Consider the following 56,685-nt stretch of genomic DNA (forward strand, 5'->3'; position numbering starts at 1 on the left):
CGCTGACCGGCCTCTTGCCAACCCCGACAACCCCAGCTCAGATCACCAAAGGACTCTCGTTATGGCTGGATGAGAAATGGGGGTCACGTCACTTCAGCTCGACATCATCAGCACGCTCGACAGCGACGATCGCCGAGTCGTCAGCCTGGCCAACAAGCGTGCTCAGACCGACAAATGACTGAAAGTAGAAGCCCAAAGCCGAAGCTTCAGCGGAATGCGGGGTGGCGGCGCCCATAGTCAAATGATCCGAGTCCAGTACCCCGTTGTAGCAGCTTGACCTTAAGACGCCACAACCCTGAGGCCCATTCGGCCACGCGTCCGCCTGGTAGGCCCCGAGCGAGATCACACCAGCCTGCTCCGACTAATTGCCGCCAGAACCGCGCGCCCGTGGCGTGTTAGGGATAGAGGGGTCTGATCTTGTCTACCTGTACTAGAACGTTGGAGGTGGTACGGATTCGCTCAATGGTGGCGCTGTCCGCCGATTCTTCCACCCTGCTCGCTACCAGACCGGTCGGGCCGTGATCTCGCCATTTCATGAAACTCATTCGTCGCATCGAAATCAGCTACCTCCGCTCCCTCTACACAGCGAGCCTTGATCGACCCGGCGACATGAACGTCGTGTTTGGTCGCAACGACAGCGGCAAGTCGAACCTTCTGAGGGCTCTGAACCTCTTCTTCAACGAGGAGACCGAGCCGGGTCGCGGCGAGATCGACTTTGACCTGGACTTCAGTGACATCCGCCGCGACGCCGCCAAGGCAGCGAAGGGTCGGCAGTTCATCGCCATTCGCGTCGACTTCAATGTGCCTTCGAACTACCGGGCATCTCTAGGCGAGACTGTTTCGATCAAGCGACAGTGGAACATCGATGGCGACATGACGGAGACGTTGCCTCGCGGCCTGTCGAAGGCGTCGCGGATACAGCTCACCCGATTCCTCAATCAGATCGACTTCACCTACATTCCGGCCATCAAGGACCTGAACGTCTTCGGCGATCTGATCGAGCGGATGTACGCGGCGACCGCCGAAAGCAGCGGGTTCGAGACGGCGACCGACACATTCGTAGATGCGATCAGAAGCCAGACGAGCGGACTGTCGGACGGTCTTAGCAAGTTGTTTGGTTCAACGACTCGGCTGGCCGCACCGACGGATATGGGACTGCTGTTCCGCTCCCTGGACTTTGCTCATGGCGAAGACGGGCACTCGCTCTTGCGTCAAAAGGGCGACGGGGTGAAAGCCCGCCATTTGCCGGAGCTGCTGCGCTACATCAACGACAATGAATCTGGGAAGAAGTTCTTCATCTGGGGCTTCGAGGAGCCCGAGAACTCGTTGGATCTCGGCGCTGCTGACGCGGAGGCGGAACGCTTTGCGGTGATCGCGGCCCGCTCTGACACACAGGTGTTCATCACGAGTCACTCCCCCGCCTTCTATCTGTCGAACTCCGAACAGACGAAGACGGACATTCGTCGCGTCTTTGTTTCGAAGCAGCGCGCCAATGGCGAAGGCGCTGATCCCGTAACGCCGAAGAACGCCATCAGCGTGATTGATAATCTGGAGGACGCTGAGGCGCGAATGAAGGAGGCCAGCCTCCTCCAGCTCCCGTACCTGATCCGACATTGGGGAGAACTGAAGAAGGAACGCGACGAGCTTGAGCGCGAAAGCACTTCACTGCGTGCCAAGCTCGAAGCTCTGACGGTGCCGACTGTCTTCGTGGAGGGGCGCCACGACAAGGCTTTGCTGGAAAGCGCGTTCGCTCGCGCCGGGCATAGCAAGGCGGCCATCAACGTTCGGATTCTCGATGGAACGCCAGCGACCACCACAGAGCTGCTTCCCAAACTGCTTCTGGCTGGCGCCCTTCATCAGGAAGCTCCGGTGTTGTTCCTGTTCGACAACGACGGCGCCGGTCGTCGAGCGCATCGAAATATCTGTGGCGTCGCACCGCCTGCCGATATCTGCGTCGTCTCCAAGAAGCTGGGGGTCTGGCTGCTGCCGCAGTCTTCAGAGAGCCGGGCGTTCGCCGAAACATATGGCATCCGTCTCGACCAACTCTTCTTCACGTCCGAGTTCCTCTACCCAGCGACGCTCGCGGCGGAGCTTTGCCTGGATGTTATCGGCGCCGACGAAGCCGAGGCGTCTCGCGCCAGCATCCATGAAAACTATCACAAGGCGTTGTCGCAGTCGGCAGCCGCTCCCCTGCGTGCTGCTGAGCCCGGTTCGGTTGACTGGTTCTTCTCCCGAGGCGTGCCGGACGATTTCAAAGCGCGCTTCGCGGCTCGGGCGGAGAAGTCTTTGCCACTAGAACAGATCGACAGCGTCGCCGCTGCGGCTTGGACATTCCTCACAGCGTCGGAATGACACGGCCCCCGCAGATCAACCGATCGTGCGGCCTGGAGGCGCGTCTCCCACCGCGAGTTTGACCGGCCGCCGGCTTCTGCGAGACGGCGGATCGATAAGGACCGTCGGCAGGGCATGGACCGAAATACGCGCGGCCTGGACTTCCAGCTTGCGCAGCGCGGCACGTGGCCCCGCCTTTAGGCGGACGGCGTCGGGATCCTCAGCCATGAGGTCGTCGAGCACGGCCCGGCTGGTGCTGTTGAGCCAACGGCTGAGTTCATCGCTGGACACACGACCGCGCTTGACGGCCGCGCCAATGAAGAAGGCGGACAGCCGCTCCTGCTGAGCCCGCAGGTGATCGCGCATCAGCTTCGATCGGGTGATGTAGCCGGAGTTCACGCCCGGCAGGGCGTGGTTCATCAGCAGATGCATATCGACCTCGGAGACCTCGGCCGCCTGCGCCAGCGTCCGATAGGTCTGGCGTAGGTCATTGCCCCAGTGGCTCAAGACAGCCCGGTCTTCCTTGTGCTCGGTGATATGGCCGCAGGGCGCGTCGCTCGGGAACAGCCACTCGCGTCCGCTCTGCGGGTAGATGATCGGCCCGATCCGCCGAAGCCGGAAGATCGACTCCATCATCGCGCGCGACAGCGGGATATCGAAGGCCTTCACCTCCCCGCCCTTGGGCTTGGACATGTGCATGACCCGGTTCTTCAGGTCGAGATCGGTGACACGGACATTCTTCAGCACCTCCGGGCGCGAGCCCGACAGCAGGGTCATCAGGTGGAACTCGCGCCGGATCGGATTGGCGATCCGGGCAAGTTGCTCGAACCAGCCCGGCAGGTCGGTCACGCCCATGGCGGTGTCCTTGCGCTGTTCGGGATTCCAGTCGACTGCGGCCGCTGGGTTCTCCGGCGGCAGGGCGCGGCATGTCTTCCGCGCGTGGTTGTAGATGGCCCGGAAGCTGCGCATCGCGCCGTTGGCGATCGCCGGCCCGTTGTTCTCACTGATCAGGTCGTGGCGATCCGCGAGAAGTCGAGGTTCGTCGCCGAGCTCGGACAACGGACGATCGAGCCAATCCGCGAACAGACGCTCCATATGGTCTGCGTACCCCCGGATGGTGGCGGGGCTTCGCTTCTTTCGCTCCAGGTGGGAGACCCTGAATCGCGACCAAGCCTCTCGCAGGGTCGGGATGCCGAGAGGCGCGACACGCGCCGCCTCATCCGCAGCCTGCTCTGCCGCTCTGGCCTCGGCCAGGATCTCAACCTTCTTCTTGGGACGCGGGTCCTCTCCAGAGGCGATCAGAAGCAGCAGGCCCCTCGCCTTGGTTCTGGCGTCGCGCGTGTTGAGCTCGCCGACCTCGCACACCTTCATCTTGATGGTGGATCGACCGCCGTCCTCCCGTCGCAAGTCCGCCTGGATGATGAAGGTCTTGGTCGCGGCGCCGATCCGCACCGCGAAGCCGGGTTGTTCGGTGTCGCGGACCACGATCTGCCCGCTTCTGGCGAAGGGCATGCCGATGAGAATTTTGTCCGTTAGAGCGAGGCGCTGATCGGGCATTTTGCTGACGTTTTCGGCGTTAGGACGGTGCCGAAATCCCCCATTAGGACGGTGATTAGGACGGTGAACTCCGGCTCGAGAGTCTGTTTCTCGAAATGCGAAGAACACGCCAAATCTGCTCTAGAGGGTATAAAGTGTCAATTATTTCAATTGCTTGATCGTGCTGTAGCGTGCAATCGGCGGGGTCCGGAAAACCGAAGAACGGGTTCTCTTAATCAGCGGGTCCACAGTTCGAACCTGTGATCACCCACCATCGTCGCTTCTCAAAAAAACAGGCACTCGACCGTCACGCATTTCGGCGGGCTAGTTTGCAGTCCCGAGCATGGGTTTCGAGGCCTCATAAAACGAGGATCGACAACTCGGCCAGTTCGCGCGACTGATCGCACAAGGCGCCGCCCTGGCCCGATCACTTCGCCTCTTCACCAGTTACGCCAGATGACCCCTGCTCCGCTCAAACGTATTCTGATCGTCGGGGGCGGCACGGCCGGCTGGATGGCGGCCGCCGCCTTGGCGCACGTTACGCGCGGCACCATCAAGGTCGAACTAATCGAATCCGAGGTCATCGGAACGGTCGGCGTCGGCGAGGCCACCATCCCGCCGATCCTGCTATTCAACCAACTGCTGGGCATCGACGAGAACGAATTCATTCGCGCCACCCAGGCGACCTACAAGCTCGGCATCCAGTTCCATGACTGGTTTCAGAAGGGCCAGAGTTACTTCCATCCGTTCGGAACCTATGGCACGCGCATCGACGCCGCCTCCTTCCACCAATACTGGCTACGGCTGAACAAGGCGGGGCTGGACGACGATCTGGACGCCTATTCCGTCACGACGATGGCGGCGCGCACGGGCCGGTTCACCCGGCCTGACACCGACCCGCGCGGCGCCGGCTCGCAGATGACCTACGCCTTCCATTTCGACGCCGGCCTGTACGCCAGGTTCCTCCGCCAACGCGCCGAGTCGCAAGGCGTCGTGCGTCATGAGGGCAAGATCGCCGACGTGCGCCTGCGCGACGGCGACGGCTTTATCCAGTCGGTGCGATTGGATGACGGCCGCGAACTTGAGGCGGACTTCTTCATCGACTGTTCGGGCTTCCGCGGCCTGCTGATCGAAGGGGCGCTGAAGACGGGCTACGAGGATTGGACCTACTGGCTGCCAGCGGATCGTGCTGTGGCCATGCCCTGCACCCGGGTCGGCGATCCGACGCCCTATACCCAATCGACGGCCCTTGAAGCGGGGTGGCGCTGGCGCATTCCGCTGCAGCACCGCACCGGCAACGGCTATGTCTACTGCAGCCCCTTCATCTCCGACGACGAGGCCCAGGCCAAGTTGCGCGCCTCCCTGGACGGCGAGGCGATGGCCGAACCCAACTTCCTGCGCTTCACCACCGGTCGCCGAAAGAAGACCTGGAACAAGAACTGCCTAGCCCTGGGCCTGGCGTCGGGCTTTCTGGAGCCGCTGGAGTCGACCAGCATCCATCTGGTGCAGTCGGGCATATCCAAACTGCTGCTGCACTTCCCCGACACCGGCTTCGCCCAGGCCGATATCGACAACTACAACCGCATGATGCGGCTGGAGACCGAGCGCATCCGCGACTTCATCATCCTGCACTATCATGCCACGGCGCGCGACGACTCGCCCCTGTGGCGCCACGTGCGGGCCATGCCGATTCCCGAGACGCTGAAGCAGAAGATGGACCAGTTCCGCAGCCGGGGCCGCATCTTCCGCTACGAGGACGAGCTGTTTCAGGAGACGAGCTGGATCGCCGTGCTGCTCGGCCAGGGCGTCATCCCCGAGCGGCATGATCCGATCACCGAGACCATTCCTCTGGAGCAGGTCCAGCAATGGTTGCAGAAGATGAAGGCGATGATCCAGCAGGGCGTCGCGCGGATGCCGACCCACGAGGCCTTCATCGCCGCCAACTGCAAGGCGCCGCCGATCAACTAAACCACTCGATGCGACCGACCTGATTAGGTCTGGACAGACCGTTGAGCTCTTGGATTTCGCGCGGCGCGGCTTAAATGCCGATGCCTACCGCTGAACGGACTCCGACCTATGGCCGACTACGACTACGACCTTTTCGTCATCGGCGCCGGTTCGGGCGGGGTGCGGGCGGCGCGGCTGACGGCGCTGGATGGCAAGAAGGTCGCGGTCGCCGAGGAATATCGGGTCGGCGGCACCTGCGTCATCCGTGGCTGCGTGCCCAAGAAGTTCATGGTCATGGCGTCTGAGGTCAGCCACGCGCTCGAGATCGCCGAGGGCTACGGCTGGTCGTTCGACAATGCCAAATTCGACTGGCCCACCTTCCTAGAGGCCAAGGACGTCGAGATCGCGCGCCTGTCCGGCATCTATGCCGCCAACCTGGGCAAGGCCGGGGTCGAACTGGTCCACGGGCGGGCGGTTCTGAAAGACGCCCACACGGTCGAGATTGTCGGCAAGGATCGCACCTTCACTGCCGAGAAGATCCTGATCGCCACGGGCGGCCGCCCCTGGAAGCCGGACGAACTGCCGGGGAGCGAGCACGCGATCACGTCCGAAGAAGCCTTCCACTTGCCGGAACTGCCCAAGCGCATCCTGATCGCAGGCGGCGGCTATATCGCGGTGGAGTTCGCCGGAATCTTCGCGGGCCTGGGCGTCGAGACGACCCTGATCTATCGCGGCCCCAACATCCTGCGCGGCTTCGACGACGATGTGCGCGCGCACCTGGCCGGAGAGATCGAAAAGCGCGGCATCAAGGTCATTCTGGGCTGCCAGCACGAGAAGATCGAAAAGACCGACACCGGCCTGGTCAACCACCTCGAAAACGGGATGAAGCTGGAGACGGACGTGGTCATGTTCGCCACCGGCCGCATCCCTTACGTCAAGGATTTGGGGCTGGAGAACGCAGGCGTCGAGCTGAATGAAGCGGGCGCCATCAAGGTCGACCCCTATTCAAGGACGACGGCGGACAACATCTGGGCCATCGGCGACGTCACCGACCGGATGAACCTGACGCCCGTCGCCATCCGCGAGGCCGTCGCCTTCCATCAGACCGTCTATCGCGACAATCCCCAGCACTTCGACTACGAGGCCGTGGCCACCGCCGTCTTCAGCCAGCCGCCCGTCGGGGTCGTGGGTCTCAGCGAGGCGGAGGCCCGCCGCTCCTGCTCGAATGGCGTCGATGTCTATGTCACCCGGTTCCGGCCGATGAAATACGCCTTCACCGGCTCGGATGAGCGGGTGCTGATGAAACTGGTGGTCGACGCCGACAGCCAGCGCGTGGTCGGCGTCCATATCGTCGGACCCGACAGCCCCGAGATGATCCAGCTGGCCGCCATCGCGGTGAAGGCGGGCCTGACCAAGGCGCAATGGGACGCCACCTGCGCCGTCCACCCGACCATGGCCGAGGAGTTGGTCACGCTGAAGGAGAAGCAGTCGGGCGCGACCTCCGCCGGCTGACGCTTGCGCTCAGGGCCTCCGCCGCTCGCGGAACCGTTCCAGCAGGTCCAGCCGGGCGCTGAACGGCACGGGCGTCACGGTCGGTCCCGGATTGACGAAGTTCATCAGCCGGGTGTCCCTCAGCGTCGTCGTGGGCCAGCGTGGCCGCCCGACACCGTTGGGATCGCCCGAGCGCGCGAAGGCGGTCCAGTAGCCCATCATGGCCTCCGACGCCTTCCGGTCCCGATCCTCGACCGGATACGGCAGGGTGTTCAGCGTGCCGAACACATAGGGCCGCTCGATCGCATGGGTCGCGCCGCCATGCGGCTCCGGATTCTGCGGCGACGAGATATCGAACCGATAGAGCCAGGCCGGATGGCCCGCCTTGGCATGCAGCCGCGCCAGCATCCGGGCAGGCTCTGAAAATACCAGATCCGTGATCGCCAGCTTGTCGAACGCCTCCAGCCCGCCATAGGCCTGAACGGCGTCGGCGCGCTCGAGCCAGGTCATGTCGTCGTCGATCTGACCGTAGCCGTTGCGATCCGTCGGCCGCATCCACCAGAACTCGGCGCTGTTGCTGCCGATGATGAAGGGCACCGGGGCCTGCCGCCCCGCCTTGAACGCCGCGTCAACCGTGGACGGCACGACCCGCCCGTCGATCAGCGTCAGGTCGCCGTTGGCGAAGACCGGCGGCGGCGTCAGGAACAGATCGGCCGGGGCCGCACGCAAATCCGCCGCCGTTCGCAATCCCGCGCCATAGGCCCAGACCTCGCCGCGCTCCCGCGCTGAGGGCGCGCCATAGGCGCCTTTGCGGTCCAGCGGCGTCTGCAACTCCCGTCCCAGTCCGGACTGAACGATCGCCCGATCGAACAGACCGCGCGCCGGCGGCGAGATCATCAGCCGCGTGACGATCGCCCCGCCCGCCGATTCGCCGAAGATGGTCACGTTCTTAGGGTCGCCGCCAAAGGCCGCGATATTGGCGCGCACCCATTTCAGCGCCGCCGTCACGTCCATCAGACCGTAGTTGCCCGCCGCCTCGCCTGCCGGCCGCTCGGCCGCCAGCGCCGGGTGATCGAAGAAGCCCAGCCGCCCCAGTCGATAGTTCAGCGTCACCACGACCATGCCGCGCTTGGCCAGGTTCGTTCCGTCATACAGCGGCGCGGTTCCCGACCCATTGACCAGGCCGCCGCCGTGAATCCAGACCATGACTGGGGCAGGTTGCGCCGCGCTGATCGGCCGCCAGACGTTCAGGTTCAGACAGTCCTCGCTCATCGGCAAGGGACCGACGCCGGGGTCGCCGTTCGGGGGCGCCTGGATGCACAGCGGACCATAGGCCGAGGCGTCCCGCTGGCCCTGCCAGGTCGGCGCGGGACCGGGCGGTCGCCAACGCCGCTCGGCCGTCGGCGGCGCGGCATAGGGAATGTTTTTGAACGTCGCCACATCGGCGTCCGCGCGCCCGTTCAGGACGCCTTGCTGAATGCGGACGGTGGGCTGGTCGGCTGCGGGCGCCATCATGAGCGAGAGGGTGGCGAAAACGCCGGCGATTGTCATGCTCGCTGATTAGCAAATTCCGGCGGCGCGCCAATCATCTTGCGATCACAGATCACGACACACGGTGAGAGAACCGTTTTCGATATGGCGCGTTATCGCCAAGCTGTGCGGGGTAGGCGTTGAACGAAACAGTGAAATCAAGCGACCTGACCGTCGATCTGGGCGCGGCCTTTGAGGCTTCGCCCAATCCGTACGTGCTGATTACGCCTGACCTGCGCATCGCCGAGGTCAACCAGGCCTATATGGATGTCACAGGCGCCAAGCGTAGCGACATGATCGGTCAGCCCCTGTTCTCGACCTTCGATTCTGGCCCTGGCTCGGACGCCCCGGAGAACGTCCGCCAAGTCCGTGCCTCACTGGAAAAGGCGCGCGACACCCGCCAACGCGATCATCTGGCGGTCGTGCGCTTCTCGATGCCTCGAGCCCAGCCGGACGGCAGCGAGGTTTTCGAAGAGCGTCTGTGGAGCGCCACCCATACGCCCATCCTGAACGCCGACGGCGAAGTGGTCATGCTGCTTCAGCACACCACGGATGTGACGGACCTGGCGCCCGTGATCCGCCCGGATGAGCCGACCACCGCGCTGGACGCCATCGTCGGCGGCTCGGTCCTGCGTCGCGCCCAGTCGGTGCAGGAGGACAATCGTCGCCTAGAGACCGAGCGCAATCGTCTCGTTGAAATGTTCATGCAGGCGCCCGGCTTCGTCGCCATCCTGTCCGGGCCGGATCACCGGTTCCAGATGCACAACGACGCCTACAGCCAACTCATCGGCCACAGGGACATCGCCGGAAAGCCCGTCAGGCAGGCCCTGCCGGAACTGGAAGGCCAAGGCTATTACGAGTTCCTCGATAGCGTCTTCGCCACAGGCGAACCCTATGAAGGCCGCGAAAGCGCGGCCCAGCTGCAGCGCAAGCCCGACGGGCTGCTGGAAACCGTCTATCTCAACTTCATCTATCAACCGATCCGCGACGACGCGGGCGCGGTCGTGGGCATCTTCGTTCAGGGCCACGACATCACCGAAAACGTCCTGGCCGCACAGCGCCAGAAGCTGATGATCGACGAACTGAACCACCGCGTGAAGAACACCCTGGCCACGGTGCAGTCCATCGCCATCCAGACGGCACGCTCCAACACCGACCCTGCAAGCTTTGCGGAGACATTCCAGTCGCGGATCATGGCGCTGTCGCACACCCACAACCTGCTGACGCAAAGCCATTGGGAGGGCGCCGACCTGCGCGCCATCCTGGAACACGAGACCGAAGCTTACGGGCCGACCCGCATAAGCCTGAATGGACCGCCGGTGTCGCTGGAGCCGGCCGTCGTCCTGTCGCTGGGCATGATTTTCCATGAACTTGCGACGAATGCCGCCAAATATGGCGCTCTTTATACCCCGGACGGTCGCATCCTCATCGACTGGGGCCTGGCGGATCAGCGTGACCGGAAACTGAAGCTGAGCTGGCGAGAAATCGGCGGCCCGAAGGTTACGACTCCGGAAAGAAGAGGCTTTGGTAGCCGCTTGATTGAACGAAACATTCGACATGATCTGGCGGGCGAGATCGATCTGGTCTACGCCGCCGATGGATTGATCGCGGAACTGACGGTTCCACTGGACAGGACGGCCGCACAATGACTCAACCTCTGACCGGTCGCCGTGTCCTCGTGGTCGAGGACGAATCCCTAGTGGCCATGCTTCTGGAAACCATTCTGGAAGACATGGAATGCGTGCCGATCGGTCCCGCCTCCAATGTGGACGACGGCCAAAAACTGGCCCGAGAGACGGACAATCTCGACGCCGCCCTGCTGGACGTGAACGTCGCCGGTCGTCAGGTCTTTCCCGTCGCCGAGGCGCTGAAGGAACGCGGCGTGCCGTTCGTCTTTTCAACCGGCTACGGCGAAGGCGGTTTGCCCGACGAGTGGCGCGGCCAACCCACGATCCAGAAGCCTTTCACCGAAGCCGCCATCCGCGACGCCCTGATGAAGGCCATGGGCGTCGCCGAGGCCTGACCCTAACTCGGCATCCGCCGTGGCGCGAACCAGCCTTCGTCCGTTCTGTAAATGCTCCCGGCCGCTGTTAGAATATCCAGAGTGTGTCGAAGGCTTTCGGTGACGGCCTTCGCCCGTTTTGGAATCTCGAGACAGGTTTCGAGATGTTCGATTTCCAACGGCCTCCCTACTCCGCGCATCACCTCCAACACAGTCATAATTCGCGCGATTTCGTCAGACGGTAAGACCGGGCGAGAAGTGGGCGCCTCGTTCTGCATCGATGGGTGTGATTTGCGGGATTTAGGAGACTTGCCTGTCTGGTAGCCAGGTCGAAGATAACGGATCTGCCCTGCGTCTTCCTCCCCTGCTCGGCTTTGATTGAGCGCCACCAGATGTGAAATCATGGCCTCGTCACCGATATCTGAGGGCCATCCATAAGCTTGCAAAACCAGCGCATCCAAACGCTGGCTCATATGCAAAAGCAGGTCCACGCAACCTGCCTGCCGGATGGTTCGATCATTTTCGGTAAGCGCTACGCCGCCCAGGATCTTTTGCATCACGTTGTACAGGCCCGTCATCGACAGGTCCGCATTTTGACCCAGCACGCGGGATCTCAGATCGTCCAGACCCTCCGCAACGGTGGCGATTTCCTCACGCAGCAATGGACTTGCGTTGGGGAATGGAAAGCGGTCGAAACACATTCCCTTAGAATAGACAGGGCGATCTTCAAGTTTTCCACCGACGGCAAGCGCCCACGCCCGATGCACCTTGGACGACAGCACGCCCAGCACGAACGGGTCGTCAGACGCAATGCAGACCAACCGATTATCTGGCAATATCGAGGCGTCGAGAAACCGGAACCAGCGATGTTTTGACGTCTCTACCGTCACAATAAAGCGCGGCGATCCTTCCAAAGCCCGACGAAGTTCTCGTCTCGGCTCGCCGAAAATCCACCAGTTTTCACGATAAGATGCTCTGTTGTTGGCGTCCCGATCCGGTTTCACCGTTTCCATCAAATGCTGCATGAAGCCGGGATGCTGTCGAATGGCCTCTTCCTGTGACCATCGGTACAGATCGATGGCTTGAAGGTCCCGCGAGCGGTCCGTCAAATCCTTGCCGTTGCGGTAGGACCTGAGAGGTATGGTCTGTCGATCAAACGACTGATTGGCCAATACCGCAGCTTTCTCCGAAGCAATCAGGAAGCCGTCTCCCATCAACTGCACGCCGCGGTAAGCCAGCATTGCGTTGGCCTTCAGGCGCACGGTTCGTTCGACCCCGCGCCCAAGCGTGAGATCGCTGCCGATATCGCCTTTGGCTTCTGAATAGGTCACGCCTTCCGCGCTCTCCTGCGCAATAGACAGCAGCCTCCCCCGCCCATTAGGAGGCCCAGCTTCTGCGACCATCATCGCCACCCTGACGGCTGCGGCGCCCCTACCTTTAATCCAAGGATGATCAGCAATGGCGAACGTCAATCGGATCGGCACGTCGCCATGAAGCCTCTCCTCAATTACGCGGCGTGAGAATGTTTGAGTGATTGAGTTCGTCGTCACAAAACCGAAACGCTGCAATGCCGGCGCAAGCATGGACTGGGTTCTAAGCGAACCAGAGAGGTCATTGAACGGACCTCGGTTCGCGGCATCATCGATGAGAATTTCCGCCGCTCGGTCCCACCAAACCGTGACGATATCGGCAGACCGAAACCGCTCTCCACGAGACGCCCAAAGCGCCTCGGCGTAGTCAGAGCCCAGTTCGTCGCGAAGATTCTTCCCCGCGATAAAGGGGGGATTTCCGATGATGAAGTGGGCTTTTGGCCATGTTGGCGCGAATGGTTCAATGTGTCGTACGCCGTCTCTCGATGATGAACAGGGGATCTGAGTTGTCCGCAAGATCGCATCGCCCTGCTCGATGACGCAGTAATTCTTCAAAACTGGATTGGACGTAAGCACTTGGCCCGAGTGCCGGTAATGCCATTGTAGATGGCCGATCCACATGACGACGGTGGCTATCCAGACGGCTTGGGGGTTCTTCTCGATGCCCATGAACTGACGTGGGCCGACCGACAATCCATCTGTCTCAAGCACGCGCTGCGAAACACCCAGCGACGCCAGTCGCTCAACAACCTCGCCCTCAAGGCCCTTCATCCTGTCCATGGCGATGGAAAGGAAGTTGCCCGTCCCGCAGGCAGGATCAAGCACTGTGATGTGGCACAAGGCGTTGTGAAAAGACTTCGCCAGCTCACAGGCCTTGCGAAGATATCCCTCCCGTTCAAGCTTATCGATTTGTACGCTCGTTGCTTCCCACTCGTCCTGCAGCACATCCATGATGGTCGCTTGAACCAACGTCTCGACCATGGCCTTTGGCGTGTAATGCGCTCCAAGCTCGCCCCTCTCCTCGGCGAACAAGGCATTTTCCATCAGCGCGCCAAAGATCGCAGGCTCGACCTTCGCCCAGTCGCAGGCCGCAGCCTGACAAAGAATATCCAGCTCAATTTCCGAAACCGCGATCGCCGCGTCTTCGGCGTACAGACCGCCATTGTACCAGAGCATGTCGCATCGAAGGACCGGGCAGTAACCCCCCGTATCCATCGTGCGGAATACCTGACTGATCGCTTTGCTGAAGTTCTGCGCAGCTCCCTGATAGCTTTTCAGGAACTCGCCAAAGGCTCGATCCGGGATCAGTTGAACGCTATCGGCAAACATGGCGAAAACGCACTGCATCACAAAGACGGCCACGCGCCGTTCCCATGCTGCCCGATGAACCGGATCGTTCGCTGCCGCTGCTTCGCACGAGAAGCGTTTTCGGAAGGACTGAACGAGGCGTCCCAGAAGCACAGCAACTTCCGTCGTTGTCTCCTCCACACGCCTTGCAGGGTCCAGCGACATGGGATCGCTCCACACGGCCGCCAGGCGCTCCCTGATCTTGGGATCGCGTAGATCCGAAAGCGCAATCCGGTAGTTTTCGCGGTCGGGATACTGGAGGTAGGTCTTTCCCATGCGGCTGAAGTCGGACCAGAGTTCAATGCTCCGCCCCACGTCGACCATGATGAGAAACGGCGGCCATTCGTCCAGCGCTCGCGCATAGCCCTTTGCCTGGGCCCGAGCCTTCTCCATTTTTCGTTCGACAACGTCGGGCCCGACCAACTTCATCTGCTGCTTGTCAGGACTGTTGGCCAACCGCTTGGCTGTCTGCTTCGCTTCAAGCACGAAACATTCGCGACGATAGCAGTCGATGTAGCCCCAATGGGAGCTGAGGTCGTCGTGACGGAACCTTACGATCCGTTCGAACCCGTAATCGGGGTCGCCGACCTTTTCGTCATTAGGAGCGGCGACACCAAGAACCCTGCAGAGTTGAATAACAAAGGACTGTGCTGTCTGCCGCTCTGAAGCCGAAGCGTTCGTCCAAATCTTGATGAAGTCGTCCACATCCATAAGTCGCACCCCAGAACAAGAATGCGTCTTTCGCGTGTGTTTTAAGCGGCCACAACCGGTGATTACATTTGGCCAAGAAGGGTTGGCTTGCCTAACCAATAGGAGAGTTCAGCAGGCCGCGAGATGTCCCAAATCGCCAAATCAGCGGCTTTGCCATTTTCGATGGTGCCGATCTCACCCGACAGACCCAGCGCCCGCGCCGCCTCTCGGGTCGCGCCGGCTAAGGCCTCTTCGGGTGTCATGCGGAACTGAACGCAGGCGAGGTTGAGCGCGGTGGTCATCGAAGCGACGGGCGAGGTGCCGGGGTTGCAGTCGGTGGCGACGGCCATCCGCACGCCGTGGCGGCGCAGGAGATCGATGGGCGGCGGCTGGGTCTCGCGCAGCATCAAATAGGCGCCGGGCAACAGGACGGCGACCACGCCGGCTGCGGCCATGGCGGCGACGCCTTCCTCGGTCGCATGTTCGATGTGATCGGCGGACAGGGCTTCGTAACGCGCCGCCAGCGCCGCACCGCCGCCGTTCGACAACTGATCGGCGTGCAGCTTGACCGGCAGGCCCAGCGCACGCGCCTTGTCGAACAGGCGCGACACTTCCGCGGTCGAGAAGGCGATGGGCTCGCAATAGGCGTCGACCGCATCGACCAGACCTTCGGCATGGGCAGCAGGCAGGATGTGATCGATGGCCAGATCGACATAGGCGGCCCGGTCGTCGCGATATTCAGGCGGCACGGCATGCAGGCCCAGATAGCTGGTGCGGACACGCACTCCGCCCTCGCGCCCGATCCGACGCGCAACACGCAGCATCTTCAGCTCCGTCTCAAGGTCCAGACCATAGCCGGATTTGATCTCGACGGTGGTGACCCCTGTGGCCTTCAAACCCGCCAGACGTGTCATGGCCGAGGCGAACAGGTCATCCTCCGACTCGGCGCGCGTGGCCTTCACGGACGAGACGATGCCGCCGCCGGCCCGCGCGATCTCCTCATAGGGCGCGCCACCCAGCCGCTGTTCGAACTCGGCCGAACGGTCGCCGCCGAACACCAGGTGGGTGTGGCAGTCGATCAGGCCAGGCGTGATCCAGCGGCCGTCCAGCCGCTGGGTTTCAGCTGCCTCTACGGCCGGCAGGTCAGCGCGCGGTCCCACCCAGGCAATGCGGCCATCGGCGACGACCACGGCGGCGTCCTGTATCGCGCCGTAAGGAACCCGTCCCTCGACCATGGTGGCGACGTGGCAATCGATCAGCAGACGGTCGGCCTTCATCGGCGAGGTTCCTTGGCCAAAACGGGTGAACGGGCTGACGAGAAGCGCGCCACCAGATCGTAGCGGTCGCCGGGGAAGGTCTGCCACACCCGCGTCACCCCCTGCCCGTCCCGCCATGTCCGCCGCTCGACGCATAGACAGGCGGCGCCGGGCTTGAGTTCCAGCAGGCGGACAGCGCGGGCGTCCGCCGCGATCGCTGAGATGCGGTTCTCAGCCTCAGTCCAGGGCGCCGAGTCCAGCAGCCAGCTTCCCGGCGGAACCGTATGAAAATCGACATCTATGGCTTTAGGCGCCGCGCCGAGCGCGATGAGCCTGTGTTCCAAAGCCAGGGGCGCGCCGTCGGCGCTGTGCAGACAGGTCAGATCCAGCAGAAGACCACCCGACGCCAGTTCGATTTCGTCCTCACCATTTGGCTCGCGTTCGATCCGCTCCATCAGGACGTAGCCGTAAGCCTGCCCGCGCTCGATCACCTCGGCCCGCAGGTCGGGAATAGCCAGGACGGCAGCGTGGGCCTTGGGCTGGGCGACGAAGGTACCGGCTCTGCGTCGGCGCGTCACCAGCCCCCGCCCCGCCAGTTCCGAGATGGCCTTGGACACCGTCATGCGCGAACAGTTGTAGCGTTCAGTCAACTCATGCTCGAACGGAATGCGGTCGCCGGGCGATAGCTCGCCGGACAGGATGAGCCCCTCCAGATCGGCGTAGATGCGGCGATGAAGGCTCACCCCAACACCGCCGACAAGGCCTTGCGATAACGCGCCTCGATGCCGTCCCGCGCGATGTGGCGGCCGTCTTTCACGACCTCCCGCCCCGCGCGCCACACCGAACGGATCGAGCCCGTCGGCGCGCCAAAGATCCAGCTGTCGAGCACCGCATCGCCCGACCGTCCCGCAAAGGCGGCGCCGCTCGTGTCCAGCGATATGATGTCCGCCGACGCCCCGACGCTCAGCCCCGATGCCGTGCCTGTCGCCTGGACGCCGCCCGCCAGCGCGCGATCGAACAAGGCGCGGCCCGTCGACCGTTCAGGGTCAGCCATGACGGCGCGACCGCGCCGCGCCAGCCGCTGGCTGTACTCCAGCATCCGGAGTTCCTCTGCGACGCCGATCTGCACGTTGGAATCCGTCCCGATGCCAAACCGCCCGCCGGCACGCGTGAAATCGACCGCCGGGAAGACGCCGTCGCCCAGATTGGCCTCCGTAATCGGGCACAGGCCGACGACGGCGCCGCGCGCGACGACGCCGCGCCATTCGGTCTCAGTCACATGGGTGGAGTGGATCAGGCACCAGCCCGAATCGACCGGCGTGTTGGCAAGCAGCCATTCGACCGGCCGCGCGCCAGACCAGGCCATGCAGTCCGCAACCTCCTTGGTCTGTTCGGCGACATGGATATGGATCGGACCGTCGCCCGCCAGCGCGGGCATAGCCGTCACCTCATCCGGGCTAACGGCGCGCAGGCTGTGCGGCGCCACCCCGACCACGGCGTCGGGCAGATCGGCGGTCAGGGTCCGGCATCGCGCGACCAGATCGGCGAAACCGTCCAGATCGTTGATGAAGCGCCGCTGTCCATGCGCCGGCGGCTGTCCGCCGAACCCGGCATGGGCGTAGAAGACCGGCAGCAAGGTCAGGGCAATGCCCGTCGCCTGCGCCGCCGCCACGATCCGCGCGGCGACCTCGGCCCGGTCCGAATAGGCCGCGCCCGACGGGTCGTTGTGCAGATAATGGAACTCGGCGACGCGGGTGAATCCGCCTTCCAGCATTTCCACGAAGGCCAGGGCGGTGATGGCCTCGATCTCTTCCGGCCCGCCCCCATCCAGGAAGCGGTACATCAACTCGCGCCACGTCCAGAAGTCGTCGTCCGAAGGCCCGCGCGCTTCGGTCAGGCCCGCCATGGCGCGCTGAAAGGCGTGGCTGTGGACATTGGCAACGCCCGGCAGGGCGACACCGCCCCCCTCGTCCGCAGGGCTGCGCGCCACGCCGGTTTCCAGACTGGCGATCCGCCCGCCCGCCACACCGATGCGGACATCGCGCGCCCAGCCGTTCGGCAAGAGAGCCGCCTCGAACCAGAGGGTGCGATCCACAGGCTGCGGCTGAAGGGTCACTGGACAGGTCCGTGTCGTTGCGATCAATATGTCTAGACATACCACGATGGATCGATTTGGCGAGGGAGGCCGAACGGATGCAGGACTGGCTGACCGTCCACGAAGGTTCGGCGCCGCTGGTGATCGGCCTGCCGCACACCGGAACGGATATTCCGGCTGCCATCGAGGCGCGGATGGCCTCGCCCTGGCTGGCCCGCAAGGATGCGGACTGGTGGGTGGATCGGCTGTACGACTTCGCGATCGATATGGGGGCCACCCTGGTGCGAACGGGCGTGTCTCGCAGCGTCATCGATGTGAATCGCGATCCGTCGGGCGTCTCCCTCTATCCCGGCATGACCACGACCGGCCTGTGCCCGACAGAAACCTTCGACGGAGAACCGCTGTATCAGGCAGGTCAGGAGCCCGACGCGGCCGAAACGGAGGAGCGACGTGCGACTTGGTTCGATCCCTACCACGCCGCCCTGCAGGGCCAGTTGGAGCGACTGCGCAGCCGAGGTCCGGTCGTCCTCTACGACGCCCATTCGATCCGGTCTGTCGTGCCGCGCCTGTTCGAGGGCGAACTGCCGAAGTTCAACATCGGCGACAACGACGGCGCCACCTGCGCCAGCGAGCTGACGCAGGCTGTCGAAGAAGCCTGTGCCGTCAGCGGCAACAGCGTCGTCGTCAACGGCCGCTTCAAGGGTGGCTGGACCACGCGCCATTATGGCCGTCCGGAAATCGGCGTCCACGCCATTCAAATGGAACTGGCGGACCGGGGCTACATCCTCGATCCCGCCGGCCCGGTGTCGCCCGACAACTGGCCTAGCCCCTATGAGCCCGACCGCGCCGCGCCGATGCGCGGCCATCTGCGCCGCGTCCTGACCGCCTGCATCGCCTTCGCCGAGAGCTGACTATGAACACGCCCAACGCCCGGATCGTCCGCAGCCCGCGCGGCCCAGAAAAGACCGCCAAGACCTGGGCCGCCGAGGCGGCCATGCGCATGCTGATGAACAACTTGGATCCCGAGGTGGCCGAGCGGCCCCAGGACCTCGTCGTCTATGGCGGCATTGGCAAGGCGGCGCGGGATTGGGCGGCCTTCGACAGAATCGTCGAGACCCTGCAGGCGCTGGAGGTCGACGAGACCCTGCTGGTTCAATCCGGTAAGCCGGTCGGCGTCTTCCGCACCCATGCCGACGCCCCGCGCGTGCTGATCGCCAACTCCAATCTGGTGCCGAAATGGGCGACCTGGGAGCATTTCAACGAGCTCGATCGCAAGGGCCTGGCCATGTATGGCCAGATGACCGCCGGCTCGTGGATCTACATCGGCACCCAGGGCATCGTCCAAGGCACCTACGAGACCTTCATGGAGGCCGGCCGCCAACGCTACGGCGGCGACTGGTCCGGCAAATGGATCCTGACCGCAGGTCTTGGCGGCATGGGCGGGGCCCAGCCCCTGGCCGCGACCATGGCGGGCGCATCCTGCATCACGATCGAATGCCAACGCAGCCGCATCGAGTTCCGTCTGCGCACGCGCTACGTCGACGTCATGGCCGAAAGCCTGGACGAGGCCCTGGCGCTGCTGGAGCAATCGTTCCGCGACAAGAAACCCTTGTCGATCGGCCTGTTGGGCAATGCAGCCGATCTGTTGCCTGAAATGGTCCGGCGCGGCATCCGGCCCGATCTGGTCACCGACCAGACCAGCGCGCACGATCTGATCAACGGCTATCTCCCCTCGGGCTGGACCGTCGCGGAGTGGGAAGACAAGCGCGTCAGCGATCCAAACAGCGTCGCCGCCGCCGCGCGCACCTCCATCGTCGCGCATGTGAAGGCCATGCTGGACTTCCAGGCGATGGGCGTGCCGACCACCGACTACGGCAACAACATCCGTCAGGTCGCCTTCGACGCGGGCGTGACGAATGCTTTCGACTTCCCCGGCTTCGTGCCCGCCTACATCCGCCCGCTGTTCTGTCGGGGGATCGGTCCGTTCCGCTGGGCGGCGCTGACCGGCGATCCGGAAGATATCAGAAAGACAGACGCGGCGATGAAGCGCCTGTTCCCCGACAACGCGGGTTTGCATCGCTGGCTCGACATGGCGGGCGAGCGCATTGCCTTTCAAGGCCTTCCCGCCCGTATCTGCTGGATCGGATTGGGTGACCGCCACCGCGCCGGCCTGATGTTCAACAACATGGTGGCGTCGGGCGAACTGTCCGGCCCCATCGTCATCGGCCGCGATCACCTGGACAGCGGTTCGGTCGCCAGCCCGAACCGCGAGACCGAGGCCATGATGGACGGATCGGACGCCGTTTCCGACTGGCCTCTGCTGAACGCCCTTCTGAACACGGCCTCGGGCGCCAGCTGGGTGTCGCTGCACCACGGCGGCGGCGTCGGCATGGGCTATTCCCAGCACTCGGGCGTCGTCATCGTCGCGGACGGGACCCCGGAGGCCGCCCAACGGCTTGAGCGGGTGCTGTGGAACGACCCCGCCACGGGCGTCATGCGTCACGCCGACGCTGGCTACGACATCGCCCGTGCGGCCGCGCGCGAGCACGAACTGAACCTTCCGAGCCTGAAGGCCTGAACCATGACCGCGATCACCCTCGGCCAATCGCCTCTCACCCTGGCGGAGCTTCGTGCGGTGCTGGAGGGCCCCGCTACCGTTTCACTAACGCCGGCCGCCTGGGCCGATGTGGACAAGGGCGCAGCGACCATCGCCGCCATCGTCGCCGAGGGGCGCACCGTCTATGGCGTCAACACCGGCTTCGGCCTGCTGGCCAACACGTCCATCGCGCCTGAAGACCTGGAGACGCTGCAGCGTAATCTGGTTCTCAGCCACGCCTGTGGCGTCGGGCCGCTGCTGCCGGATTCGGTGACGCGTCTTTTGATGGTGCTGAAGATCGCCAGTCTGTCGCGCGGCGCCTCGGGCATTCGGCGCGAGACGCTGGAGGCCCTGATTGCCCTGGTCAACGCGGACGTCCTGCCCTGCATTCCATCCAAGGGATCGGTCGGCGCCTCGGGCGACCTGGCGCCGCTGGCCCATATGTCCTGCGTCCTTATCGGCGTGGGCGAGGCGCGGCTGAACGGCGAGACCTTAGAGGCCGAAGCGGCTTTGGCGAAGGTCGGCCTGACGCCGCTCACGCTGGGCCCGAAGGAAGGTCTGGCTCTGCTGAACGGCACCCAGTGTTCGACGGCGCTGGCCTTGGCAGGTCTGTTCGCGGCAGAGGCGGCGTTCGCCGCCGGCATCGCCGCCGGGGCTCTGTCGGTCGATGCCTTGAAGGGGTCCGACGCGCCGTTCGATCATCGCATCCACGCCCTGCGCGGTCAGCCCGGCCAGATCGCCGTCGCCGCGCGCCTGCGCGAACTGATGGCGGGCTCCGCCATCCGCGACAGTCACCGCGACGACTGCTCCAAGGTCCAGGATCCCTACTCCCTGCGCTGCCAGCCCCAGGTCATGGGTGCGATCCTCGATGTGCTGACCAACGCCGCCGCTGCGCTGGCGCGCGAGGCCAACGCCGTGACCGATAATCCGCTGGTCTTCATCGAGGATGGCGACGTCATTTCGGGCGGCAACTTCCACGCCGAACCCGTTGCTTTTGCTGCCGATCAGATTGCCATGGCTCTGTGCGAGATCGGCAATATTTCGGAACGCCGCACCTCGATCCTGGTGGATCCCAAGATCAGCGAACTGCCGGCCTTCCTAGTCAAGGAAAGCGGGCTGAACTCCGGCTTTATGATCGCCCAGGTGACGGCGGCCGCCCTGATCGCCGAGAACCGCATGGTCGCTCATCCGTGCAGCGTCGACACCGTGCCGACCAGCGCCAATCAGGAAGATCACGTCAGCATGGCCACCCACGGCGCGCGCCGCCTGCTGGATATGGCCGAGAATACGGCGACGGTGGTCGGCATCGAGCTTCTGGCGGCGGCGCAGGGATTGGAATTCCATCGGCCGCTCACCAGCTCGCCGGCGCTGGAACGGGTCTTCGCCATCGTCCGCGAGGCCGCCGCCCCCTACGCCAACGACCACTATTTCGCCCCGGACATCGCTCGCGCGACCGACGCCGTGCGCGCCGGCCGCTACCGAACCTTCGCGGCGGACCTGCTGCCCTCGGCCTGATCCGGCTCAGCCGCCAAGAACGCCCAGGTGTTCCAGCAGGATGGCCGTGCCCAGACCGATCAGGGCGATGCCGCCGATGATCTCGGCCGTCTTGCCGAAGCGCGTGCCCACGGCCTTGCCGATCAGCATGCCGATCGTAGTCAGGATAAAGGTGGTGAAGCCGATCGAGGCGGCGATCACCCAGATATTGGCCCCGATGAAGGCCAGCCCCACGCCGACGGCCGCAGCGTCGATGCTGGTGCCGACCGCCGTCGCCACAAGCGCCCAGGGGCCGGACCGGCGCGGCGCCTCATCCTCGTCCGCGCCCCGCGGCTGGACGCCTTCCCAGATCATCTTGCCGCCGACGATCAGCAGCAGGGTGAAGGCGATCCAGTGATCCACCTTTTCGACCAGGCCGGCGGCGATGATGCCCAATCCCCAGCCGATCAGGGGCGTGATCGCCTCGATGATGCCGAAGACCAGGCCGGCCCTGACGGCGTCCTTGACGGCGGGTCGATGCGACGCCCCGCGTCCGACGGCGGCCGCAAAGGCGTCCGTGGACATGCTGAGCGAGAGAATGGCGATGGCGCCTGGGGTCATGAAACAGCACTCGACCGGACGCGTGACAGCGGTCCTGCACCGGCCGGTCGCGGCGTCAGGACACGCTGGTCTCGCTAGGCGGTGGTTCCGCTGATCGCGCCACGCGCCAAAGCGCGAGTATGTTGACGCGATCCCGACGACGAACGCCGGAAGCTACTCCCCAACAGGAGGCGGCTCTCTACACGCCGCCTCCCGCGCTTGGCAACCTCACAGGTCGATCAGCCGCCCGACTTGGGCGCCATGACGACGGGCGCATCATCGCGGGCCGAGGTCGATGCGCCGGCCGGTTGGCGCTCGACCGTCAGGGCGTAGGCGCCCATCTGATTGGGTCCATAGGCGCGGGCGCGCACGACGTACCAGCCGTCGTCCGGCGCGGTCCAATCCAGCTTGGCGTGCGCGTCAGACAGGCTGTCGTCATCTGTGGCCAGGCTGGTGAAATCGCCGTCCTCGTCTTCCTTGCCCAGGTCGATGAAGGAGTCGAAGGCGTTCGACACCATCGTCAGACGCAGCTTCTCGTCCTTCTTGGCCTGGAAGCGGTAAGCGTCGAAAAAGGCGCCTTCGTCGCTGAGCGCGGCGCTGTTCGACAGGGTACCACGCACGGTCGACCCGATCAGCAGGCTGCCGGGCTTGGGCTCTGGCCCCCGATCCAGCAGCTCCAGCGAATAGAGGCCCTTGCCCTCCGCATCCAGCGGCATGGCGCGGACCACATAGTTGCCGGCCGACGGCAGGGTGAAGTTCAGCCTTGAGTCCGTGCCCTCGGCCAGGCCGTCGTCATCGCTGGCCAGGGCCTCGAACTCACCGTCGGCCTTGCCGATCTCCAGATAGGCGTCGAAGTCGCCGGACCGCAGGATCGCCTGGACACGCTGACCTTCCGTTCCGGCAAAGGCATAGGCGTCGTAGCGTTTGGCGTCGTCGCCCTGGGGATCCTCGTCGGTGATCTCGCCTTGCACGGTTTGACCCAGGGTCGCCGTGGTCGGCGGCGGCGGCGGTGCGGTTTCGGTCAGCTTCAGCGTATAGTCGCCCTCGGCCTCGTCGCTGAACCCGCGCGCCTCGATGATGTAGTCGCCGTCGGCGTCCAAGGTGCGCGCAATGCGGGCGTCGGTGCCCGAGCCGGCGCCGTCGTCGTCCTCCGCCAGAACGGTATCGTCCGAAGCGCGGCGAAGCGTCAGATAGGCGTCGAAGTCGCTCGACTTCATCTCGATGGCGACGCGCTGGCCGTTCGTTCCGGTGAAGCGATAGGTCTCCGCGCGCTGGCCGCCGTCGTTCATGGCGCTGTCCGAGCCCAGTTCACCCTTGATCTCGTCACCGATCGCGATGGGTTTCGACGGCGGCGCGGGCGGCGCCTCGGCCAGGCCCAGGTCGTAGCGACCCAGCCCGTCTTCCAGCGACGTGGCCCGAATCACATATTCGCCGGCCGTCGGCGCCGTGAAGGTCAGCCGCGAATTCAGCCCGCCGCCGGGGGCATCGTCGTTGGAATTGATCTCGACGAAATCGGGACCGTTCATTCGTCCCACCCGCACCAGGGGATCGAAGGCCTCGGAATCCAGCGTCACGACAAACCGATCGCCGGCATTGGCGCGGAAGGCATAGGCGTCATAGCGGCCGCCGTCTTCCTGCTCGGGATCGCGGGCCGTCAGTTCGCCGCTCTGGGTCGCCCCGACACGAATGCCGCCGGGTCGTGGCGCACGCGGCGGCGCCGGGCGTTCCTGCAACGACAGACGATAGTCGCCGCCGTCCAGTCCGCTCAGCGTCCGGGCTCTCAGAACATAGGTCCCCGCCTGCTCCGGCGTGAAACGCAGCCGCGCATTCGTGCCATCCCCCAGTCCGTCGTCGTCGAACGCCAGCGGCTCGCCTGCCGCGCCGTCGGCATAGACTTCCAGATAGGCGTCGAAAGCATCCGAGCTCAGCGTGGCTTCCAGCCGCTGCCCCGCCCGCGCCTCGAACCGAAAGTCGTGATAGCGATATTCGTCATCCGCCGCCTTGGCGTCGCCGTCCGTCAGGGCGCCGTTCGCATTGGCCCCGATGCGCAGCGGCTGCGCGTCCTGGGCCACGGCCGGCGCGACCGCCCACAAGAGGGCCAGGGTGCTGACAGCGGCGGCGAGCGACGGACGGTTCATGAATTCCTCCAGCATAGGCTGCGGATCATAGACGCCGAACCGTGACGGCTGTAAATCGCCGCCATCCTGATTTCCCGCCAGACGGAGCTGCCATGTCGGCCCAATCCACGCCTGCGACCCTGATCGACGGCAAGGCCTTTTCGGTCGCCCTGGTGGAGCGCGTCGGGGCGGCCGTCGCCCGGCTGGAGGCGGCACACGGCGTCAAACCCGGCCTGGCCGTCGTCATCGTCGGCGAGGATCCCGCCAGTCAGATTTATGTGCGCAACAAGGGCGAGACGACGCTGCGCGCCGGCATGCGCTCCGACACCCACCGTCTGGCCGAATCGACGCGCCAGGATGAACTGCTGGCCCTGATCGCCCAGTTGAATGCGGATGCCGACATCCACGGCATCCTGGTGCAACTGCCCCTGCCCGCCCACATCGATGCGACGGTGGTTCTGGACGCTATTTCGCCGGACAAGGATGTGGACGGCTTTCACGTCGTGAACGCCGGTCGTCTGGCCGTCGGCCTGCCGGGCCTGGTCCCCTGCACCCCCTTGGGCTGTCTGATGCTTTTGAAGGATCAGCTCGGCGATCTGTCGGGCCTGAACGCCGTCATCATCGGCCGCTCCAACATCGTCGGCAAACCGATGGCGCAACTGCTGCTGGGCGAAAGCTGCACGGTCACCATCGCCCATTCGCGCACGCGGGACCTGCCCGAGGTCTGCCGCCGGGCCGACATTCTGGTCGCCGCCGTCGGTCGGCCCGAGATGATCAAGGGCGACTGGATCAAGCCGGGCGCGACCGTCATTGACGTGGGCATCAACCGCGTGCCCTCGGCCGATGCCGTCAAGGCCGCAGAGGGCAAGACCCGCGTCGTCGGCGATGTCGCTTTCAAGGAGGCGGTCGAGGTCGCAGGTCGCATCACCCCGGTGCCGGGGGGCGTCGGGCCGATGACCATCGCCTGTCTGCTGGCCAACACCTATTCTGCCGCCTGCCGCCTCAACAATCTCCAACCGGAGCCATTGGACGCTTGATGCATTTATTGGGCCGGTGAATAGTCCCGCTCAACGGCGCTATCGCCGAACGGGAGATGTCATGGTCCGCTTCAACGCTCGCGCCGTCGCTCTGACCGGTGCTCTGATGATCGTCCCCGCCGTGGCGGGCTGCGGCTACAACACCATTCCAACCAAGCAGGAACGCGCTGAGGCGGCCTGGGCCGATGTGCAGAGCCAGTATCAGCGCCGCGCCGACCTGATCCCCAATCTGGTCGCGACGGTTCAAGGCGCCGCGATCCAGGAACGCACCACCCTGACGGACGTCATCAACGCCCGCGCCCGCGCCACTTCGGTCAACGTCTCGGCCGACGACCTCGATAATCCGCAGGCCTTCCAGCAGTATCAGGAAGCCCAGGGCCAGCTGTCCGGCGCCCTGTCGCGCCTGCTGGTTACGGTCGAAGCCTATCCGCAACTTCAGGCCAATCAGAACTTCCTGACCCTGCAGTCCCAACTGGAAGGCACCGAAAACCGCATCCAGATCGCGCGCCGCGACTACAATGAGGCCGTCCGCGACTACAACACCACCCTACGCACCTTCCCGCAGGTGATCTGGGCCAAGACCCTGCACGGCGGGTCGCAGCCGATGCAGCTGTTCACCGCCACCGCCGCCGCCCAGTCCGCGCCGCAAGTCAACTTCAACCTGAACGCCCCGCCCGCCAATGCCTCGGCGCCCGGCGGCGGCGCTCCGGCCGTGGCGCCGGGCGCGACCCCGCCCGCCCAGTGACAAACCGTCAAGCGGCGACGCGGCGTTCGCCGGGCGTCGCCGCCCTCCTTTTCAGCCTTGTCATCGCCTTGCTGCTGGTCCTGCCGGCGGCGGCTCAGAGCAAGATCGACTTCCCGCCCCTGACCGGCCGCGTGGTCGATCAGGCCAATCTGCTCGATCCGGCGACGGAACAGGTCCTGACCGAGAAGCTCGCGGCGCTGGAAGCCAGTTCCACCGACCAGTTGGTCGTCGTGACGGTCAACAGCCTCCAGGATCAGGAGATCGAGGACTACGGCTATCAGCTGGGTCGCGCCTGGGGCATCGGCCAGAAGGAGAACGACAACGGCGCCCTGCTGATCGTCGCGCCGAATGAACGCAAGGTCCGCGTCGAGGTCGGCTATGGGCTGGAGCCCATCCTGACCGACGCCTTCTCGTCCCAGGTCATTCGCAACGACATTCTGCCGTCCTTCCGCGACGGCGATTACCAGGCGGGCGTAATCAAGGGCGTGGATGCTCTGATCGCCCAGCTTTCGCTCGACCCGGCGGAGGCGCAAGCGCGCGCCCGGGCCGCCGCGGCCGAACAAACCGACACCAAGGGCGACTCGATCATTCCGCTGGTCATCATCGCCGGGCTTTTCCTGTTCATCTTCTTGATCGCCATACGGTCTGGACGCGGACGACGCAGCAACGTCAGCTCGGTCCTTCTGTGGGCGGCGTCAGAGGCGCTGCGGAACTCCGGCAGAGGCGGCGGCGGCGGCGGCTTCGGCGGCGGCGGCGGCTTCGGCGGTGGCGGGTTCGGCGGCGGAGGCGGCAGTTTCGGTGGCGGCGGCGCCTCGGGGGGATGGTGATGCAGATCAAGGACAACGACCGCACCCGCATCGCCGAAGCCATAGCGGCGGCCGAGCGTCGGACATCGGGTGAAATCTTCTGCGTCGTCGCGCGTCGGGTCTCGACCTATGTGGACGTGAGCCTGGCCTGGGCGGCGGCGATGGCGCTTTTGGCCCCGATCGTCTTCGTTCCGTTCGTGCTGGATCTTCGCTGGCCCAGCGATGGCTGGCAGGCGGCCCACCAGGCCGCGCAGGACGCCACGACCGCCCAGGCCTTGGGCCTTTACGCGCTGTCGCAGGCCGTCGTTTTCGTCGGCGTGTGTCTGCTCACCCGTATCCCGGCCGTGCGCCGTCTCGTGACGCCCGCAGGCGTCAGGCGCGGCCGCGTCAGGGAGGCGGCCCTGCAGCAATTCATGGCTCAAGGCGTCCATGTCACTCAGGAGCGCACGGGCGTCCTGATCTTCGCGGCCATGGACGAACATCAGGTCGAACTGATCGCCGATGAAGGCATCTACGCCAAGGTCGATGAGGACGCCTGGGCTCAGGCCGTCGCCGTCCTGACCCGCGAGCTGCGCGCCGACCGCCCCGTCGATGGTTTCACCGCCGCCATCGGTCTGTGCGGCGAGGTTCTGGCCCGCCACTTTCCGCCGCGCGCCGACAATCGCAACGAGTTGCCCGATCATCTGATCCTGCTCTGATCGTCGCATCGGGGTCGCATTCGCGCGCCAGAAGGCCTAGCCCACGGTCAAAGTTCAAACAGCCGCCAGCTCATGCCTCGCCTTCTTACCTACAATGTCCACCGCTGCGTCGGCACGGATCGTCGCCTGGATGTCGGCCGGATCGTCGCCGTCATCGCCGAGTTCGAGCCGGACATCGTCTGCCTGCAGGAACTGGATGTCGGCCGCGCGCGCACAGGCGGGGTCGATCAGGCCGAGGCAATCGCCGACGGTCTGGCCATGACCTCACGCTTTCACCCGGCGATGCGGGTCGAGGCGGAACAGTACGGCGACGCCATCCTGACCCCGCATCCCGAACGGCTGATCCGCGCCGACGCCTTGCCGACCGTGAGCGGCATTCCAGGGCTGGAACCGCGCGGAGCGATCTGGTCGGAAATCGAGATCGACGGCACGGCCGTCAACGTCATGAATACCCACCTGGGCCTAGTCCCACGCGAGCAGCGGCTTCAGGCCGCCGCTCTGGCCGGGTCCGGCTGGGTCGGCGCATGCGAGGGACCGATCCTGTTGGCCGGCGATTTCAACGCCACCTCCATCACTCGCCCCTATCAGACCCTGTGCCGCAGCCTACAGGACTGCCAGCGTCAGTTGGGCCAGAAGCCCAGCGTGAAGACCTTCCCGTCCGCCTTCCCCGCTATCCGCATCGACCACTGTTTCGTCAGCCCGCATATCCGCATCCGCGCAGTGCAATCCGCCTTCTCGCCCCTGGCGCGCGTGGCCTCGGACCACCTGCCGCTGATCGTCGATTTCGAGGTCGTTCAACCCGGCGCGTGACCGCCCTCGGACGCGGGGCGGGTGCGCTGCGAACGGTTCAGACGCTTCCACGGGCGCCAGGCGTCGCTGGACGACGTGGGGTCGCCCAACTGCCATTCCGCAAACATCCGCTGGATACGCGTCGGGGGCTCTGAACCCAACGGCTTCAGTCGATCGGTTTCGAAGTTGCAGATCGCCTGTCCCATTGAGCCGAAGACGCCCTCGACCGCGGCATAGTCCTCCGTCGCGACGCCCAGCCAATGGGCGATCGTCCGGTGACGGTACGCCGTAATGAAGGCCCGACCCGCCGCATCGACAGGCTCGGCGGCGATGTCGCATTCGGTATCCAAGCCCATCGACCGGTTGTTCAGATTGGTGGACCCGATCCTGAGCAACCGATCATCAATGATGGTCACCTTGGCGTGGACGATGATCCGGTCGCCGTCGGCGGTCAGCGGGGCGAAGGCGAAGAAGCGGTTGTATTTGTCCGCCTGCTCCAGCCGATGAAGCACCTCGGCCCGGGCCGTGTCCATGGTCATGCTGTCGAACCAGCTCGGGCTCTTGGCGGTCGAGATGACGATGACCTGCGGCCCCTCCACCTCGGCTAGTCGTTCGGCCAGCGCGGCGGCGATGACCGGCGAGGTGAAATACTGGTTTTCGATATAGATCAGCCGCTTGGCGCGCCGGATGGATTCCAGGTGCAAGGCCTCGCTCTCGCGCACCTCGTGACGCCCCGACCATTTCGGCTCTGTGCGGGCGATGCCGACGGGCACGTCGGTCATCTGCACCGGCACGCCGTCGGGCCAGGGATCGTCCTCGACCTCATCCGGGATAGTGCGCTCCCACGTCGCCTTGAACCAGCGTTCGCGCGCCAGATCGCCCAGGGCTCGCGCCGCAGGGCCGTCCATCACGCTCATCACCTCGTGACGCGCCTTGCAGATCAGGCCGCTAGGCAGGGCGCGGCGCGGGTCGCCGTCCAGATGTTCGTCGGAATCCCAGCGATCGGTCGAGATGTCGCCACCGCCGCAGAAGGCCACCTTGTCGTCGATGACCACCACCTTCTGGTGATGACAGGCGCCGATAGGACCGGGGGAATCGAGCCGGAACTCCACCATCCGCTTACGGAACCAGCGCTGCGCCTTGTGCGGATAGAAGCCCTGCGACGCGGCGATCAGCAGCGGCGATTTCCAGATGAGCATTCGCACATCCAGGTCCGGCTTTTTCTTGACCAGCATCCGCAGCTGGCGACCGATTTCCGCCGACTTGTCGCCGGGCCGCGTTTCCGGATCCAGATGGGTGCGTGGATCGAACTGCCATCCCAGCAGCACGATGGAGCGTTGGGCCTTGTGAATCGCGGACGACAGGGCGTCGAAATAGGCCTCGTTTTCCATCAACACCGAAAAGCGGTGCGCGACGGCGGACGTCCACAGGGCTGGCCCCTGCTCCAGCAGACTGCCTTCGTAACTGTCGCCGGCTAAAGTCATGCGACCTATCTGTCTGATTCGCGTGACATGGTGTCGAAGCGCCTGCATCCTCCGTTCCACGCGCGTGTCCTTCGGTCAATCTTTCAGGGCGGGATTGTGACGTTCGCCGATTTGGCGCATAAGGAGCGTAGCCATACAGGCTGCGAGGGAGGGTAGAATGCAGGCGCTTGTCGAACTGATCGCTGGCTTCATCGCCCTGCTGGCCGCCGCCGTCCTGACGCAGTTCGGCGTCGACACCCACAACCCCAACCACGGCGACCGCGAAGTGCGCCGTGTGGTGGAGTGCCGTGACACCGGCTCCAACGCCACGCTGCTGTCCGAATCCAAGCGCGACTGCTGAACGCTGCGGCGCTTTGCGCGCTGCATGACGCGGTTCATCGACAGGTTGCGGACTTGAGTCGGTTTCGTCCGCATCGATCATGCTCTAGGGTTTCCTCGGCGCTGTCGGACGCCCGCGTAGAGATCGAGTTTTTGAGCTTATGAAGTCTCCCAAACGGCCGCCGCTGAAGCTGACCGACGACGAGGCCGCCGCGCCGGTCGATCTTTCGGCCTCCGATGAAATGTCGGTCCAGGAGGCGACACCGTCGCTCGATCCGATTCCCGAGCCTGACTTCGAGATCGTGCAGCCGACGTTCGAGCCGCCGATGTCGGAGCGCCGCCGCCGTCGCCTGCTGGAAGAGCAGCGGCAGGCCGAAGAACGCGCCCTTGCCGCCGAAAGGGGCGCCGCCCCTGTCAATGCGGAAGCGACGACAAAGACGCCTGTCGATATGGCGGTCACCGCCGGTCAGCCGCCCGCGCCGTTCGAGCTGTCCAAACCGCCGGCTGTGAAAACTGTTCAAGCCAAGGCCCAGGGCGAGCCGTCCGGCCGACACGCCTATGTGATCGCAGGCGTCGCCTCCGCCCTGTGGATCGGCGGTGTCGCCTCCTGGGCCGCTTACGAGTTCGGCGCCGGCGGGGCCGAACTGGACCCGCTCCGGATCGCCATCTACGCCCTGATCGCCCTGGCCCCTGCGGGTTTGGCCATCATGTTGGCCCATGCCGTCCGACAGGGCGCCGGTCTGGCCGCGGAGACGCGTCGCGCCCGGCAACTGGCCGAGGCCCTGGTGGCCCCGACCGCCCTGGCCGCCCAGCAAACCGGCGAGGTGCTTCAGACGCTGCGTTCCGACATCGATCACGCCACCCTGGCGGCGGAACGCGCACGCAACGACATGGCCCTGCTCCGAGAGGCGTTGGCCCAGGAGACAGCGCGCCTGAACGAGGCGGCCGAGAACGCCGGCCGCACCGCACGACGTCTCACCGAAAATCTGGGCCGCGAGCGTGACCAGATGCAGACCCTGGGCATCCACCTGGATACCCAGGCGTCGGGCGTCATCGACGCGGTCGAGCGTCAGTCGCGCATGGTCGCGGACGCCTCCGATCTGGCTCAGGCGCAACTCCGTGAAGCCGAGGCCGCCCTTGCTGCGCGCGCCGCCGACCTCGCCGCCGCCGCAGGCGAAGCCCAAGACGCCGCCCGCGTGGCCTCCGACGATCTGGCGCGCCAGACCATTCGACTGGAGAACGCCGGTTCGGGCGTCGCCGAGCAGATCCAGTCCGTCGAGGAAGGCCTCAGTCAGCAGCGCGCCGCCTTGGTCACCGCCGCCTACGCCCTGCGCACGGATCAGGAGGACTTCTCCGCCCAGGTCGAAAGCCAGCGCGCCCAGCTGATCGAACACCTGTCCGCCACGCGCAGCGCCGCGGGCGATCTGGATCGCACCACCCAGACCTCGGTCGAGTCCATGCGCGATCTGGTCGAGGCCGCCACCGACCAGTTCCGCGCTCTCGTCGACATGTCGCAACGCGAGGCCGACGGCTTCGATTCCGCCACCAAGCTCGCCCTGGATCGCTTCGAAGCGCTGGCCGCCGAGGCGCGCGACGCTCTGATGGAAGAGACGCGCCGCGCCCTGGAACAGATGCGCGCCACAGCCGAAGATTCCCGCGCCGCCGCAGCCGACGCCGCAGAACAGGCCCGTCTCCGCACCGACCGACTGGGTGAATCCCTGTTCGAAGCCGCCCAAAAGGCCGACACGGCCGCCGACGCTCGCATCGCCGACGCCCGCCGCATCGTCACCGAAACATCCGGCCTGGTCGAAGAGACCGGCGAGCGGATGGTCAGCCGGCTGGAAACCCTGGTCGCTCGTCTCAACAGCGCCTTGTCGGAAATCGACACCGCCGTCGCCGACATCGACGAACGCGCCGCGCGCCTGCCTCAGGAAGCCCGCGCCCGCGCCGACGCCGTGCGCGCCACGGTCGAGGAAGGCCTGGCCTCCCTTTCGGCCGCGTCGCGCAAGGCGGCCGAGGACACCGAGGCGTTGGATGTCGGCTTCCAGGATCGCGTGCGCCGGAACTACGACATGCTGACCGAGGCCGTGCGTCTGATGGGCGTGGTGTCGGGCGATACGACCCCGGTGCGGCGTCGCGAGCCGGCCGCAGAGATCGAAGCCCGGCCCGAACCTCGTCCCGAGCGCTGGATCGATCGCCCCACGCCCCCCGCCTCGCCGCCTGCCGAAGAGCGCCGGTTCGGTCTGCGCAGCCGCCTGCGCCTCGAGCCCGCAGAGACGCCGCCGCCGTCCACGGACAAGGGCCTGGACTGGAGCGATCTGATCGACGGCGACGACGACAACGAGGCCCCGCTGGAGCTGGACACGCCCTCCCCTTCGCCTGCCGAGGCCGAAGCCCTGTCCGACCGGGTCGCCGCCGCCATCCGGCGCATGGGGGTCGATCCCAACGCCCTCCTGCCCCGCTCGCGAGTCGAAGAAGCCGCCCGCGCCTTCAGCAACGGCGACCCCGACGCCGCGCGTCAGATCGTGCGTCGCGTCGCCCCGGCCGCCGTCCGCAGCGTGTCTCGCCGTGTCCTCAGCGACGCTGAACTGCGGGCTGACGCCGAACGCTATGTCCGCAACTTCGCGGTCATGCTGAACGCTTCGGCTCGCGCCGGAGACAGCGCGGCGGTGCAGTCCAGCCTGGCGTCCGACAGCGGTCGCGCCTTCATGTTGCTGGATGCGGCGGTCGGCGACCTGGGCTAAGACTTTTGCAGACTTGACGGCGTCGGGAAGTTACAGCCACTTGCACGTCACCGAACTGTCATGGATGGGGCTATGACTGGCACGATGAACGAAATCGACAGTCGGACGAGCGGCGATCGCCGCCCTGGCATCATCATATGCGCCTATGACGGCGACGATGACGGGTGGGATCTGGTCGAGGATCTGTCGGGCGAAATCTGGAGTCCCAGCGGGGCCCGCGCCGTGCCCATCGCCGCCGCCGATCCCGACGAACTCGCCTCCACCCTGGCCGCCCGTCTCGGGAGCGGAGAGTGCCGGGCTGTCCTCCTGGTCGGACGCACGCAAAAGGGCGCTGGCTTCCGGGTCCAGATGCGCGCCGAGAACCGCACTCTCGACTACAAGCACCGCCTGTCCAGCACCGGGCCGGGCGTGGCCCGCACCACGGCGCCCGTCGCCGACATGGTTCGCGCCCTGACCGCCGCCGGGCTGCAGGCCGACGCCTCGTCCGACATCGAGGAAGACGCCGGCTCCTATATTCTCTACCGCGTGCTCTCGGATTTGCCGGACGGCCCTCTGACGCCGTCGATCGGCCTGCTGCGCGCGCCCGCCCCAGCCAATGAGGCGGCCGTGCGAAAGGGCGTCAAGGCCGCCGCCTCGGCAATGGCCAGCCACCTGACGCCGCTGCCGCGTGTCGGTTAACCTTCCTGGGTCGCAGACATCGTCGAACTGGCGGTCTAGGGTTTTGAAATGACAGTGAGTCGCAACCTGATCGTATTCGCCGCCCTGAATGGCGCCCTGGCCGTGGCGCTGGGCGCCTTCGCCGCGCATGGCGCCGGGCCGCAGATCAAGACCCTGCTGACCACCGGCGCCCAGTATCAGATCGTCCACGCCGTCTTCGCCTTCGCCTGCGCCCGATGGACAGGGGGCGGCGGGCTAGCGCGCCTTGCGGGCTGGCTCGGATCGATCGGCGGCCTGATCTTCTGCCTCGCCCTGGCGGCGATCGCGTTTCTCGGCGTGCCGGCGTTCGGCGCCGTGGCCCCGATCGGCGGCCTACTGATGATCGCCGGCTGGCTCTGCCTGGCCTTTGCGGCCTTGCGCTCTCGCCCCTGATTTCCTCGTAGAAAGACCCAGCATCCATGGCCTTCCCCACGCCCGCCGAGCCGCGTCGTGTGCTCCACCCCGAGATCGAGGCCTACGCCTCGGGTTGGATGCCGACCGAAGGCGTGCATGAAATCTATTACGAGGAATCCGGCAATCCGCACGGCCTGCCGGTCCTGGTTCTACACGGGGGACCAGGCGGCGCGGTCAATCCGGGCATGCGCCGCTTCTTCGACCCGGCCGTCTATCGCATCATCATGTTCGACCAGCGCGGCTGTGGTCAGTCGCGGCCCCACGCCTCGCTGGAAAACAACACGACCTGGACCCTGATCGACGATATCGAGCGTCTGCGCGTCCTGTGCGGCGTCGACAAATGGGTGGTGTTCGGCGGGTCCTGGGGTTCGACCCTGTCGATGGCCTACGCCATCACCCATCCGGATCGGGTTCTGGCCCTGCTGCTGCGCGGCATCTTCCTGCTGACGAAGAAGGAGTTGCACTGGTTCTATCAGGACGGCGCCTCGATGATCTTCCCCGACGCCTGGGAGCGGTTCGTGGCCCCCATCCCCGAGGCCGAGCGCGGCGACCTGATGGCCGCCTATTACAAGCGGCTGATCGGCGATGATGTCGCCGAGCGCGAGCTCTGCGCCGTCGCTTGGTCCAGCTGGGAGGGCGAAACCGTCAGCGTCGAGGGCCCCAACGCCCGGCCGGACAAGTTCGCCGAGCCCGACTTCGCCGTCGCCTTCGCCCGGATCGAAAACTGGTTCTTCACCAACGCCGGCTTTTTCGAGGAGGACGGCTGGCTGCTGAAGAATGTTGACCGGATGCGGCATATCCCTTGCTGGATCGCGCAGGGCCGGTTCGATGTGGTGACGCCGATTTCAGGCGCCTGGGCGTTGCACCGCGCCTGGCCCGAGGCCCATCTGGACATCGTCGGCGACGCCGGCCACGCCTCGTCGGAACCCGGCATCGTCGATAGCCTGGTCCGCGCCGCCGACTGGGCCGCAAGCCTTCGGGCATGAAAAAACCGCCGCGCAGGACAGCGCGGCGGCCTTTCCATTTCCACAGATCAGAACCGCTTTGCGGTTCGATTGTCCATGCTCCACGCGCCCGGACCGGCGGTGAAGATGTACAGGAAGATGAAGCAGTACAGGATGGCCGCGTCGCCGCCGTTCACCGCCGGATACGGGCTGCTGGGGGAGTGGAACATCCAGTAGGCGACCGCCATCTGGCCCGAGGCGATGAAGGCGGCCGGACGCGTGAACAGGCCAAGAATCAGCAACAAGCCCGTGATCAGCTCGATCACCCCGCCGATGCCGAACAGCGACAGCAACTCCTGCTGACCGGGTTCGGCCCCGGCCGGAAAGCCGAAGACCTTGATGACGCCATGCGCCAGGAACAACAGACCGGCGACGATCCTGAGCGCCGCCAGGGCGCGGGAAGACCAGCCATTCGCTTGATTGAACATTCTCTTTCCTCGCCTTTTTGATGCGGTTGTTCACGGTCGGATCGGGTCCGACCGTGAAGCTTGTTCCGAAAATCAGGCGGCGTCCACCAGCACGACCTCGGCGTCCGACAGCGCCTTGACCGTCACGACATCCTCCTGAGCAATGGCCGCGCCGTCACGGGCGTTCAGTCGGACGCCATTGACCTCGACCTCGCCCTTCGCCGGGACCAGATAGGCCCGCCGCGCGCCGCCTAACGGATAGTCGGCGCTGTCGCCTGCCTTCAGCGTCGCCGCCACGATCCGCGCATCGGTGCGAATCGGCAGGGCGTCCCCACCGCTTTCAAGCGTATCGCCCTCAAAGCCCGACGCCAGGACCACGAACTGACCTGACCGCTCGCCCTTGGGGAAGGGCTTGGTGCCCCAACTCGGCGCGTCGCCGCGACGGGTCGGCTCGATCCAGATCTGGAAGATCCGCGTCAGGTCCGGCTCGGCGTTGTATTCGGCGTGCCGGATGCCGGTTCCGGCGCTCATCACCTGGACATCGCCCGCGACGGTGCGGCCCTTGTTGCCCAGACTGTCCTCATGGGTGATGGCCCCGTCGCGGACATAGGTGATGATCTCCATGTCGGCGTGCGGATGCGGCGGGAAACCGGTGCCGGCGGCGATCTCGTCGTCGTTCCAGACCCGCAGATTGCCCCAGCTCATCCGCTTGGGATCATAGTAGTTGGCGAAGGAGAAATGGTGTTTGGCGTTCAGCCAGCCGTGGTTGGCGCCGCCGAGGGATTCAAATGGTCTGCGCTCGATCATCGCACTCGTCCTTTCGCGTCGGAACCGTCCGACGCCTTTGCTTGACGGCAAGATAGAGATCGGCGACCGATCAGAAATAGAAACAACCGAAACTCATCGTTTCAGGACGCAACGCCGCCCATGTCCCGCCTGCCCGATCTGGAAGCCCTGGCCATCTTCGCCAAGGTCGCCGACAGCCAGTCCTTCTCCGGCGCGGCCGAGACGCTGGGCCTGTCCAAAGCGACCGTGTCCAAGGCGGTCACGCGTCTGGAACAACAGCTGAAGACCACACTGCTCCACCGCACGTCGCGGCGCTTCGCCCTTACCGATGCAGGCCGAACCCTGGCCGCCCGCGCCGCCCACATGCTGGCCGAGGCCGAGGGCGCGGTGTCGGAGGCGTTGGATATGTCCGTTACGCCGCGCGGCCTGGTGCGACTGGCGGCGCCCATGTCGTTCGGCATGGCCTATGTGGCCCCGGCCCTGCCCGAGTTCCTCGCCACGCACCCGGATGTGTCGGTCGATTTGCACCTGTCGGATGAGGTCATCGATCTGGTCGGCGGCGGCTTCGATTGCGCGCTGAGGATCGCCGCCCTGGCCGATTCCTCGCTGACGGCGCGCAAGCTGCGGCCTGTGGCCCGCGCCCTGGTGGCCTCGCCGTCCTATCTGGATCAGCGGGGTCGCCCCAACCATCCCGACGATCTGGCCCGTCACGCCTGCCTCGGCTACGCCTACATGCCCAGCCCCGACACATGGCGGTTCAGCAATGCGGCGGGTGAAGAAGTGGTCGTGCATCCGCGCGGGCCGCTGCGGGCCAACAACTCCGACGCCCTGACGGCGTCGTTGTGCGCGGGTCTGGGGCTCTTTCCCCAGCCGGACTTCATCTACTGGAAGGACGTCGCCGACGGCCATCTCGAGACGGTGATGACCGACTGGCGCCTGCCGCCCATCGCCCTGCATCTGGTGGCGCCCAGCGGCGGACCGCGCCCGGCCAGGGTCACGGCCTTCATGGACTATCTGGCGGAGAAGTTCAGCGGACCGCTGTGGCCGGGCGATACGGTGGGGCGCTAACCTTCAGCCGCACTTCACTTCGCGCACGATGTCGGTCGCCTCGTCATAGACGAAGTTCACCCGGTTCTCGCGATAGTCCATGGTCGCGGCGCAGGTGGTGCAAAGCACACGGAAGGTCTGGCCGGCGGGCGCGGTCGGGATGGCCGAACGGTTGCGGCCGACATAGCTCTGATAGTCCGAAACCTTGCACGCCTTGAAGGCGGTGTCCGATGCCGACGCAGGCTCGGCGGTCTGGACTGGCGCGCAGGCCGACACGGCCAATGCGCCGGCGGCCAACAGGGTGCTCACGATGATCTTCATGGTCGTCTCCTTGCATCGGGCTCAGCCGCAGCGGACCTGTTCGATGATGCCGGTCTGTTCGTTGTAGAAGATGTTCAGACGATAGGCGGAGAAGTCCTGCGTCACCGGGCAGGTGGTGCAGGTCACGCGCCGATTGACGACGTCCACCGGCACCGGGATTTCGGTCCGGGACTTGCCGACCAGATATTGCATCTCGCCGGCCTTGCAGACGTCCTCGGTCTGGGCGGTCGGCATTCGGCTGCCGACGGGCGGGTTGAGCTGAGCCTGCTCGACCGCACGCGGCGCGGGCGCCTCGGAAACCGGCGTCGAACAACCGGCCAGCAGAACCAGTCCGATCAGGCCGCCTTTTCCCAGCGCCCTTCGTCCGTTTGACGCCAATAGGCCAGGTTCGCGCCCTGCCCCTTCAGCGCCTTCCAACGTCCCCGCGCGTGTTGCAAAGCCGGCTCGTCGCGACCGTCGAAAATAATGAAGCATCGTTCGAACCCTTCCGTCCCGCCCAGTTCTGCGTCGTCGACTATGAACAGCGCCTGAGCGCCGTTCAGGTTCTCCCCTGTCTCGCTCAACAGCACAGGCTGGCGCTCGGCATGGGGCTGGTCGGCCCGGCCGTGCGGCAAAAAGCTGTCATCGCGAAACGTCCACAGCGTCTCGTCGACCTCGTCCAGCCGATGCGAATGCGACGATTTGATCATGGCCCGCCAACCCCGCTCGATCGTCTTTTCGAGCAGGGTTGGCAGCACCTGATCCAGCGATGAACGCTCCAAGTGATAGAACCAGATTTCGGGCTTGTCGCTCACCCGGCTCTACCTCCCAACCGATCAGCCTTCGTAGGAATCCGCGACCATCCGGTCCAGCGTCCGCACGGCGAAGCCGACGCCGCCTTCCGGCACGGTGGGGCTGGGGCTCTTGTTGGCCCAGGCCGTCGGCGCGATGTCCAGGTGCGCCCACGGCACGCCGTTGGTGAAGCGTTGCAGGAACAGGGCGGCGGTGATCGAGCCACCGGCGCGGCCGTTGCCGGTGTTCTTCACATCGGCGATCTTGGAATCGATGTGCTGCTCGTAGATGGCCGGGATCGGCATGCGCCAGAAGTTCTCGCCGACCTTCTTGGCCGCCGCCAGGATCGGATCGGCGACATCGTCAGAGTTCGAGAAGACGCCGGCGTAATCCAGGCCAAGGGCCACGATCATGGCGCCCGTCAGGGTGGCCAGGTCGATCATGAACTTCGGCTTGAAACGCTCTTGGGTGTACCAGAGGGCGTCGGCCAGAACGAGGCGACCTTCGGCGTCGGTGTTGATGACCTCCACCGTCTGACCCGACATGGACACGACCACATCGCCCGGACGCTGGGCGTTGCCGTCCGGCATGTTTTCGACCAGGCCCAGCACCCCGACGACGTTGACCTTGGCCTTGCGGCTGGCCAAGGCGATCATGGTGCCGGTCACGGCGGCCGCGCCGCCCATGTCCCACTTCATGTCTTCCATGCCTTCGGCCGGCTTGATCGAGATGCCGCCGGTGTCGAAGCAGACGCCTTTGCCGACGAAGGCCAGGGGCTGAGCGCCGGCTTCGCCGCCGTTCCACTTCATGATCGCCAGCTGGCTCTCGCGACGGCTGCCCTGGCCCACGCCCAACAGGGTGCGCATGCCCAGCTTCTCCATCTCGGCCTCGCCGAGGATTTCGACTTCAAGGCCCAGGCTCTCCAGCGCCTTCACCCGCTTGGCGAACTCGGCCGGATACAGGACGTTGGCGGGTTCGGACACCAGATCGCGCGCGAAGATCACGCCGTCGGCGACGGCCGACAGCGGCTCCAGCGCGGCTTCAGCGCCCCGCAGGTCGGTCGTGACCACGCGGATGGTGGTGATCGACGGAATCTTGTCGGCCTTTTGCGTCGTGCGATACTTGTCGAAGCGATAGGCGGCCAGACGCGCGGCGAAACCGACGCGGGCGGCCTGCTCAGGCGACAGGTCCGAAGCGTCGATCGTCAGCACCTCGGCGCCCGACAGCTTGACCGCCGCATAGGCGTTGCCGCCGAAGGCCTCGACCGCCAGGTCATCCAGCTTGTCCTTTGCGCCCGCGCCGACGAGCAGCACGGCGTCCGCCTCGACGCCCGCTGGCGCGGCGATGCTCAGGCTCTGTCCTGCCTTGCCCGTGAAACGACCCTTGCCCGCCGCCTTGGTCAGGGCGCCGTTGGCCTTGCCGTCCAGCGCGGCCCCGGCGGCGGTGAAGGTGCGATCTTCAAAAACCGGTACGGCCAGGATTTCGGCGGCGTCCACGGCGGCGACGAATTCGATCTTCATTCAATCAACTCCAGCCAGGCCCCACCCGGCGTCTGCAAACAGCAAAATGACAACGGCGCGTCTGCTTGTCGCGGACGCGCCCTGATGTGCTACTAGATGCGCCTCAATGTCGCCGCCTGCAACCGGGCGAAGTCCATCCGCCCATGACCCTGATTCAAAGATACCTTTTTCGCCAGATCCTGTTCCCTGTGATCGCCGCGTGCGCAGCGCTGGCGGGAATCGGGATTCTGAGCCAGAGCCTCGACCAACTCCAGGTCATCGTGGAGCGGGGCCAGAGCGTGTGGATCATGGTCAAGCTGACCCTGCTCGCCTTGCCGCAACTGCTGTCGGTGATTCTGCCGATTGGCCTTTTCGTCGGCGCCCTGATCGCCCTGACCCGTCTGCAACGCGAGCAGGAGCTGACGGCGGCCTTTGCGGGGGGCATGACCCGGTGGCAGGTCATATCGCCGGCCGCCCGCATCGCCGTGCTGGTCGCCCTGGTCACTCTGCTGGTCAATGTCTTCATTCTGCCTTGGGCGCAGCAGGAGGCGCGGCGTCAGGCGTTCGACATCCGCACCGACCTCGCCGCCCTGCTGGTCGAGGAAGGCCAGTTCGTTCAGGGGCCTGACGGCCTGACCGTCTATGTGCAGCAGATCGAGCAGAACGGTCTGTTGAAGAACCTGTTCGTCTATCTGGACGACAAGGACAAGGTCACGACCTGGAACGCGTCCGAGGCGCGCTTCAGCCGCGACGCCGGCGGCATTCCGATTCTGACCATGATCGATGGCTCGGCCCAACGCTATTCGTCGGGCGGCGTGCTGGAGACGCTGTCGTTTGGGCGATACGATTTTTCTCTCGCACCCTTCGTCGGGGTGACCGACACCATTCGCTACAAGCCGACCGACCTCTATCTGCGCCAGTTGCTGAACCCGACGGCCAAGGTGCTTGAGGTCGCGGGCTCTCGCGGCGAACTGCTGGCCGAGGCCCATTCGCGGCTGGCCTCGCCTCTCTACGCCATGGTCGCCATGGCCCTGGCGCTTTCGGCCATCCTGGGCGGCGCCTTCAGCCGCACCGGCTATACCCTGCGCATCGCCAAGGCGGCGGGCCTGTTCCTGGTCCTGCGCGTCGTTGGCTACGGCCTTGTCGCCGCCAGCGCCTGGAACGGCTGGATGAACGTGCTCCAGTACGTCGTGCCGATCGTGGCTATCGCCGTCGCCCTGCGGGTTCTGTTCCGCGCGCTGAAGCCGCGTCGCAGCCGGACCACCGCCGCCTTGCGCGATCTGAAGGCCAAGTTCGCATGACCGCCCTCGCCGCCTCCGCCCGTCGCTCGCCGCATATCCCCCGTCTCGGCGGCATCGAACGCTATGTGCTGGTCCAGCAGCTGAAGTCGCTGGGCGTGGCCCTGGCCGTGATTTCGGCCCTCGTCATGCTAATCGACTTTGTCGAGGTCTCGCGCGGCGTCGGCTCGGCTCAGGATCTGTCGGCCGTCCGCATCTTCGGTCTGGTGCTGCTGAAGTCGCCCTCGGTCATCGTGCAGTTGATGCCGTTCGTGTTCCTGTTCGGCACCCTGTCGGCCTTCATCAGCCTGAACCGCCGCAGCGAACTGATCGCCATGCGCGCGGCGGGCGTCTCCGCCTGGCGTTTCGTCCTGCCGGCGGCCGGCATGGCCTTCGTGCTGGGCGTTCTGACCGTCACGGTCTTGGGTCCGATGGCCTCGGCCGGCGATGGTCTGTGGCAACGCGAGCGCGCGCGGATTTCCGGTACGGCGCCCGGCGGTGACCCCAAGGAGGCGATCTGGTTGCGCGAGGGCGACGATCAGCGCCAGATGATCATCCGCGCTGGCCAGCAGGACCGCGCCAACGCGCGCCTGCTGAACGTCAGCTTCTTCATCTACACGACCGCCCCCGGTGGTGGTCGCACCTTCTCCGAACGGATCGACGCCAAGTCGGCCTCGCTGAACGCCGGCAGCTGGCGCCTGACCGACGCCGTCGGCGCCCAGATCGGCCAGCGCGCGGTCACCTACTCCAGCCTGACCCTGGTCTCCAGCTTGGCCGACGACGAGGCGTTCGATCGTTTCGCCCGACCGCAAGCCACGCCCTTCTGGTCGCTGCCCAACCAGATCAGTCGAATCGAGAACGCGGGCTTCACCTCGACCGCCTATCGCCTGCGCTTCCAGCAACTTCTGGCCACGCCTCTGGTGTTCGCCGCCATGTCCATCCTGGCCGCCGCCTTCTCGCTGCGGCTGATGCGACTGGGCGATCTGGCGCGCATGAGCGTGTCGGCCGTGGTGCTGGGCTTCGCCTTCTTCTTCCTGAACCAGTTTTCGTCGGCGATGGGATCGGCCGAGGTCGTGGCGCCCTTCGTCGCCGCCTGGCTGCCGCCTCTTCTTACCGGGCTCGCAGCCTTGACCTTGCTGTTCTATACCGAAGACGGCTAATCGGGCGCTCGCTTCTCAGACTACGGATGGCCTATGCAGGGTGATCGGCGCTTCGACGCTTTCAAAGCAAGGCTTCTCGCCGGTGCGGCCCTGGTCGCCTGCGCGCCCTTGGCGACGCCCGCATGGGCGCAAACGACCCCTCCAGCCGCAGCCGCGCCTTCCGACGGCCTGCCGCCCGAAGCGGTTTATGTCGATGCCGACAATGCGCGTCGCGAAGGCGACAACATCATCGTCAGCGGCACGCCCGAGAACCGCGCCTATGTCCGCACGCGCGGCCATGTGCTGCGCGGCCAAAACCTCTCCTATGATCTGAACGCCGGTTCGGCGACGGCCCAAGGTCGCGTGGAGGCCATCGCGCCCGATGGCGCGGTGGTTTACGCCAGCCGTCTCGAGCTGGACGAAAATCTGGCGACCGGTGTCGCCGTCGATTTCGCCACACGCCTGGCCAACGGAGCCAGCCTGATGGCCGCAACGGCTGTGCGCCGCAGCGAGAATGTCAGCGAACTGAACTACGGGCGTTTCACCCCCTGCCCGATCTGCGACGACGGCGGTCCCAAGACGCCGACCATTTCGATCCAGGCGGAGAAGGTGACGCAGGACGAGCAGTTGCGAGCGATCCTTTATCGCAACGCCGTCTTCTACATCGGCCCGGTGCCGGTCTTCTACACGCCCTTCTTCGCCCACCCCGATCCCTCGGTAGAGCGGGCCTCGGGCTTCCTGGTGCCCATCGTCAACTATGACGAGGGTCGCGGCGTGTCCGTCGAGGCTCCCTATCTGCACGTCGTGTCGCCGTCCGAGGACTGGCTGATCAGCCCACAGATCAACACCAAGGTCGCGCCGCTGCTGAACCTGCAATGGCGCCGACGGTTCGCCAACGGCATGATCGTGGCGCGCGGCGGATATACCTACGAGCGTGAGTTCGGCGACTTCGACCGGGATGGCGACGGCGATTTCGAAAGCAACGTCAAGTTCGGCGACCGCGAACATCGCAGCTATCTGCTGTCGCACGGCGAGTTCGATCCGGATGGCCCCTGGCGGTTCGGCTTCACGGCCGAGCGCACCTCGGACAAGACGCTGTTCGACCGCTACGACGTGCGCTCTCCGTATCAGGACAACGGCCTCTATTACGGCGACCGCCGTCGTCTGATCAGCCAGATCTACGCCGAACATCAGACCGATCGGTCCTATGTTTCGGTCGCGGCCTTCTCGATCCAGAGCCTGCGCCTGAACCCGGCCTTCGCCGCGACGGACTTCCGCGACGCCAACGGCTTCAAGGTGTTCGAGGACGACGACACCCTGCCGTTCGTCGCCCCGTTGATCGATGCCCGCTGGGAACCGCGCGAACTGGTCTTCGGCGGCCGGCTGCGCCTGAAGGGTTCGGCCGTTTCGCTCTACCGCGACGCTTTCGTCGGCGCGCCGATCCTGAACCCGGACATCGTCCCCCCCGTCACCACAGGTCTGGCCGGCGTCGACAGCCGCCGCATCACGGGTCAGGTGGAATGGCGGCGGGCGATTATCCTGCCGGTCGGCGTGCGCGTGGAGCCGTTCGTCGATACGCGGGTGGATCTCTATTCCATGTCCGACCTGCCACCGATGATGGGCGTCGACAGCGACGAGACGGTCAGTCGATCCAGGTTCAGCGGGGGCGTGGACGTCTCGTATCCGCTAATCAAACGCATTGCTGACGCCGACATCATCCTGGAGCCGGTGGGTCAGTTCTCAATTTCCAACAAAGTCAGCCTGGACCGCCGCATTCCCATCGAAGATTCGCAGGTGCTGGAACTCGACGAGTCGTCGCTGTTCCGCATGGATCGCTTCTCCGGCTACGATCTGCTGGAAGGGGGCGCGCGCGTGACGGCGGGTGGCCGCGCCACGATCCGCTGGGCTGAAGGGCGCAAGGCCAGCCTGTTCGTGGGACGCAGCTATCGTTTCGACCAGCAGGACGACTTCAAGACGTCGATTCCCGATGATCCCGCGCGTCTCTACGACCCGACAGGTCTGGCCTCCGAGACCTCGGATTGGGTGGTCCAGGGCGACTTCTCGCCGTCGGATCGCATCCGCAGCTGGTTCCTCGCCACGGTCGACGGTTCGGGCGAGGTGCGCCGCGCCGAAGCGGCGCTGGACGGCCGCTGGGGCCGCCGCAACCTGGCGACCGTCAGCTACATTCTGGATCAGTCGAACCCCGTCGATGGGCCGCTGAACCGCAACTACGAGTTCGTCCAGCTGGCGGGTCAGCAGTTCGTCTTCCAGAACTGGGGCTTCACCGTCGCCGGCATCGCCGATCTGGACCAGAACGAGATCACGCGATCCGAAGTCGGCGTGCTGTTCGACGACGACTGCCTGCGGTTTGAACTGGGCTATCGGCGCGACAATACCCGCGCACGGCCCGGCGGCCCGTCGGAAGGCATCTATGTGCGCCTAAACCTCGCCACTTTCGGAGGTTCAGGTTATGGACAGGGCGATATGCGTTGAGCATGACGCTTTACGGGGCGCGACCGCCTGCCGGCCTGGCCGGCGGACCGCTGTGAGGAATCAGGACGACCAATGGGTTTGATGCGTTATTCGACGGGGGCTGCGCTCGCGGCAGTCCTCCTCGCCGGTTCGGCCTATGCCCAGACGGCGCCCGCTCCGGCACAGACCCCCACGCCCGCGCAGGGCCCTGCGGCCGGCGCCCCGAATCCTGCGGCTGAAGAGGCGCCGACGACGGCGCGCGCCGAGCCTCAGTTCGAAATGGCCGACGGCATCGTCGCCACGGTCAATGACAAGATCATCACCGGCTTTGATCTGCGTCAGCGTATGCTGATGCTGATCGCCTCATCCCAGGTTCAGCCGACCGAGCAGAACCTGCCCGCCATTCAGCAGGCCGCGCTGAACGCCCTGATCGAGGATCGCCTTAAGGATCAGGAGATGGCCAAGTTCGAGAGCCTGAAGGTCACGGACGAGGAAGTCGACGGCGAGATCGCCGAAATGGCCCGCGCCGCCGGCACGACGCCGCAGGCCTATATGCAGTTCCTGCAGCAGGGCGGCATCCAGCCCGCCGCCTTCCGCGAAAATCTGCGCACCCAGATCGGCTGGAGCCAGCTGATCCCGGGTCGCTTCAACAGCCGCGCCCGCGCCAGCACTCTTCAGGTCGATCAGGAAGTCCGTCGTCTGAACGAGGCGGCCTCCAAGCCCCAGTTCCTGCTCGGGGAAATCTACATCGACGCCGCTCGCGTCGGCGGCGCCCAGGCGGCCCTGAACGGCGCCCGTCAGTTGGTGCAGCAGATCATCCAGGGCGCGCCGTTCCAGGCCGTCGCCCAGCAGTTCTCCGCCGCCCCTTCGGCCAGCGCCCGCGTGCCGGGCGATGCAGGCTGGGTGGTCAAGGATTCGCTTCAGCCGGCGGTGCAATCGGTGTTGGAACAGCTCCAGCCGGGACAACTGTCGAACCCCATCGTCGTCGATGGCGGCGTCTATATCCTCTACCTCCGCGACAAGCGTGACGGCGCCTCCATCAGCCTGGTTTCGCTGAAGCAGGTCATGGTCGAACTGCCTGAGACGGCGTCGGAAGCTGATTTGGCCGCCGCGACCGCCAAGCTGGAAGGTCTGCGCAATGGCCTGACCTGCGACAACATCATCTCCCAGGCGCGCGCGACGCAGGGCGTTCTGGGCGCCGACCTCGGCGAATCGGACGTCGCCAACCTGGCGCCCCAGTTCCAGCAGTTCGCCCGCACGGGCGAGATCGGCTCGGTCTCGACGCCGATCCGCACCCCGCTGGGCCTGCACCTGGTCGCCGTCTGCGGTCGTCGCGTCGGCGGGCCGGAAGCGCCGAACCGTCAGCAGGTCGAAAGCCGTCTGCGCGCCCAGAATCTGGCCGTCCTCGAGCGCCGCTATCTGCGCGATTTGCGTAGCGACGCCCTGATCGAGTTCAAGTGATCTCAGCGGTCGCGCCTTTGGTCCTGACGCTTGGCGAACCCGCCGGCGTCGGGCCGGAGATCGTGGCCGCTGCCTGGAAGGCGTTGTGCGCCGAGCGGACACCCTTCGCCGTCATCGGCGACGCGGCGCTGTTGCGCGCGCAAGACGTTCCCGTGGTCGAGGTCGGGGCTCCCGGCGATGCTCGTGATCTGTTCGGATCCGCCCTTCCCGTCATCCATCGTCCCCTCCCCGCGCCGGTCCTGGTCGGATCGCCCGATCCGGTCAATGCCTCGGCCGTCGCAGACGGCATCGAAGAGGCGGTCAGCTTCGCCCTGTCCGGCGAGGCGTCCGGCGTCGTCACCGCCCCGATCGCCAAGGCGCCGATGTACGCCTCGGGCTTTCGCTTTCCCGGCCATACCGAGTTCATCGCCGAACTGACCGCCGATGCGCCCTATGCCGGCACGCGCGGGCCGGTGATGATGCTGACGGCCCAAGACCTGCGCGCCTGCCTCGTCACCATTCACGTCGCCCTGGACCAAGTGCCGGAACTGGTCACGGCCGAGCGCGTGGCCCGCACAGCCCGCGTCGTCCACGAAAGCCTGAAACGCGACTTCGCCATCGCCCGCCCGCGCTTGGCCTTGGCGGCCCTGAACCCCCACGCGGGCGAAGGCGGCGCCTTGGGCCTGCAGGAACGCGACATCCTGATCCCCGTCGCAGAACAGCTTCGCGCCGAGGGGATCGACATTACCGACCCCCGACCCGCCGACACCTTGTTCCATGACGAGGCGCGCGCGACCTATGATGCGGCCATCTGCATGTATCACGACCAGGCCCTGATCCCGGTAAAAACGCTGGACTTCTGGGGCGGTGTCAACGTCTCGCTGGGCCTGCCGATCATCCGCACCTCGCCCGATCACGGCACCGGCGTCGACATCGCCGGCAAGGGCGTCGCGCGCGCAGACAGCCTGATCACCGCCATTCGCCTGGCATCGGAGATGGCGGCGGCCCGCGCCGCGCGCTAACAGGGCGTGTGACCGACCTTCCCTCCCTCCGCGAAACCCTCGAAGCCCACGGCCTGTCGGCCAAGAAGAGCTTCGGCCAGCATTTCCTGCTGGACCTGAACGTCACTCGAAAGATCGTGCGTCTGGCCGGTCCGTTCGACGGTCGCGCGGTGATCGAGGTCGGCCCCGGTCCAGGCGGCCTGACCCGCGCCCTGCTGGAATCCGACGCCGGCCCTGTGGTCCTGGTCGAGAAAGACCCGCGCTTCATCCCCCTGCTGACCGAACTGGACGACGGCTCCGGCCGTCTGACCATCGTCGAGGCCGATGCGCTGAAGGTGAAGGAGGCCGACCTGGTCTCCGGCCCGACCCATCTGGTGTCCAACCTGCCCTATAACGTCGGCACCGCCCTGCTGATCAAATGGCTGACTGGTCCGTGGCTGCCCCACAGCCTGACCCTGATGTTCCAGAAGGAAGTGGCCGAGCGCGTCGCCGCCGGGCCAGGCGAGGACGCCTACGGCCGTCTGGCGGTCATCGCCCAGGCCGTCTGTACCGCCCGCATCGTCATGCATCTGCCCGCCGCCGCCTTCACCCCGCCGCCCAAGGTGGCCTCCGCTGTCGTCCATCTGGTTCCGCTGGATGAGCGCCCGTCGCCGGAACGCCTGAAGAAGCTGGAACGCGTCACCGCCGCCGCCTTCGGCCAGCGCCGCAAGATGCTGCGGTCCAGTCTGAAACAACTGGGCGGCCCCGCCCTGTGCGAGGCCGCAGGCATTGAGCCCGACGCCCGAGCCGAAACCATCGATGTCGCGGGCTTCCTGCGACTGGCGGATGCGCTAGAGTAGGACGTGATACCTTGGACGACATAGAGCACAACGTATTGCCGCCACGTCGCCGTCATCGCTGGCCGAAGGTCATTTTCTGCGTAGTGATGGCTTTTAGCTTGTTCGCGCAATTCGCTCTGGCGGCTTTCAGCAGGGCGATGGGCCAATCCTGCAATGTCCTGTCAGTCATACAGGAAGCACCCTGGTTCGCTGGTGCGTCTAGCTTCATCCTCCTCTGCTTTACCATCTATTGGGGACCGAACGTTGCGCTTAGGGCCATCGGCTATGCCTGCGGTTTGCACATCATCAACGCCGGCTTGATCAACATTTTGGTTCATGGGTCGTGGGGATGCATTCTCGGCGAGAACCCTAGCTGGATTGACGTCCATCCTACGCCGACAGGCTGGATGACAGTGATCTTCGGCATTCTGTTCATGAGCATGACTTGGTTCTTTTCCTCGCGGGCTCAACGCCTAGAACGCAAGTGATCCCATGACCGTCGAACCCTTCCGCGCCATTTCCGTCAGCCGGCTGGCGCATCAGCTGAAGTCGGAAGGCCGGTCGATCATCCATATGGAGTTCGGCCAGCCCTCGACCGGCGCGCCCGCCGCCGCCATCGCCCGCGCGCATCAGGTGCTGGACGCCGACGCCATGGGCTATTGGGAAAGCCCCGACCTGCGCGCCCGCATCGCCCGCATCTACGACGACCGTTACCGCGTCGCCGTCGATCCCAATCGCATCCTGCTGACCTGCGGCGCTTCGCCGGCCCTGGTGCTGGCGCTCAGCACCCTGTTCAAGCCCGGCGACCGGATCGCCCTGGCCCGGCCTGGCTATGTCGCCTATCGCAACACCCTGCGCGCCCTGCATCTTGAGCCGGTCGAGATCGCCTGCGGTCCCGACACCCGGTTCCAGTTGACCGCCGCCCAACTCCGGGCCCTGGACCCCGCCCCCGCCGGCGTCATCATCGCCAGCCCGGCCAATCCGACCGGGACCATCATCCCCGACGCGGAACTGGCCGCCATCGCCGAGGTCTGCCGCGCGCGAAACATCGCCATCGTGTCGGACGAGATCTACCACGGCCTCAGCTACGTCGGCCCGACGCCCTCGATGCTGCAGTTTGCGCCCGACGCCGTGGTCATCAACAGCTTCTCCAAATACTGGAGCATGGCGGGCTGGCGCCTCGGCTGGCTGCTGGTCCCGGAAACGTTGATCGACGCCGCCCGCGCCTATATCGGCAATATGTTCCTGACGCCGCCCAGCCTCAGCCAGCATGCCGGTCTGGTCGCCATGGACGCGATCGATGAGCTGGAAGGCCATATCCAGAACTACGCCCGCAATCGCCGGCTGATGCTGGAGGCCCTGCCCGCGCTGGGTCTGCGCAAGATCGCGCCCCCCGACGGCGCCTTCTACATCTGGGCGGACATCGGCCATCTGACGAACGACAGCGTGGCCTTCTGCGAACAGCTGCTGCGCGACACCGGCGTCGCCACCGCGCCCGGCGTCGACTTCGACCCTGTCGAAGGCTGTCATTTCATCCGTTTCAGCTTCGCCGTCTCGACGCCAGAAATCGAAGACGCCTTGAGCCGCCTGCGGCCCTGGTTCGCCCGTCAGACGCAGATATCCGCGAAGCACGGGTGAACGCTTAAGGGGTATTCCCTATACCCTCATTTACCTTATGACACCGTCGATCAGTCATAACGGGTGCTGTAGCGTAGCGTTGAGTACCCCACAGCGCCGCAGGTCCCCACGGCCTGTGGCGCTGTTTTTTTTCAGACGGCTTCGTTCAGCAGGGCGGCCTTGTAGTCGCCGACCCACAGGTTCCTGAACCGGCGCGAACGCTCGGCGTGATAGATGTGGGCCAGTTCGGCATAGGACCGGTCGAAGTCCTCGTTCACCAGCACATAGTCGAAGGCGTCGCAGTGTTCGATCTCGCCCTTGGCGTTGGCTACGCGGCGCTCGATCACGTCGTCGGCGTCCTGTGAGCGAGTAACGAGACGACGACGCAGCTCTTCCAGGCTAGGCGGCAGGATGAAGACGCGCACGGCGTCCTCCGGGCATTTCTCGGCGACATCGCGCGCGCCCTGCCAGTCGATGTCGAACAGCACGTCGCGTCCCTCGGCCAGCGCCTTGTCCACCGGCCCGCGCGGGCTGCCATAGCGATTGCCGTGAACGTCCGCCCATTCCAGGAAGGCGTCATCGTCGATCAGGCGCTGAAACTCGTCATGGCCGACGAAGTTGTAGTCGCGCCCATCCACCTCGCCCGGCCGGATGCCGCGCGTGGTCATGGAGACGGACAGCTCCAGCCCGCCATGATCGGCCATCAACCGCCGGCACAGCGAGGTCTTGCCGGCGCCCGAGGGACTGGCGACGATCAGGAGGACGCCCCGGCGGGGACTGCGTTCATTCGACATTCTGGACCTGCTCACGCAACTGTTCGATGACGGCCTTGAGCTCCAGGCCGATTCCGGTGAGCGCGGTCGTAGCGGATTTCGAGCACAGCGTGTTGGCCTCACGCATAAATTCTTGCATCAGAAAGTCGAGTTTCCGCCCGGCGGGCACCGAGGCCACAAGCTGACGCGCCGAAGCGACATGGGCGGTCAGCCGATCCAACTCCTCGCGCACGTCGGCCTTTGTCGCCAGAGCGGCCGCTTCCAGGAAGATTCGTTCCTCAAGCCCCGGCGCATCGGGCGCCAGTTCGGAGATTCGGCGGGTGAAGCGATCGCGAATAGCCTCGACCTGCGCAGCCGCCTCACCTTCCGCCTGGGCGACCAGCGCCTCGATCCGAGCGATGAATTCGTCCAGCACCGGCGTCAGTTGCGCGCCCTCGTTCAGACGTGACGCCTTCAGCGCATCCATCGCCTCTTCGACGGTGCGGGTCATGGCCCCCTCGACCGCCGCCCGCGCCTCGGGATCGTCCGTCTCTTCGGGGGCCTCGATCACGCCGCGCAGGGCCAGCAGGCCGTCGGCGGACGGCGGCGTTGCGCCGTCCTCGGCCAGTTCGTTCGCGAGCGTCAGATAGCGCGCCAACACGGCGGCGTTGATCGTGACCGCCGCCTCGCCGGCTTCGGCTCGCTTGGCCTGAACGCCGATGGTGACCTGGCCCCGCGCGAACCGCGCCTGGCCGGCGGCCTTGGCCGCGCGCTCCAGCCCGTCGAAACCGTTCGGCCCGCGAAATCGGATCTCCAGATTGCGCCCGTTGACCGAACGCGCCTCGACCGACCAGGCCCAGCCTTCGCCGGCCCCATCTGCCCGGCCAAAGCCGGTCATGCCAGATAGGGTGCTCATTGGGGCCCCTGCGTCGCGCCGGCCGGAAGGGTGATCGTCGCCTGACCGTTCTCGACCGACGTGGCGGCCGGCTCGCTCGTCATCGGCGCCGCACTGGTTCCCGGCGTGGCGGGCGGCGTCGCTTCCGGCGGCAGGCCCGCCTTCTGGCGCTCGATCTGACGCCACCGCGCGACGTTTTGCAGATGCTCGTCATAGGTCAGGGCGAAGGCGTGTCCGCCGGACCCATCGGCCACGAAGAACAGGGCCGGATCGGCCGGCGGGTTCAACACCGCCTTGACGGCCTCCTTGCCCGGATTGGCGATGGGCGTCGGCGGGAGCCCGTTGATCTGGTAGGTGTTCCACGGCGTCGGGGCCAGCAGCTCCGAGCGCCGGATGCCCCGTCCCAACGGCCGACCCTTGGTCACGCCGTAGACGATGGTCGGATCACTCTCCAACCGCATCCCCGCCCGCAGACGGTTCGAGAACACCGCAGCGACTCGGGGCCGTTCCGCCGCCAGCGCGGTCTCCTTCTCCACGATAGAGGCCAGGATCACCGCCTCTTCCGGCGTGCGCGCCACGGTCGCGGGCGACCTCTGGCTCCACAGCAGACGTAGGTTCTCGGTCGCCGCGCGCTGCATCCGGTCTATCACCGACTGGCGGGTGTCCCCGCGCGAAACCTCATAGGTATCAGGCCACAGGCTGCCTTCCTCAGGCGTTTCGGCGACCGTCCCGGTTAGAACGGCCTCCTTGTTCAGGATGTCCACCGCCTGCAATGACGACCAGCCCTCAGGCAGGGTCACGAAATGGCGCACCACCCGCCCCTCGACCAGCAGGTTTAGCACCCCGGCCAGCGACGTGCCGGACGGCACCTCATATTCGCCGGCCCTCAGCCGCCGATCCGCGCCCGTCAAGGTCGCCGCCGCACGGAACAGGTCCGTCGAACGGATCACCCCCGCCGCCTTCATCCGCGCGGCGATGGCCGAGACGCCCGATCCGGTGGGCAGGGTGACGACCGTCGTCCGACCCTGCCGCGCGGACGGTCCCGGCGCATAATAGACCGCCCAGACGGCGATCAGCGCCACCAGCAAGAACAGGCCGAAGGTCGCAGACGCGGTCAGCAACGAGACCGTAAAGCCCGACCGCCCGCTGGATTTCTCGACCCGCCCGCGCCCGAACATCTCAGTCGACCTTCTTGAAGATCACCGAGGCGTTGGTGCCCCCGAAGCCGAAGCTGTTGGACATGGCCACATCGATCTTCATCGGCTTGGCGGTGTTGGGGACCAGGTCGATGGGCGTTTCCATCTCGGGGTCGTCCAGATTGATCGTCGGCGGCGCGATCTGATCGCGGATCGCCAGCACGCAGAAGGCCGCCTCGATGGCGCCTGCGGCGCCCAGCAGGTGGCCCGTCATCGACTTGGTCGAGCTGACCGTCAGGTTCTGCGCATGATCTCCGACCAGCCCCTCGATCCCCTTCAACTCGATCCAGTCGGCCATGGTCGAGGTGCCGTGGGCGTTGACATAGTCCAGGTCCGACGGCTGCAGACCGGCCCGCTTCAGCGCCGCCTTCATAGCCCGCACCCCGCCCTCGCCGTCCTCTGACGGGGCGGTGATGTGATAGGCGTCGCCGCTCATGCCGTAGCCCACGACCTCGGCATACATCTTGGCCCCGCGCGCCTTGGCGTGCTCGTATTCTTCCAGCACCAGGATGCCGGCGCCCTCGCCCATGACGAAGCCCGCATGGCCCCGGTCATAGGGCCGCGACGCCTTTTCAGGCGTGTCGTTATAGGCGGTGCACAGGGCCTTGCAGGCCAGGAAGCCCGCGATACCGATCGGCACGATCGAGCTTTCGGCCCCGCCCGCCACCATAACGTCCGCGTCATCCAGCGCGATCATCCGCGCCGCATCGCCGATGGCGTGGGCGCCGGTGGCGCAGGCGGTCACCGCCGCATGGTTCGGCCCCTTCAGGCCATGGCGGATCGAAATCTGCCCGCCGGCCAGATTGATCAGGGCGCTGGGGATGAAGAAGGGGCTGACGCGACGCACGCCCTGTTCCTTCAGCACGATAGCCGTGTCAGCGATGGGGCCCAGGCCGCCGATGCCGGAGCCGACCATCACGCCGGTGCGCTCCTTGTCCTCGTCCGTTTCGGGCTTCCAGTTCGCATCCGCAAGAGCCTCGTCCGCCGCCGCGATGGCGTACAGGATGAAGTCGTCGACACGCTTCCTGTCCTTGGCGGACATGATCTTGTCGGGGTCGAAGTCGCCCTCGCCGCCGCCGCCGCGTCCATCCACGCTCGGCACTTCGCCGGCGATGGTGCAGCCATAGCCCTCGGTGTCGAAGGCCGTGATCGGACCGATGCCCGACCGTCCCTCGACAATGCCTTTCCAGCTCTTCTCGACGCCCCAACCCAGGGGGGTCAGCAGACCGATGCCCGTAACGACGACGCGGCGCATGGTGCGTGCTCCCTTATCTCCAGCCCGACCCTTCGGAATCATCGCGGATTCGCGCGGGTCAGAAACAGTAAAGGCCGCCGGGCGTCTCCGCTAGGAGCGCCGGGCGGCCCTGTGAACCGTCAGCCTGTTCGGCCGATATCGGCGACTGAGATCAGCCGGCCGACTTTTCGTCGATGAACTTGACCGCATCGCCGACCGTCTGGATGTGCTCGGCGGCGTCATCCGGGATCTCGATGTCGAATTCTTCTTCGAAGGCCATCACCAGCTCGACGTTGTCGAGCGAGTCGGCGCCTAGGTCGTCGATGAAGCTGGCCTTTTCGGTGACCTTGTCCGGATCGGCGTCCAGATGGTCGATGACGATCTTGCGAACGCGCTCGAGGGTGTCGGACATGAGTGTCTCTCTGCCTGTTTGAAATCGCCGTAGAGGCGGGGGTAGCTCAGAAATCGCCGTCTCACGGCAGCGTTGGCGACGCAAGCCCGAAGGCTGTGATCGACAATGCATCCCTGCCCTTTAGCACAGCCTTTCGGGCAGGAAATAGTCTGTTGCGTGACGTGATGACGATCAGATCATCGCCATGCCGCCGTTCACGTGCAGGGTCTGGCCCGTCACATAGGCGGCTTCGTCGGACGACAGATAGACGGCGGCGGCGGCGATCTCGTCGCCCGTGCCCAGCCGGCCCGCCGGAATCTTCGTCAGAATGGTCTCGCGCTGCTGATCGTTCAGCACGTCGGTCATGGGCGAGGCGATGAAGCCCGGCGCGATGCAGTTGACGGTGATGCCGCGCGAGCCGACCTCCTGGGCCAGCGACTTGGAAAAGCCGATCATCCCGGCCTTGGACGCCGAATAGTTGGTCTGGCCCGGATTGCCGGTCACGCCGACGACCGAGGTGACGCCGATGATTCGGCCCGAACGGCGCTTCATCATGCCTTTCACCGCCGCGCGGGTCAGGCGGAAATAGCTTTCCAGATTGACGGTCAGGACGGACTGAAAGTTCTCGTCCTTCATCCGCATCAGCAGGCCGTCCTTGGTGATACCGGCGTTGGCGACCAGGATGTCCAACGGCGCGCCCGCCACCGTCTCGGCGGCAGCGACCAGATTGTCGACCGACTCGGGATCCGACAGGTTCGCCGTGGCGAAATGCGCCCGCTCTCCCAGTTCCTTGGCCAGATCCGCCAGCACCGCCTCGCGCGTGCCTGACAACACCACGGTCGCGCCCTGAGCATGCAGCGCCCGCGCCACCGCCCCGCCGATCCCGCCCGTCGCGCCGGTCACCAGCGCGGTCTTGCCTGCAAGATTGAACATTTGTGTCTCTCCGAAGTGGCGAGTGATGAGTGTCGAGTGACGAGGAAAAGCAAAGTCGCGTGACGAAGCCGTCGCCACGCGCCCCGCGTCACCCCCTGGCGAAGGCTTCGAGCTCTTCCGGCGTATTTAGCGGCAGGGCCTCGGCGTCCGGCGCGATCCGCTTGGCCATGCCGGTCAGCACCTTGCCTGAGCCGATCTCGACGAAGCGGGTCACGCCGCCTTCGGTCGACATCCACTCCATGCTCTCACGCCAGCGCACCCGGCCGGTGAGTTGCTCGACCAGCAGGCGGCGGATGACCTCTGGATCGCTCTCCGGCCGCGCTAGGACGTTCGCCACCACCGGCACGACCGGCGCGACGATCTTCGCCTCGGCCAGGGCGGCGGCCATCTCGTCGGCGGCCGGCTGCATCAGCGGACAGTGGAAGGGCGCCGAGACGTTCAGCGGAATCGCTCGCGCGCCCAGTTCCTTGGCCTTCTCGATGGCCCGGTCCACAGCGGCCTTCTCGCCCGAGATGACGATGTTGCCGTTGTTGTTGTCATTGGCGACCACGCAGACGCCGACTTCCGAACCGGCCGCTGCAGCCGCTTCCGCCAGCGCGAGATCCGTCTTGGGTCCGATCAGCGAGGCCATCGCCCCCTGCCCCACCGGCACGGCGCGCTGCATGGCTTGGCCGCGCAGCTTCAGCAGCCGCGCCGTATCCGACAGCGAGATCGCGCCCGCCGCCGCCAGCGCCGAATATTCGCCCAGCGAGTGACCGGCCACATAGGCCGCGCTCGCCACATCAAAGCCGAACTCGGCCTTCAACGCCCGGATCGCCGCCACGGAAACCGCCATGAGCGCGGGCTGGGCGTTCTCGGTCAGGGTCAGCTGGTCCTCGGGGCCATCGCGCATCAGCACCGACAGTTTCTGGCCCAGCGCCTCGTCCACCTCGGCGAAGACGTCGCGGGCGGATTGGAAGGCGTCGGCCAGTTGCGCGCCCATGCCGACGGCCTGGCTGCCCTGTCCCGGAAACAGAAGTGCGAGGGTCATCGACCGCTCCCTGAATCATTGATCAAGAGCGCCGACCCGTAAGCCCAGACTTACCCGAGGGCAAGCGGAGGTGGTGGGTGCTGTGCGTCGGACCAACTCCACGACCGCAGGCATGCTGCGATGAGAGCGCCTAGCGGCGCCCGGATTTCCCCAGCAGTCGATCGCGCGCGGCGTTGACGCGCGTCGCCAGCCCCTCCGTGCCGCCCTGATCGGGGTGGGCGCGGGCCATGGCGCGTTTCCAGGCTGCGCGGATTTCGGCCTGGGTCGCGGCTGGCCCGACACCCAGCACGGCGCGGGCGTCCGCTTCGCTGATGGGTTCGGATCGGATGATCGGTCGCTGCCGGGACGACCAGGCCAGATAGAGCCCTGACCCGGCCAGAGCCGCCGCCGTCAGCCATGATCCCCGAAACGCCGCCAGCGCACCGCCGGCCAACAGAACCGCACCCAGCAGGGTCGCCGTCACGCGCCAGGGAGCGCGCCCACGTCGCTCGGTCTGTCGGCCCAGCCGCACCAGCGCCCAGACGGCGATCGCCGCCAGGGCCA

General features: G+C 65.7%; 51 protein-coding genes and 1 riboswitch (1 of these 52 only partly in view). Of the genes, 27 read left to right on the top strand and 24 right to left on the bottom strand.

Annotation, left to right across the window (positions count from 1 at the left end; all coding sequences use genetic code 11):
• Positions 1 to 88: 88 nt before the first annotated feature.
• Positions 89 to 235 (bottom strand): hypothetical protein, encoded by a 147-nt coding sequence (locus tag ABIB58_RS15060; protein WP_354042358.1) that lies wholly within the window; start codon positions 233 to 235, stop codon positions 89 to 91.
• Positions 236 to 534: 299 nt separating this feature from the next.
• Between ABIB58_RS15060 and ABIB58_RS15065 the strand changes: the two genes are divergently transcribed.
• A complete protein-coding gene (locus ABIB58_RS15065; RefSeq protein ID WP_291539386.1) occupies positions 535 to 2,352 on the top strand; it encodes an ATP-dependent nuclease in 1,818 nt (605 codons plus the stop codon).
• 15 nt (positions 2,353 to 2,367) lie between these two features.
• Here the strand turns inward: ABIB58_RS15065 and ABIB58_RS15070 are convergent, their stop codons facing one another.
• Complete coding sequence (locus ABIB58_RS15070) at positions 2,368 to 3,843, bottom strand: integrase arm-type DNA-binding domain-containing protein (protein ID WP_354042362.1); 1,476 nt, start codon at positions 3,841 to 3,843, stop codon at positions 2,368 to 2,370.
• A 480-nt stretch (positions 3,844 to 4,323) separates the two neighbouring features.
• On the opposite strand from ABIB58_RS15070, the gene ABIB58_RS15075 reads away from it, so the two are divergent.
• Positions 4,324 to 5,835 carry a tryptophan halogenase family protein gene (locus ABIB58_RS15075; RefSeq protein WP_354042366.1) on the top strand — a complete coding sequence of 504 codons (1,512 nt, stop codon included), beginning with the start codon at positions 4,324 to 4,326 and terminating at the stop codon, positions 5,833 to 5,835.
• 108 nt (positions 5,836 to 5,943) lie between these two features.
• Positions 5,944 to 7,326, top strand: a complete 1,383-nt coding sequence (gene gor / locus ABIB58_RS15080; RefSeq protein WP_354042369.1) for a glutathione-disulfide reductase — start codon at positions 5,944 to 5,946, stop codon at positions 7,324 to 7,326.
• Between the two features lie 9 nt (positions 7,327 to 7,335).
• Here gor and ABIB58_RS15085 read toward each other — a convergent pair whose 3' ends face one another.
• Complete coding sequence (locus ABIB58_RS15085; protein WP_354042373.1) at positions 7,336 to 8,856, bottom strand: carboxylesterase/lipase family protein; 1,521 nt, start codon at positions 8,854 to 8,856, stop codon at positions 7,336 to 7,338.
• Positions 8,857 to 8,987: 131 nt separating this feature from the next.
• Between ABIB58_RS15085 and ABIB58_RS15090 the strand changes: the two genes are divergently transcribed.
• Together ABIB58_RS15090 and ABIB58_RS15095 are read left to right on the top strand one after the other, a co-directional pair.
• A complete protein-coding gene (locus ABIB58_RS15090) occupies positions 8,988 to 10,484 on the top strand; it encodes an HWE histidine kinase domain-containing protein (RefSeq protein WP_317133994.1) in 1,497 nt (498 codons plus the stop codon).
• The gene (locus tag ABIB58_RS15095; RefSeq protein ID WP_045811250.1) at positions 10,481 to 10,858 is read left to right on the top strand and encodes a response regulator; all 378 of its coding nucleotides are present in this window, start codon (positions 10,481 to 10,483) and stop codon (positions 10,856 to 10,858) included. The genes ABIB58_RS15090 and ABIB58_RS15095 overlap by 4 nt, the downstream gene beginning before the upstream one ends.
• A 2-nt stretch (positions 10,859 to 10,860) precedes the next feature.
• Here the strand turns inward: ABIB58_RS15095 and ABIB58_RS15100 are convergent, their stop codons facing one another.
• The 4 genes from ABIB58_RS15100 to ABIB58_RS15115 all read right to left on the bottom strand — a co-directional run bounded on the left by ABIB58_RS15100 (position 10,861) and on the right by ABIB58_RS15115 (position 17,616).
• Positions 10,861 to 14,265 (bottom strand): class I SAM-dependent DNA methyltransferase, encoded by a 3,405-nt coding sequence (locus tag ABIB58_RS15100; protein WP_354042381.1) that lies wholly within the window; start codon positions 14,263 to 14,265, stop codon positions 10,861 to 10,863.
• 62 nt (positions 14,266 to 14,327) lie between these two features.
• Positions 14,328 to 15,521, bottom strand: coding sequence for an imidazolonepropionase (hutI, locus tag ABIB58_RS15105; RefSeq protein WP_045811252.1), 1,194 nt, complete (start codon positions 15,519 to 15,521; stop codon positions 14,328 to 14,330).
• Positions 15,518 to 16,243, bottom strand: a complete 726-nt coding sequence (gene hutC / locus ABIB58_RS15110; protein WP_045811253.1) for a histidine utilization transcriptional repressor HutC — start codon at positions 16,241 to 16,243, stop codon at positions 15,518 to 15,520. The genes hutI and hutC overlap by 4 nt, the downstream gene beginning before the upstream one ends.
• Positions 16,240 to 17,616: a formimidoylglutamate deiminase gene (locus ABIB58_RS15115; protein ID WP_354042389.1), complete on the bottom strand. Its 1,377-nt coding sequence runs from the start codon at positions 17,614 to 17,616 to the stop codon at positions 16,240 to 16,242. Before ABIB58_RS15115 ends, hutC begins: the two co-directional genes overlap by 4 nt.
• A 77-nt stretch (positions 17,617 to 17,693) precedes the next feature.
• Between ABIB58_RS15115 and hutG the strand changes: the two genes are divergently transcribed.
• From hutG to hutH, 3 genes are read left to right on the top strand one after another with little or no spacing between them, the layout of a single operon-like run.
• The gene (hutG, locus tag ABIB58_RS15120) at positions 17,694 to 18,506 is read left to right on the top strand and encodes an N-formylglutamate deformylase (RefSeq protein WP_045811254.1); all 813 of its coding nucleotides are present in this window, start codon (positions 17,694 to 17,696) and stop codon (positions 18,504 to 18,506) included.
• Positions 18,507 to 18,508: 2 nt separating this feature from the next.
• Positions 18,509 to 20,173 (top strand): urocanate hydratase, encoded by a 1,665-nt coding sequence (gene hutU, locus ABIB58_RS15125; RefSeq protein ID WP_045811255.1) that lies wholly within the window; start codon positions 18,509 to 18,511, stop codon positions 20,171 to 20,173.
• 3 nt (positions 20,174 to 20,176) lie between these two features.
• A complete protein-coding gene (gene hutH, locus ABIB58_RS15130) occupies positions 20,177 to 21,706 on the top strand; it encodes a histidine ammonia-lyase (RefSeq protein ID WP_354042398.1) in 1,530 nt (509 codons plus the stop codon).
• Between the two features lie 6 nt (positions 21,707 to 21,712).
• Here the strand turns inward: hutH and ABIB58_RS15135 are convergent, their stop codons facing one another.
• Together ABIB58_RS15135 and ABIB58_RS15140 are read right to left on the bottom strand one after the other, a co-directional pair.
• On the bottom strand, positions 21,713 to 22,285 hold the full coding sequence (locus tag ABIB58_RS15135; protein WP_045811257.1) for a manganese efflux pump MntP: 573 nt from the start codon (positions 22,283 to 22,285) through the stop codon (positions 21,713 to 21,715).
• Between the two features lie 27 nt (positions 22,286 to 22,312).
• Positions 22,313 to 22,456, bottom strand: a riboswitch (yybP-ykoY riboswitch).
• 47 nt (positions 22,457 to 22,503) lie between these two features.
• Positions 22,504 to 24,402, bottom strand: a complete 1,899-nt coding sequence (locus ABIB58_RS15140; protein ID WP_156146804.1) for a PPC domain-containing protein — start codon at positions 24,400 to 24,402, stop codon at positions 22,504 to 22,506.
• A gap of 92 nt (positions 24,403 to 24,494) precedes the next feature.
• Here ABIB58_RS15140 and folD point away from each other — a divergent pair, with 92 nt between their 5' ends.
• The 5 genes from folD (at position 24,495) to ABIB58_RS15165 (ending at position 28,477) form a co-directional block, all read left to right on the top strand.
• The gene (gene folD / locus ABIB58_RS15145; RefSeq protein WP_045811258.1) at positions 24,495 to 25,418 is read left to right on the top strand and encodes a bifunctional methylenetetrahydrofolate dehydrogenase/methenyltetrahydrofolate cyclohydrolase FolD; all 924 of its coding nucleotides are present in this window, start codon (positions 24,495 to 24,497) and stop codon (positions 25,416 to 25,418) included.
• Between the two features lie 61 nt (positions 25,419 to 25,479).
• Positions 25,480 to 26,163 (top strand): LemA family protein, encoded by a 684-nt coding sequence (locus ABIB58_RS15150; protein ID WP_039248006.1) that lies wholly within the window; start codon positions 25,480 to 25,482, stop codon positions 26,161 to 26,163.
• Positions 26,160 to 26,990 carry a TPM domain-containing protein gene (locus tag ABIB58_RS15155; protein WP_354042408.1) on the top strand — a complete coding sequence of 277 codons (831 nt, stop codon included), beginning with the start codon at positions 26,160 to 26,162 and terminating at the stop codon, positions 26,988 to 26,990. The genes ABIB58_RS15150 and ABIB58_RS15155 overlap by 4 nt, the downstream gene beginning before the upstream one ends.
• On the top strand, positions 26,990 to 27,667 hold the full coding sequence (locus tag ABIB58_RS15160) for a TPM domain-containing protein (protein ID WP_354042412.1): 678 nt from the start codon (positions 26,990 to 26,992) through the stop codon (positions 27,665 to 27,667). The genes ABIB58_RS15155 and ABIB58_RS15160 overlap by 1 nt, the downstream gene beginning before the upstream one ends.
• Before the next feature lie 72 nt (positions 27,668 to 27,739).
• Positions 27,740 to 28,477, top strand: a complete 738-nt coding sequence (locus ABIB58_RS15165; RefSeq protein WP_354042416.1) for an endonuclease/exonuclease/phosphatase family protein — start codon at positions 27,740 to 27,742, stop codon at positions 28,475 to 28,477.
• On the opposite strand, the gene ABIB58_RS15170 is transcribed toward ABIB58_RS15165, so the two are convergent.
• Entirely contained in the window at positions 28,462 to 29,940 is a 1,479-nt protein-coding gene (locus tag ABIB58_RS15170) for a phospholipase D-like domain-containing protein (RefSeq protein ID WP_354042420.1), read from the bottom strand. The two genes, ABIB58_RS15165 and ABIB58_RS15170, sit on opposite strands and share 16 nt — an antisense overlap.
• A gap of 157 nt (positions 29,941 to 30,097) precedes the next feature.
• On the opposite strand from ABIB58_RS15170, the gene ABIB58_RS15175 reads away from it, so the two are divergent.
• The 5 genes from ABIB58_RS15175 (at position 30,098) to pip (ending at position 35,098) form a co-directional block, all read left to right on the top strand.
• Positions 30,098 to 30,280 (top strand): hypothetical protein, encoded by a 183-nt coding sequence (locus ABIB58_RS15175; protein ID WP_039247996.1) that lies wholly within the window; start codon positions 30,098 to 30,100, stop codon positions 30,278 to 30,280.
• Positions 30,281 to 30,419: 139 nt separating this feature from the next.
• Positions 30,420 to 33,002: a tipN gene (locus ABIB58_RS15180; protein ID WP_185225431.1), complete on the top strand. Its 2,583-nt coding sequence runs from the start codon at positions 30,420 to 30,422 to the stop codon at positions 33,000 to 33,002.
• A gap of 72 nt (positions 33,003 to 33,074) precedes the next feature.
• Positions 33,075 to 33,680 (top strand): C15 family peptidase, encoded by a 606-nt coding sequence (locus ABIB58_RS15185; RefSeq protein WP_082064464.1) that lies wholly within the window; start codon positions 33,075 to 33,077, stop codon positions 33,678 to 33,680.
• 48 nt (positions 33,681 to 33,728) lie between these two features.
• On the top strand, positions 33,729 to 34,091 hold the full coding sequence (locus ABIB58_RS15190) for a DUF423 domain-containing protein (protein WP_045811264.1): 363 nt from the start codon (positions 33,729 to 33,731) through the stop codon (positions 34,089 to 34,091).
• 26 nt (positions 34,092 to 34,117) lie between these two features.
• Positions 34,118 to 35,098, top strand: coding sequence for a prolyl aminopeptidase (gene pip / locus ABIB58_RS15195; protein ID WP_045811265.1), 981 nt, complete (start codon positions 34,118 to 34,120; stop codon positions 35,096 to 35,098).
• A 47-nt stretch (positions 35,099 to 35,145) separates the two neighbouring features.
• Here pip and ABIB58_RS15200 read toward each other — a convergent pair whose 3' ends face one another.
• A complete protein-coding gene (locus tag ABIB58_RS15200; RefSeq protein ID WP_045811266.1) occupies positions 35,146 to 35,544 on the bottom strand; it encodes a DoxX family protein in 399 nt (132 codons plus the stop codon).
• A 72-nt stretch (positions 35,545 to 35,616) separates the two neighbouring features.
• The gene (locus ABIB58_RS15205) at positions 35,617 to 36,330 is read right to left on the bottom strand and encodes a pirin family protein (RefSeq protein WP_045811267.1); all 714 of its coding nucleotides are present in this window, start codon (positions 36,328 to 36,330) and stop codon (positions 35,617 to 35,619) included.
• Between the two features lie 120 nt (positions 36,331 to 36,450).
• Here ABIB58_RS15205 and ABIB58_RS15210 point away from each other — a divergent pair, with 120 nt between their 5' ends.
• Entirely contained in the window at positions 36,451 to 37,377 is a 927-nt protein-coding gene (locus ABIB58_RS15210; protein ID WP_354042437.1) for a LysR family transcriptional regulator, read from the top strand.
• 3 nt (positions 37,378 to 37,380) lie between these two features.
• Here the strand turns inward: ABIB58_RS15210 and ABIB58_RS15215 are convergent, their stop codons facing one another.
• The 4 genes from ABIB58_RS15215 to ABIB58_RS15230 are packed head-to-tail and all read right to left on the bottom strand — an operon-like array spanning position 37,381 to position 39,968.
• On the bottom strand, positions 37,381 to 37,677 hold the full coding sequence (locus tag ABIB58_RS15215; protein ID WP_185225433.1) for a hemolysin: 297 nt from the start codon (positions 37,675 to 37,677) through the stop codon (positions 37,381 to 37,383).
• Between the two features lie 21 nt (positions 37,678 to 37,698).
• Positions 37,699 to 38,055, bottom strand: coding sequence for a hypothetical protein (locus ABIB58_RS15220; RefSeq protein WP_174085785.1), 357 nt, complete (start codon positions 38,053 to 38,055; stop codon positions 37,699 to 37,701).
• Positions 38,013 to 38,471, bottom strand: a complete 459-nt coding sequence (locus ABIB58_RS15225) for a DNA polymerase III subunit chi (RefSeq protein ID WP_055755192.1) — start codon at positions 38,469 to 38,471, stop codon at positions 38,013 to 38,015. The genes ABIB58_RS15220 and ABIB58_RS15225 overlap by 43 nt, the downstream gene beginning before the upstream one ends.
• A 21-nt stretch (positions 38,472 to 38,492) precedes the next feature.
• On the bottom strand, positions 38,493 to 39,968 hold the full coding sequence (locus ABIB58_RS15230; protein ID WP_354042445.1) for a leucyl aminopeptidase: 1,476 nt from the start codon (positions 39,966 to 39,968) through the stop codon (positions 38,493 to 38,495).
• A gap of 143 nt (positions 39,969 to 40,111) precedes the next feature.
• On the opposite strand from ABIB58_RS15230, the gene ABIB58_RS15235 reads away from it, so the two are divergent.
• From ABIB58_RS15235 to ABIB58_RS15270, 8 genes are all read left to right on the top strand, one after another.
• Complete coding sequence (locus tag ABIB58_RS15235; protein ID WP_354042448.1) at positions 40,112 to 41,248, top strand: LptF/LptG family permease; 1,137 nt, start codon at positions 40,112 to 40,114, stop codon at positions 41,246 to 41,248.
• Positions 41,245 to 42,384, top strand: coding sequence for an LPS export ABC transporter permease LptG (lptG, locus tag ABIB58_RS15240; protein ID WP_354042450.1), 1,140 nt, complete (start codon positions 41,245 to 41,247; stop codon positions 42,382 to 42,384). The genes ABIB58_RS15235 and lptG overlap by 4 nt, the downstream gene beginning before the upstream one ends.
• A gap of 33 nt (positions 42,385 to 42,417) precedes the next feature.
• Positions 42,418 to 44,856 carry an LPS-assembly protein LptD gene (locus tag ABIB58_RS15245; RefSeq protein WP_354042464.1) on the top strand — a complete coding sequence of 813 codons (2,439 nt, stop codon included), beginning with the start codon at positions 42,418 to 42,420 and terminating at the stop codon, positions 44,854 to 44,856.
• Positions 44,857 to 44,928: 72 nt separating this feature from the next.
• Positions 44,929 to 46,296 carry a peptidylprolyl isomerase gene (locus tag ABIB58_RS15250; protein ID WP_354042467.1) on the top strand — a complete coding sequence of 456 codons (1,368 nt, stop codon included), beginning with the start codon at positions 44,929 to 44,931 and terminating at the stop codon, positions 46,294 to 46,296.
• Entirely contained in the window at positions 46,293 to 47,297 is a 1,005-nt protein-coding gene (gene pdxA, locus ABIB58_RS15255; RefSeq protein WP_502909777.1) for a 4-hydroxythreonine-4-phosphate dehydrogenase PdxA, read from the top strand. Before ABIB58_RS15250 ends, pdxA begins: the two co-directional genes overlap by 4 nt.
• 8 nt (positions 47,298 to 47,305) lie before the next feature.
• Complete coding sequence (gene rsmA / locus ABIB58_RS15260) at positions 47,306 to 48,115, top strand: 16S rRNA (adenine(1518)-N(6)/adenine(1519)-N(6))-dimethyltransferase RsmA (RefSeq protein ID WP_354042471.1); 810 nt, start codon at positions 47,306 to 47,308, stop codon at positions 48,113 to 48,115.
• An 11-nt stretch (positions 48,116 to 48,126) separates the two neighbouring features.
• Entirely contained in the window at positions 48,127 to 48,582 is a 456-nt protein-coding gene (locus ABIB58_RS15265; RefSeq protein ID WP_354042476.1) for a hypothetical protein, read from the top strand.
• 4 nt (positions 48,583 to 48,586) lie between these two features.
• Entirely contained in the window at positions 48,587 to 49,732 is a 1,146-nt protein-coding gene (locus ABIB58_RS15270) for a pyridoxal phosphate-dependent aminotransferase (protein ID WP_354042480.1), read from the top strand.
• Between the two features lie 131 nt (positions 49,733 to 49,863).
• Here the strand turns inward: ABIB58_RS15270 and gmk are convergent, their stop codons facing one another.
• The 8 genes from gmk to ABIB58_RS15310 form a co-directional block, all read right to left on the bottom strand.
• Complete coding sequence (gene gmk, locus ABIB58_RS15275) at positions 49,864 to 50,505, bottom strand: guanylate kinase (protein WP_354042485.1); 642 nt, start codon at positions 50,503 to 50,505, stop codon at positions 49,864 to 49,866.
• Positions 50,495 to 51,379 carry a YicC/YloC family endoribonuclease gene (locus tag ABIB58_RS15280; protein WP_354042488.1) on the bottom strand — a complete coding sequence of 295 codons (885 nt, stop codon included), beginning with the start codon at positions 51,377 to 51,379 and terminating at the stop codon, positions 50,495 to 50,497. Before ABIB58_RS15280 ends, gmk begins: the two co-directional genes overlap by 11 nt.
• Complete coding sequence (gene mltG, locus ABIB58_RS15285; protein ID WP_045811280.1) at positions 51,376 to 52,536, bottom strand: endolytic transglycosylase MltG; 1,161 nt, start codon at positions 52,534 to 52,536, stop codon at positions 51,376 to 51,378. Before mltG ends, ABIB58_RS15280 begins: the two co-directional genes overlap by 4 nt.
• A gap of 1 nt (position 52,537) precedes the next feature.
• Positions 52,538 to 53,809 (bottom strand): beta-ketoacyl-ACP synthase II, encoded by a 1,272-nt coding sequence (gene fabF, locus ABIB58_RS15290; protein WP_045811281.1) that lies wholly within the window; start codon positions 53,807 to 53,809, stop codon positions 52,538 to 52,540.
• A gap of 151 nt (positions 53,810 to 53,960) precedes the next feature.
• Positions 53,961 to 54,200, bottom strand: coding sequence for an acyl carrier protein (locus tag ABIB58_RS15295; RefSeq protein WP_008264317.1), 240 nt, complete (start codon positions 54,198 to 54,200; stop codon positions 53,961 to 53,963).
• Positions 54,201 to 54,371: 171 nt separating this feature from the next.
• Positions 54,372 to 55,112, bottom strand: a complete 741-nt coding sequence (gene fabG, locus ABIB58_RS15300) for a 3-oxoacyl-[acyl-carrier-protein] reductase (RefSeq protein WP_354042500.1) — start codon at positions 55,110 to 55,112, stop codon at positions 54,372 to 54,374.
• Between the two features lie 88 nt (positions 55,113 to 55,200).
• On the bottom strand, positions 55,201 to 56,142 hold the full coding sequence (fabD, locus tag ABIB58_RS15305; RefSeq protein ID WP_045811283.1) for an ACP S-malonyltransferase: 942 nt from the start codon (positions 56,140 to 56,142) through the stop codon (positions 55,201 to 55,203).
• 130 nt (positions 56,143 to 56,272) lie between these two features.
• Positions 56,273 to 56,685 carry the 3' portion of a J domain-containing protein gene (locus ABIB58_RS15310; RefSeq protein ID WP_354042505.1) on the bottom strand. The gene runs 16 nt beyond the window's last position, so 413 of the gene's 429 nt are visible here — the last part of the coding sequence; its start codon lies beyond the right edge, outside the window; it ends in the stop codon at positions 56,273 to 56,275.

The organism is Brevundimonas sp. UYEF29, assembly GCF_040546195.1.
Classification (GTDB): domain Bacteria; phylum Pseudomonadota; class Alphaproteobacteria; order Caulobacterales; family Caulobacteraceae; genus Brevundimonas; species Brevundimonas huaxiensis.

What these genes read in the sequence shown, in the direction of transcription:
- ABIB58_RS15150 (WP_039248006.1), top strand. Translation starts at nt 25,480, where the DNA reads ATGGTCCGCTTCAACGCTCGCGCCGTCGCTCTGACCGGTGCTCTGATG.
- folD (WP_045811258.1), top strand. Translation starts at nt 24,495, where the DNA reads ATGTCGGCCCAATCCACGCCTGCGACCCTGATCGACGGCAAGGCCTTT.
- ABIB58_RS15245 (WP_354042464.1), top strand. Translation starts at nt 42,418, where the DNA reads ATGCAGGGTGATCGGCGCTTCGACGCTTTCAAAGCAAGGCTTCTCGCC.
- ABIB58_RS15065 (WP_291539386.1), top strand. Translation starts at nt 535, where the DNA reads ATGAAACTCATTCGTCGCATCGAAATCAGCTACCTCCGCTCCCTCTAC.
- ABIB58_RS15280 (WP_354042488.1), bottom strand. Translation starts at nt 51,379, where the DNA reads ATGAGCACCCTATCTGGCATGACCGGCTTTGGCCGGGCAGATGGGGCC.
- ABIB58_RS15165 (WP_354042416.1), top strand. Translation starts at nt 27,740, where the DNA reads ATGCCTCGCCTTCTTACCTACAATGTCCACCGCTGCGTCGGCACGGAT.
- ABIB58_RS15070 (WP_354042362.1), bottom strand. Translation starts at nt 3,843, where the DNA reads ATGCCCTTCGCCAGAAGCGGGCAGATCGTGGTCCGCGACACCGAACAA.
- ABIB58_RS15140 (WP_156146804.1), bottom strand. Translation starts at nt 24,402, where the DNA reads ATGAACCGTCCGTCGCTCGCCGCCGCTGTCAGCACCCTGGCCCTCTTG.
- gmk (WP_354042485.1), bottom strand. Translation starts at nt 50,505, where the DNA reads ATGTCGAATGAACGCAGTCCCCGCCGGGGCGTCCTCCTGATCGTCGCC.
- ABIB58_RS15210 (WP_354042437.1), top strand. Translation starts at nt 36,451, where the DNA reads ATGTCCCGCCTGCCCGATCTGGAAGCCCTGGCCATCTTCGCCAAGGTC.
- ABIB58_RS15270 (WP_354042480.1), top strand. Translation starts at nt 48,587, where the DNA reads ATGACCGTCGAACCCTTCCGCGCCATTTCCGTCAGCCGGCTGGCGCAT.
- ABIB58_RS15135 (WP_045811257.1), bottom strand. Translation starts at nt 22,285, where the DNA reads ATGACCCCAGGCGCCATCGCCATTCTCTCGCTCAGCATGTCCACGGAC.
- ABIB58_RS15060 (WP_354042358.1), bottom strand. Translation starts at nt 235, where the DNA reads ATGGGCGCCGCCACCCCGCATTCCGCTGAAGCTTCGGCTTTGGGCTTC.
- pip (WP_045811265.1), top strand. Translation starts at nt 34,118, where the DNA reads ATGGCCTTCCCCACGCCCGCCGAGCCGCGTCGTGTGCTCCACCCCGAG.
- ABIB58_RS15235 (WP_354042448.1), top strand. Translation starts at nt 40,112, where the DNA reads ATGACCCTGATTCAAAGATACCTTTTTCGCCAGATCCTGTTCCCTGTG.
- ABIB58_RS15085 (WP_354042373.1), bottom strand. Translation starts at nt 8,856, where the DNA reads ATGACAATCGCCGGCGTTTTCGCCACCCTCTCGCTCATGATGGCGCCC.
- ABIB58_RS15230 (WP_354042445.1), bottom strand. Translation starts at nt 39,968, where the DNA reads ATGAAGATCGAATTCGTCGCCGCCGTGGACGCCGCCGAAATCCTGGCC.
- hutI (WP_045811252.1), bottom strand. Translation starts at nt 15,521, where the DNA reads ATGAAGGCCGACCGTCTGCTGATCGATTGCCACGTCGCCACCATGGTC.
- ABIB58_RS15075 (WP_354042366.1), top strand. Translation starts at nt 4,324, where the DNA reads ATGACCCCTGCTCCGCTCAAACGTATTCTGATCGTCGGGGGCGGCACG.
- ABIB58_RS15200 (WP_045811266.1), bottom strand. Translation starts at nt 35,544, where the DNA reads ATGTTCAATCAAGCGAATGGCTGGTCTTCCCGCGCCCTGGCGGCGCTC.
- ABIB58_RS15185 (WP_082064464.1), top strand. Translation starts at nt 33,075, where the DNA reads ATGACTGGCACGATGAACGAAATCGACAGTCGGACGAGCGGCGATCGC.
- ABIB58_RS15160 (WP_354042412.1), top strand. Translation starts at nt 26,990, where the DNA reads ATGCAGATCAAGGACAACGACCGCACCCGCATCGCCGAAGCCATAGCG.
- fabD (WP_045811283.1), bottom strand. Translation starts at nt 56,142, where the DNA reads ATGACCCTCGCACTTCTGTTTCCGGGACAGGGCAGCCAGGCCGTCGGC.
- ABIB58_RS15205 (WP_045811267.1), bottom strand. Translation starts at nt 36,330, where the DNA reads ATGATCGAGCGCAGACCATTTGAATCCCTCGGCGGCGCCAACCACGGC.
- ABIB58_RS15250 (WP_354042467.1), top strand. Translation starts at nt 44,929, where the DNA reads ATGGGTTTGATGCGTTATTCGACGGGGGCTGCGCTCGCGGCAGTCCTC.
- fabG (WP_354042500.1), bottom strand. Translation starts at nt 55,112, where the DNA reads ATGTTCAATCTTGCAGGCAAGACCGCGCTGGTGACCGGCGCGACGGGC.
- hutG (WP_045811254.1), top strand. Translation starts at nt 17,694, where the DNA reads ATGCAGGACTGGCTGACCGTCCACGAAGGTTCGGCGCCGCTGGTGATC.
- hutH (WP_354042398.1), top strand. Translation starts at nt 20,177, where the DNA reads ATGACCGCGATCACCCTCGGCCAATCGCCTCTCACCCTGGCGGAGCTT.
- ABIB58_RS15175 (WP_039247996.1), top strand. Translation starts at nt 30,098, where the DNA reads ATGCAGGCGCTTGTCGAACTGATCGCTGGCTTCATCGCCCTGCTGGCC.
- mltG (WP_045811280.1), bottom strand. Translation starts at nt 52,536, where the DNA reads ATGTTCGGGCGCGGGCGGGTCGAGAAATCCAGCGGGCGGTCGGGCTTT.
- gor (WP_354042369.1), top strand. Translation starts at nt 5,944, where the DNA reads ATGGCCGACTACGACTACGACCTTTTCGTCATCGGCGCCGGTTCGGGC.
- ABIB58_RS15100 (WP_354042381.1), bottom strand. Translation starts at nt 14,265, where the DNA reads ATGGATGTGGACGACTTCATCAAGATTTGGACGAACGCTTCGGCTTCA.
- lptG (WP_354042450.1), top strand. Translation starts at nt 41,245, where the DNA reads ATGACCGCCCTCGCCGCCTCCGCCCGTCGCTCGCCGCATATCCCCCGT.
- ABIB58_RS15180 (WP_185225431.1), top strand. Translation starts at nt 30,420, where the DNA reads ATGAAGTCTCCCAAACGGCCGCCGCTGAAGCTGACCGACGACGAGGCC.
- fabF (WP_045811281.1), bottom strand. Translation starts at nt 53,809, where the DNA reads ATGCGCCGCGTCGTCGTTACGGGCATCGGTCTGCTGACCCCCCTGGGT.
- ABIB58_RS15295 (WP_008264317.1), bottom strand. Translation starts at nt 54,200, where the DNA reads ATGTCCGACACCCTCGAGCGCGTTCGCAAGATCGTCATCGACCATCTG.
- ABIB58_RS15170 (WP_354042420.1), bottom strand. Translation starts at nt 29,940, where the DNA reads ATGACTTTAGCCGGCGACAGTTACGAAGGCAGTCTGCTGGAGCAGGGG.
- ABIB58_RS15095 (WP_045811250.1), top strand. Translation starts at nt 10,481, where the DNA reads ATGACTCAACCTCTGACCGGTCGCCGTGTCCTCGTGGTCGAGGACGAA.
- hutU (WP_045811255.1), top strand. Translation starts at nt 18,509, where the DNA reads ATGAACACGCCCAACGCCCGGATCGTCCGCAGCCCGCGCGGCCCAGAA.
- ABIB58_RS15215 (WP_185225433.1), bottom strand. Translation starts at nt 37,677, where the DNA reads ATGAAGATCATCGTGAGCACCCTGTTGGCCGCCGGCGCATTGGCCGTG.
- ABIB58_RS15190 (WP_045811264.1), top strand. Translation starts at nt 33,729, where the DNA reads ATGACAGTGAGTCGCAACCTGATCGTATTCGCCGCCCTGAATGGCGCC.